The organism is Janthinobacterium sp. J1-1 (assembly GCF_030944405.1).
In the GTDB taxonomy this organism is placed as follows: domain Bacteria; phylum Pseudomonadota; class Gammaproteobacteria; order Burkholderiales; family Burkholderiaceae_D; genus Janthinobacterium.
Genome location: NZ_CP132340.1, coordinates 57672 through 115342, shown reverse-complemented (window position 1 = coordinate 115342; position 57671 = coordinate 57672). Strand labels below are relative to the sequence as shown.

49 protein-coding genes and 1 pseudogene (2 of these 50 cut by a window edge) are annotated in these 57671 nt (G+C 56.1%); 27 read left to right on the top strand and 23 right to left on the bottom strand.

Translation table 11 applies throughout. The annotated features are described in order from the left end of the window. The 8 genes from Q8L25_RS31115 to Q8L25_RS31080 form a co-directional block, all read left to right on the top strand. Window positions 1-225, top strand: partial view of a hypothetical protein gene (locus tag Q8L25_RS31115; RefSeq protein ID WP_308925950.1) — the 3' portion only. It extends 321 nt beyond the left edge of the window; only the last 225 of its 546 coding nucleotides appear in the window; the start codon falls outside the window, past its left edge; the stop codon is at window positions 223-225. A gap of 118 nt (window positions 226-343) precedes the next feature. Beyond that, window positions 344-715: a TrfB-related DNA-binding protein gene (locus Q8L25_RS31110; RefSeq protein ID WP_308925949.1), complete on the top strand. Its 372-nt coding sequence runs from the start codon at window positions 344-346 to the stop codon at window positions 713-715. 596 nt (window positions 716-1311) lie between these two features. Next, a complete protein-coding gene (locus Q8L25_RS31105; RefSeq protein ID WP_308925948.1) occupies window positions 1312-2508 on the top strand; it encodes an AAA family ATPase in 1197 nt (398 codons plus the stop codon). Then, a complete protein-coding gene (locus Q8L25_RS31100) occupies window positions 2505-3656 on the top strand; it encodes a ParB N-terminal domain-containing protein (RefSeq protein ID WP_308925947.1) in 1152 nt (383 codons plus the stop codon). The genes Q8L25_RS31105 and Q8L25_RS31100 overlap by 4 nt, the downstream gene beginning before the upstream one ends. A 327-nt stretch (window positions 3657-3983) precedes the next feature. After that, window positions 3984-5198 (top strand): replication initiation protein, encoded by a 1215-nt coding sequence (locus Q8L25_RS31095; protein ID WP_308925946.1) that lies wholly within the window; start codon window positions 3984-3986, stop codon window positions 5196-5198. A 301-nt stretch (window positions 5199-5499) separates the two neighbouring features. Beyond that, window positions 5500-6249, top strand: a complete 750-nt coding sequence (gene imuA, locus Q8L25_RS31090) for a translesion DNA synthesis-associated protein ImuA (protein ID WP_308925945.1) — start codon at window positions 5500-5502, stop codon at window positions 6247-6249. Next, the gene (locus Q8L25_RS31085) at window positions 6176-7648 is read left to right on the top strand and encodes a DNA polymerase Y family protein (RefSeq protein ID WP_308925944.1); all 1473 of its coding nucleotides are present in this window, start codon (window positions 6176-6178) and stop codon (window positions 7646-7648) included. The genes imuA and Q8L25_RS31085 overlap by 74 nt, the downstream gene beginning before the upstream one ends. A gap of 3 nt (window positions 7649-7651) precedes the next feature. Further along, window positions 7652-10798: an error-prone DNA polymerase gene (locus Q8L25_RS31080; RefSeq protein WP_308925943.1), complete on the top strand. Its 3147-nt coding sequence runs from the start codon at window positions 7652-7654 to the stop codon at window positions 10796-10798. 477 nt (window positions 10799-11275) lie between these two features. Here Q8L25_RS31080 and Q8L25_RS31075 read toward each other — a convergent pair whose 3' ends face one another. After that, a complete protein-coding gene (locus Q8L25_RS31075; RefSeq protein WP_308925942.1) occupies window positions 11276-12832 on the bottom strand; it encodes a hypothetical protein in 1557 nt (518 codons plus the stop codon). A 486-nt stretch (window positions 12833-13318) separates the two neighbouring features. Between Q8L25_RS31075 and Q8L25_RS31070 the strand changes: the two genes are divergently transcribed. Further along, on the top strand, window positions 13319-14713 hold the full coding sequence (locus Q8L25_RS31070) for an ATP-binding protein (RefSeq protein WP_308925941.1): 1395 nt from the start codon (window positions 13319-13321) through the stop codon (window positions 14711-14713). Here the strand turns inward: Q8L25_RS31070 and Q8L25_RS31065 are convergent. Then, window positions 14689-17661 (bottom strand): Tn3 family transposase, encoded by a 2973-nt coding sequence (locus tag Q8L25_RS31065; RefSeq protein ID WP_308925940.1) that lies wholly within the window; start codon window positions 17659-17661, stop codon window positions 14689-14691. The genes Q8L25_RS31070 and Q8L25_RS31065 overlap by 25 nt on opposite strands. 755 nt (window positions 17662-18416) lie before the next feature. Here Q8L25_RS31065 and Q8L25_RS31060 point away from each other — a divergent pair. From Q8L25_RS31060 to Q8L25_RS31040, 5 genes are read left to right on the top strand one after another with little or no spacing between them, the layout of a single operon-like run. Next, on the top strand, window positions 18417-19766 hold the full coding sequence (locus Q8L25_RS31060; protein ID WP_308925939.1) for a TolC family protein: 1350 nt from the start codon (window positions 18417-18419) through the stop codon (window positions 19764-19766). Next, complete coding sequence (locus Q8L25_RS31055) at window positions 19763-21334, top strand: efflux RND transporter periplasmic adaptor subunit (RefSeq protein ID WP_308925938.1); 1572 nt, start codon at window positions 19763-19765, stop codon at window positions 21332-21334. The genes Q8L25_RS31060 and Q8L25_RS31055 overlap by 4 nt, the downstream gene beginning before the upstream one ends. Beyond that, window positions 21331-24486 carry an efflux RND transporter permease subunit gene (locus tag Q8L25_RS31050; protein ID WP_308925937.1) on the top strand — a complete coding sequence of 1052 codons (3156 nt, stop codon included), beginning with the start codon at window positions 21331-21333 and terminating at the stop codon, window positions 24484-24486. The genes Q8L25_RS31055 and Q8L25_RS31050 overlap by 4 nt, the downstream gene beginning before the upstream one ends. A 5-nt stretch (window positions 24487-24491) precedes the next feature. Continuing rightward, window positions 24492-24851, top strand: a complete 360-nt coding sequence (locus Q8L25_RS31045) for a hypothetical protein (protein WP_131687601.1) — start codon at window positions 24492-24494, stop codon at window positions 24849-24851. A gap of 58 nt (window positions 24852-24909) precedes the next feature. Then, on the top strand, window positions 24910-25170 hold the full coding sequence (locus Q8L25_RS31040; protein ID WP_070289049.1) for a hypothetical protein: 261 nt from the start codon (window positions 24910-24912) through the stop codon (window positions 25168-25170). 161 nt (window positions 25171-25331) lie between these two features. On the opposite strand, the gene Q8L25_RS31035 is transcribed toward Q8L25_RS31040, so the two are convergent. The 10 genes and pseudogenes from Q8L25_RS31035 to Q8L25_RS30990 all read right to left on the bottom strand — a co-directional run. After that, the gene (locus Q8L25_RS31035) at window positions 25332-25676 is read right to left on the bottom strand and encodes a flagellar basal body protein (RefSeq protein ID WP_308925936.1); all 345 of its coding nucleotides are present in this window, start codon (window positions 25674-25676) and stop codon (window positions 25332-25334) included. Window positions 25677-25748: 72 nt separating this feature from the next. Continuing rightward, complete coding sequence (locus tag Q8L25_RS31030) at window positions 25749-27293, bottom strand: IS66 family transposase (RefSeq protein WP_308925935.1); 1545 nt, start codon at window positions 27291-27293, stop codon at window positions 25749-25751. 29 nt (window positions 27294-27322) lie between these two features. Beyond that, window positions 27323-27670, bottom strand: a complete 348-nt coding sequence (tnpB, locus tag Q8L25_RS31025; protein WP_308925934.1) for an IS66 family insertion sequence element accessory protein TnpB — start codon at window positions 27668-27670, stop codon at window positions 27323-27325. Next, complete coding sequence (locus Q8L25_RS31020; protein ID WP_308925933.1) at window positions 27667-28032, bottom strand: transposase; 366 nt, start codon at window positions 28030-28032, stop codon at window positions 27667-27669. The genes tnpB and Q8L25_RS31020 overlap by 4 nt, the downstream gene beginning before the upstream one ends. Before the next feature lie 202 nt (window positions 28033-28234). Further along, window positions 28235-29787, bottom strand: a protein-coding gene (locus Q8L25_RS31015; RefSeq protein ID WP_308920467.1) for an IS3 family transposase whose coding sequence is annotated in 2 segments (ribosomal slippage) — window positions 28235-29322 and window positions 29322-29787 — 1554 coding nt in all. Because the reading frame shifts where the segments join, the coding sequence is not laid out codon by codon here. Window positions 29788-29816: 29 nt separating this feature from the next. Beyond that, window positions 29817-29990, bottom strand: a complete 174-nt coding sequence (locus Q8L25_RS31010; RefSeq protein ID WP_308925932.1) for a hypothetical protein — start codon at window positions 29988-29990, stop codon at window positions 29817-29819. A 141-nt stretch (window positions 29991-30131) separates the two neighbouring features. Beyond that, a protein-coding gene (locus Q8L25_RS31005) for an IS3 family transposase (protein ID WP_308920467.1) occupies window positions 30132-31684 on the bottom strand; the annotation gives its coding sequence in 2 pieces (ribosomal slippage) (window positions 30132-31219 and window positions 31219-31684; 1554 coding nt in all). 55 nt (window positions 31685-31739) lie between these two features. Continuing rightward, window positions 31740-33140 carry a hypothetical protein gene (locus Q8L25_RS31000; protein WP_308925931.1) on the bottom strand — a complete coding sequence of 467 codons (1401 nt, stop codon included), beginning with the start codon at window positions 33138-33140 and terminating at the stop codon, window positions 31740-31742. A 42-nt stretch (window positions 33141-33182) separates the two neighbouring features. Continuing rightward, a complete protein-coding gene (locus Q8L25_RS30995; RefSeq protein WP_100429702.1) occupies window positions 33183-35564 on the bottom strand; it encodes a heavy metal translocating P-type ATPase in 2382 nt (793 codons plus the stop codon). Window positions 35565-35663: 99 nt separating this feature from the next. Continuing rightward, a pseudogene (locus Q8L25_RS30990) lies at window positions 35664-35990 on the bottom strand (plastocyanin/azurin family copper-binding protein); the annotation flags it as partial. A gap of 56 nt (window positions 35991-36046) precedes the next feature. Between Q8L25_RS30990 and Q8L25_RS30985 the strand changes: the two are divergent. Beyond that, a protein-coding gene (locus Q8L25_RS30985) for an IS3 family transposase (RefSeq protein ID WP_308921162.1) occupies window positions 36047-37215 on the top strand; the annotation gives its coding sequence in 2 pieces (ribosomal slippage) (window positions 36047-36311 and window positions 36311-37215; 1170 coding nt in all). Here the strand turns inward: Q8L25_RS30985 and Q8L25_RS30980 are convergent. The 7 genes from Q8L25_RS30980 to Q8L25_RS30950 are packed head-to-tail and all read right to left on the bottom strand — an operon-like array spanning window position 37190 to window position 42247. Beyond that, window positions 37190-37441, bottom strand: coding sequence for a hypothetical protein (locus Q8L25_RS30980; RefSeq protein ID WP_308925929.1), 252 nt, complete (start codon window positions 37439-37441; stop codon window positions 37190-37192). The genes Q8L25_RS30985 and Q8L25_RS30980 overlap by 26 nt on opposite strands. Window positions 37442-37473: 32 nt before the next feature. Beyond that, window positions 37474-38373, bottom strand: a complete 900-nt coding sequence (locus Q8L25_RS30975) for a copper resistance D family protein (RefSeq protein WP_070289047.1) — start codon at window positions 38371-38373, stop codon at window positions 37474-37476. Next, window positions 38374-38742: a copper homeostasis periplasmic binding protein CopC gene (gene copC / locus Q8L25_RS30970; RefSeq protein WP_070289046.1), complete on the bottom strand. Its 369-nt coding sequence runs from the start codon at window positions 38740-38742 to the stop codon at window positions 38374-38376. A 21-nt stretch (window positions 38743-38763) separates the two neighbouring features. Further along, window positions 38764-39093 (bottom strand): copper-binding protein, encoded by a 330-nt coding sequence (locus tag Q8L25_RS30965; protein ID WP_100429701.1) that lies wholly within the window; start codon window positions 39091-39093, stop codon window positions 38764-38766. 25 nt (window positions 39094-39118) lie between these two features. Then, window positions 39119-40510: a multicopper oxidase family protein gene (locus Q8L25_RS30960; protein ID WP_070289043.1), complete on the bottom strand. Its 1392-nt coding sequence runs from the start codon at window positions 40508-40510 to the stop codon at window positions 39119-39121. Beyond that, window positions 40507-41892 carry a TolC family protein gene (locus Q8L25_RS30955; RefSeq protein ID WP_070289042.1) on the bottom strand — a complete coding sequence of 462 codons (1386 nt, stop codon included), beginning with the start codon at window positions 41890-41892 and terminating at the stop codon, window positions 40507-40509. The genes Q8L25_RS30960 and Q8L25_RS30955 overlap by 4 nt, the downstream gene beginning before the upstream one ends. Before the next feature lies 1 nt (window position 41893). Beyond that, the gene (locus tag Q8L25_RS30950) at window positions 41894-42247 is read right to left on the bottom strand and encodes a hypothetical protein (RefSeq protein ID WP_070289041.1); all 354 of its coding nucleotides are present in this window, start codon (window positions 42245-42247) and stop codon (window positions 41894-41896) included. A 443-nt stretch (window positions 42248-42690) separates the two neighbouring features. Here Q8L25_RS30950 and Q8L25_RS30945 point away from each other — a divergent pair, with 443 nt between their 5' ends. Beyond that, the gene (locus tag Q8L25_RS30945; protein WP_083287604.1) at window positions 42691-43119 is read left to right on the top strand and encodes a DUF4440 domain-containing protein; all 429 of its coding nucleotides are present in this window, start codon (window positions 42691-42693) and stop codon (window positions 43117-43119) included. 39 nt (window positions 43120-43158) lie between these two features. Here Q8L25_RS30945 and Q8L25_RS30940 read toward each other — a convergent pair whose 3' ends face one another. Further along, window positions 43159-43503 carry a CzcE family metal-binding protein gene (locus Q8L25_RS30940; protein WP_083287603.1) on the bottom strand — a complete coding sequence of 115 codons (345 nt, stop codon included), beginning with the start codon at window positions 43501-43503 and terminating at the stop codon, window positions 43159-43161. Between the two features lie 541 nt (window positions 43504-44044). Here Q8L25_RS30940 and Q8L25_RS30935 point away from each other — a divergent pair. The 8 genes from Q8L25_RS30935 (at window position 44045) to Q8L25_RS30900 (ending at window position 49293) form a co-directional block, all read left to right on the top strand. Beyond that, entirely contained in the window at window positions 44045-44371 is a 327-nt protein-coding gene (locus Q8L25_RS30935; protein WP_070289040.1) for a helix-turn-helix transcriptional regulator, read from the top strand. 57 nt (window positions 44372-44428) lie between these two features. After that, window positions 44429-44929 carry an arsenate reductase ArsC gene (locus Q8L25_RS30930; protein ID WP_070289039.1) on the top strand — a complete coding sequence of 167 codons (501 nt, stop codon included), beginning with the start codon at window positions 44429-44431 and terminating at the stop codon, window positions 44927-44929. Window positions 44930-44998: 69 nt separating this feature from the next. Then, the gene (locus tag Q8L25_RS30925) at window positions 44999-45508 is read left to right on the top strand and encodes an arsenate reductase ArsC (protein ID WP_100429699.1); all 510 of its coding nucleotides are present in this window, start codon (window positions 44999-45001) and stop codon (window positions 45506-45508) included. Then, window positions 45502-46785 carry an arsenic transporter gene (locus tag Q8L25_RS30920; RefSeq protein WP_100429698.1) on the top strand — a complete coding sequence of 428 codons (1284 nt, stop codon included), beginning with the start codon at window positions 45502-45504 and terminating at the stop codon, window positions 46783-46785. Before Q8L25_RS30925 ends, Q8L25_RS30920 begins: the two co-directional genes overlap by 7 nt. Window positions 46786-46799: 14 nt before the next feature. Further along, window positions 46800-47231 carry an arsenate reductase (glutaredoxin) gene (gene arsC, locus Q8L25_RS30915; protein ID WP_070289036.1) on the top strand — a complete coding sequence of 144 codons (432 nt, stop codon included), beginning with the start codon at window positions 46800-46802 and terminating at the stop codon, window positions 47229-47231. Continuing rightward, entirely contained in the window at window positions 47224-47967 is a 744-nt protein-coding gene (gene arsH / locus Q8L25_RS30910) for an arsenical resistance protein ArsH (protein ID WP_070289034.1), read from the top strand. The genes arsC and arsH overlap by 8 nt, the downstream gene beginning before the upstream one ends. Window positions 47968-48050: 83 nt before the next feature. Continuing rightward, window positions 48051-48704, top strand: coding sequence for an NADPH-dependent FMN reductase (locus tag Q8L25_RS30905; protein WP_070289061.1), 654 nt, complete (start codon window positions 48051-48053; stop codon window positions 48702-48704). Window positions 48705-48807: 103 nt separating this feature from the next. Beyond that, window positions 48808-49293 (top strand): arsinothricin resistance N-acetyltransferase ArsN1 family B, encoded by a 486-nt coding sequence (locus Q8L25_RS30900; RefSeq protein ID WP_070289033.1) that lies wholly within the window; start codon window positions 48808-48810, stop codon window positions 49291-49293. 42 nt (window positions 49294-49335) lie between these two features. Here the strand turns inward: Q8L25_RS30900 and Q8L25_RS30895 are convergent, their stop codons facing one another. The 3 genes from Q8L25_RS30895 to Q8L25_RS30885 all read right to left on the bottom strand — a co-directional run bounded on the left by Q8L25_RS30895 (window position 49336) and on the right by Q8L25_RS30885 (window position 53022). Continuing rightward, window positions 49336-50763, bottom strand: coding sequence for a heavy metal sensor histidine kinase (locus Q8L25_RS30895; protein ID WP_100429697.1), 1428 nt, complete (start codon window positions 50761-50763; stop codon window positions 49336-49338). Next, a complete protein-coding gene (locus Q8L25_RS30890) occupies window positions 50760-51431 on the bottom strand; it encodes a heavy metal response regulator transcription factor (RefSeq protein ID WP_071080232.1) in 672 nt (223 codons plus the stop codon). The genes Q8L25_RS30895 and Q8L25_RS30890 overlap by 4 nt, the downstream gene beginning before the upstream one ends. 338 nt (window positions 51432-51769) lie before the next feature. Further along, window positions 51770-53022 (bottom strand): IS3 family transposase gene (locus Q8L25_RS30885; RefSeq protein WP_100429696.1). Its coding sequence is split into 2 segments (ribosomal slippage): window positions 51770-52743 and window positions 52743-53022, totalling 1254 coding nucleotides; the frame shifts between segments, so codons are not numbered across the junction. A gap of 557 nt (window positions 53023-53579) precedes the next feature. Between Q8L25_RS30885 and Q8L25_RS30880 the strand changes: the two genes are divergently transcribed. The 3 genes in view from Q8L25_RS30880 to Q8L25_RS30870 are tightly spaced (at most 14 nt apart) and all read left to right on the top strand, a layout consistent with a single transcriptional unit that may run on beyond the window. Further along, a complete protein-coding gene (locus tag Q8L25_RS30880; protein WP_100429652.1) occupies window positions 53580-54905 on the top strand; it encodes a TolC family protein in 1326 nt (441 codons plus the stop codon). Beyond that, window positions 54902-56422: an efflux RND transporter periplasmic adaptor subunit gene (locus Q8L25_RS30875; RefSeq protein ID WP_100429651.1), complete on the top strand. Its 1521-nt coding sequence runs from the start codon at window positions 54902-54904 to the stop codon at window positions 56420-56422. Before Q8L25_RS30880 ends, Q8L25_RS30875 begins: the two co-directional genes overlap by 4 nt. A gap of 14 nt (window positions 56423-56436) precedes the next feature. Then, a protein-coding gene (locus Q8L25_RS30870) for a CusA/CzcA family heavy metal efflux RND transporter (RefSeq protein ID WP_100429650.1) crosses the window boundary here: on the top strand, window positions 56437-57671 show its 5' portion. It continues 1951 nt past the right edge of the window; 1235 of the gene's 3186 nt are visible here — the first part of the coding sequence; it begins with the start codon at window positions 56437-56439; the stop codon falls past the right edge of the window.

Genomic DNA, 57671 nt, shown 5'->3' with positions numbered 1-57671 from the left:
GAAGACTGTTTCAAGCGTTTGCAATTACTGATGAGGGAGGCAGGCCACACTTCTGACGCGCAGGAGTGGGCGATGTGGGCTGGTTTCCTTGAGATGGTGCTGCCGCTGCTTGAACGCCTGGGGGATGCACGCTCCCGGGCCTACTTGCAACATCTTTTGGGTGATTTGAGGGGCAGCACTGCCGCAAAACTGCGGCAGAAAATGCACCCGGATGCTGACTCGTAAGATCGCACAAAGTAAGGTGTGAGGATGCCTGACATGCCGACTGGCCTGACGTCCGTAACGCATTCTAAGGAAACTGCGGCCGGTATCGGCCGACCATTCATGCATTTTGGAGAGCACAATGAAATTATCACGTCTTGCTGCAGACGACTTTGCCCGGATTGCAACCAGGACGAAGAAGATGGGAGTCGATGCATTGAGCATGGCAAGCGGCGTGTTGGTGAATCAGCGCTCCCTGCCTGAGTTGGCTAAAGAATATGATGTCTCCAAGCAGCGTGTGCATCTCGCTGTTGAGACTATCCGCAAGGAGTATGCGGCAGGAAAAGAGGAATGTGGCTGGATGAACGTCGAGCTGGAACTGCCGCATGCCTTGGCGCACGCGCTCGCGCAGTTCGCTGTCGCACTGCACGACCAACCCGACGAGAGCGCGAGACAAGCCGCCATCGTGAAAGTTTGCCGAGCGCTTACCTTAGCGGAGAAACTGCTCAACTGAGGGGGCCAGGTAATTGTCGTAGCCCCCTCTCTATGTTTCGCGGGTTACCGAGTTTTGATTGTATTGCCTCACCGTTCGCCGACGCCGACGGCGGGCGCACACCGAGATCGACTCGCTGATTGAAAGCGCCAGGCGCTTGCCACTAACGCTGATTACCTGGTAAGTCGGATGGACGAATTGTTGCCCTGCCTCTGTTTCATGCAGCTTCCCTGGTCCTGGTCGAGGGTGCGTTACCCGCGAAACCCTTGCACAGGATAATTTGAGATGCCCGGCTCTGCGCAGCGATATGCATGAGAGGAGGAAACGTGAGGCGGGTGCTTGTACTTGGAGTGATGGGATCTGCGGGGTCGACATTGAGTAGACAACGACGATGGGGCACTTTTCTGTTTTTCATGCCAAAAATGAAATTATTTTGGCTGAGCTGTAGTAAAAATTTGAGCAAAATCGTCGTCAATACAATATTTTTCTTGTAAACCTAGAAAAGTTATATACGTTCTGAACTGTAAACGTTAATATCCGGTCGCCTCATCGCCTTTTGATTTTTTTGGCAAAAAGCGACGACGGCAACACAAACCACCAATCACTGAGGTAAGCGCATGTCCGCCAAACGAATTCTGCCTGCACGCAACGTCGTCGATATCGACGGCTTGATCCGCATCGCCGATCGCGCGGAGGCAACGCTGCTGCAACTGCGTGACGATCTGCTGGCGCCGTGGCCGCGCAAAACGTCCCCCATGATCTCGGGCACGCGCCTGGCACAAATGTGCCATATCGAACGTACGAAACTCAATCATCTGTGCAGCAAGGGCATCATACCACCCGGCCAGCTGAAGGGTAATGGCCGCAGCCGCATGTTCACTCTGGCCGAGGCGCGCGCCATCGTACAGCAGATCGGCCCACACAAACGGCGGCCGGCCGGCACTTTGGGCCTTGTCGTCTGTTGCGGCAACTTCAAGGGCGGTGTGGGCAAGACCACCACCACCGTTGCAGTGGCGCAGGGTCTGACCTTGATGGGGCACAGTGTCTGCCTGGTCGATCTGGATCCGCAGGCATCGACCACCACGCTGATGGGATTTGTGCCCGATGCGGAGGTGAACGAGGAGATGACGGTCATGCCGGTTGTTTATGGCGACAAGGAAGATCTTCTTTACGCTGCACTGCCCAGTTACTGGGACGGCATTGATCTGATCCCATCGTCGCCGGATCTGTTTGGCGCCGACTATTACTTGCCGAACAAGCAGGCCAGCGATCCGACATTCCAGTTCTGGGACGTCCTGAACAAGGCCATGCAGCCGCTGCGCGAAAAATATGACGTGATCATTATCGACACGCCGCCCACCTTGTCGTATCTGGCACTGGCCAGCTTCATGGCTGCTGACGGCATGATTATTCCCCTGCCCCCGGAAACCCTGGACTACGCGTCGTCGACGCAGTTTTTCCGGCAGTTTTCCGAGTTGTTCAATTCGATGCGGGAAGGCAAGCAGATCGACAAGGAATTCGAGTTCATCAAGATCGTGTTGTCGAAAGTAAAGTCATCAGTGTCCATGACCGATATCGTCAAGACGTGGATCAAGCAGACCTATCCTGAGTTGCTGGGAACGGCCGAAATTCCGGAAACCGATCTGGTGAAAAACGCTTATGCGGAGTTCAAGACCATTTATGACCTTGAGAGCTATGACGGCAGCCAGCGCACTTACAACCGTGCGATCGAGGCGTTCAATGCGGTCGTCGCGGAACTCGACGTGTCCCTGCAGACATGCTGGGCGCACCGCGAAATGAAGGAAGCAGCATGAGTAAGAAAGACGACAAACGTCCACCGCGCGTCAACAAGTTGGCGGCACGGCTGCTTGGCCAGACGGCCAACCTGGAACGCAATGTCAGCGAGAATCCTCCGACACCGATCGCCAGTCAGCGCAATGTGACCATGCCCGGCCAGCTGGGCGCCTTCCGCATCGAGGCCCAGAAATACCAAGCCAAGATTGATGAACTGCAGCGGCAGCTCGACGCTGCGGTGGCCAAGCAGGCAGATGGCGGCTCGGATGAGGAGTCGGCAGAACTGCGCGCGCGCCTGGTGCAGTTGCAGGAAGCGAGCCAGGCCGAAGTCGAGGCGCTCAAAGCGGCACTGGACGAGGCAGCACGCAATACCGGCAAGCCTTTCGATGCGCCGGCAAACCGGATCCGCAAGGTCGCCGGCCGCCAGCGCTTGTTGACTGAAGCCGAGAAAGAAGCGTTATACGCCAATCTCGACAATAACAAGCTGGTCACCCCGGTGACGCTGCGCCCTGCCCCGGATGGCGGGTATGAAGTGGTATCCGGACATAACCGATTTGATTTTTACGTCGATCGTGGCCGTGCAACCATCCCTGCCGTACTCGATCTATCGGACGACGAGTACGCGGATCGTGATGCCTTTTACGCCAATTTGCTGCACAACAGCCTGACAGATTATGCGAAGTATGTGGGTTTCAAGAAATTGCTGGCCGAGGATCAAACGCTGACCGTTGCCGATGTCGCGAAACATGCCGGCGTGCCTCGCACGACCGTTGCCAATCTGATGGTGTTTGATGAATTGCCAGCAGCTGCAGTACCGCTGCTCGATGCCCATCCGGATAAGCTCGGTCGCAACGCTGCCGCCGAACTCGCCGCACTCCATGCCAAAGGCCATACCGAGGGAGTCATGCAGGCGATTGACGCGATTATCAGCGGCGCCGCCACGCAATCTCAGGGGGTAGCGATGGCAACCAGATCCTCTCGGCGTGCGGTTGCCCCGCGCGTAGCGCCGGCGCCGGTGACCGTGCGCTCGGGACGCGCCACTTACTGCAAGGTTCAACAAGCCAAAAAAGTGCTGCGTCTTGAATTTGCCACCGATGTGGATGCGCAACTGGCAATGAGCGAGATTACCAAGGCGCTGCAAGTCCTGGCCGATGGCAGCAAGAAGTAACCGATAGATCAACGAAATATGAGGATTGCGATGAAGAGCTGATCTGAAACGCTAACAATTTGATGCCCTGAAAAGCAAAAGGCCCGGCGGGAACCGGGCCTCTGCTAATGCGCTGGCAGTGCCAAAACATAAATTACGTACTCTTCAGCCGTGATTTTAGTTCGGTGCTCAAGTCAGCGCAAGGGATTTTTTACGCCTGTCACTTGGCAACTGGAGCTCCCATGACAAATCATGGCCGAGGTGAGCATCTGCTCGCCCTAAAATTCGGGTGCTGTACCGGGCTTGCGCTACACGCTGGCACCGTTTTGCCACCCTTGGGGAACAAGGGTGAATAGCGTTGCCGAGCCCGATGTTCGATATTTCGAGCACGGTACCGCCCTGCACCGGGTGCTGCAAGAGGCGCCCTACATTCCGCGCTGCAGTGACAACAAAACGGCGACCCGTACTCGCCCCCGCGAGTACGCGGTGCGTTATCCGTACATGCAAATCAATCGGCCAGGCCTTGTCAGCTGGCTGATATTCGACCTCGACCATTCAAATTCGATGATCTGGGAGGACGCGGGCCTGCCGGCGCCAAATCTGATTGTGCGAAACCGCGCCTCCGGCAATAGCCACCTTTATTATGCGATTCCTCCGGTGTGCACGACCGAGGCCGCACGCGACAAACCCATCGCCTTCATGAAGGCCGTCTACGCCGCATTTTCGGTGGTGCTGCGTGCGGACCCCAATTTCCATTCAGGACCAGTGGCCAAGACACCTGGACATCCATGGTGGTCGACCGAGGAGTTACACAACTCCGTCTATGAATTGGGCGCCCTGGCCGATTATGTCGATCTGGCCGTGGCAGCGCCCTGGGCCAAGAACGTCAACGTTGACGACATTGCACACTCGCGTCACTGCCTGCTGTTCGAACATTTGCGCCACTACGCCTATTCCATCGTCAACCGCGAGAGGGAAAGCGGAAGCTACGACACGTTCGTGCGCTGGCTTGATCACAAGGCGCACGATTTGAACAGCTTCCGGGACAAAGGCTTTGAACAGGATCTGCCGGCATCCTCGCTGAGGGCGACAATTCGTTCGATCGCACGCTGGACATGGAACAAGTACACGGGAAGCGGCCGCTGCAAGCGCGGCATCATGCAGCTTGACCCAGATCTGCCACTCCCGGCACGCCAAAGCCTGGCTGCAGAACGCACCCACAGCGAACGACAGAAGAGTACTGCGGACAGGATCCTTGCCGCCTGCAGGTTGTTGCTGCAACGCGGAGAGAGTCTTACCCAGATCGCGATCGGACGCATCGCCGGCGTGACCCGGCAGACGGTGGCCACCTATAAAGCACTCGTCGAGCACACCCGCCAAGCGCTGAAAACCCCAGATGCACAGAACGCCGCAGCAGCCCCGGCGAATGTTAAGTTTGCTACCCATCAGGTACCTGCCGTAGGGGTTGCTTTTTTGCAACTAGTTTCTCTTGTGTGTATTGAAGGCAGTTCCAGTGAGTCTTCTGTCATCGCCGTAAGCCCGCAGCGGGTTGAGGACGGATAATTTCCTGTGGTGGTGCCATTCTGGGCTCTGGGTTTGTGCTGTTTTCAGCAAGCAGTTGGTGACGCATACCTCTGTTGGGTTTCAGGATGTTGAATTGATGGGTTTTCAGCTTAACCGGGCGTGGCGACAGGGGTTTCGTCGGCGCGCAAGCAAGCGGGGACGCCCGCGCGCGAAGGCAGCCCCCTGGCGCTTTTTTATTCAGCGATGTTTTTTTACCTGAAGCCGGCTCTTGCGGAATCAAACAATCACGCATACACTGTACGTATATACAGTATTATGTTGATAACGATTGTGCTTTCTCATGGCTTTGCTCTGTTCTCAAGTCTGTTCTGAATCCTCCGCCGAGGTCACTGATCCCTTGGTGATTTCTCACGTTTGGCGTGCAAGTGAGTTGGCAGTGTCACATGACGTCAGTTGTTCATCGGGATATTCGTTGCTGGATGGAGAGTTACCTGGTGCTGGTTGGCCGCGTTCGTCGCTGATTGAGTTGCTTGTTCAGCAATCGGGCATCGGAGAGTTGCAGTTGCTTAAGCCCTTACTCGTCAAGCTATCGGATAAGCAACGAATTGTATTGGTTCAGCCGCCTTATATTCCGCATTCGCTTGCGTTCAAGATATGGGGTATCGATGTTGGCCGATTGATATGGGTTCGGGCCCCCAGTACCGCGGACGCTCTTTGGACGACGGAACAAATACTAAAAAATGGTAGTTGTGGTGCGGTAGTGTTTTGGCAAAATCATATCCGCTCCGATTCCCTGCGCCGCTTGAATTTGGCGGCCCAGGGCGCGGAAACCTGGTTCTGGCTGATTCGTCCAATGACGTGTGCAAGTGAAGCCTCGCCCGCGTCCCTTCGGCTGGGAGTTCGACCAGCGATGGGTGGTGTCCAGGTTGAGGTGTTAAAGCGACGTGGTCCTGTCTCCGATAAAACCCTATTTATTCCGCTTGCTGATATGCCTACTGGCCGTCACCCCGTGCATCATGAAAACGCCTCTGCTGTTAACTTTATACCTGCCCTTATTACCGCTCGAAACGCTGCGCCCGTCTTGGTCTGAGACAGGCGCTTACGTGGTAGTCGATGGTGGAAAAGTGCTTGTCGCTTCGGCAGAGGCGACCAATGCTGGCGTGCGAGTTGGCATGCGCTCTGGTGGTGTGGCAACCATTGCACCTGGTGCGATCATGTTGGATCGCGATACAGAAAAGGAATCGCGTGCGCTCGATTCCATTGCGATGGCGATGCTGCAGTTCACGCCCGAGGTTGCGTTTACCGATGATTTCAGCCTGTTGCTTGATGTCGGTGCCAGTCTTGTGTTGTTTGGCGGTCCGCTTTCGTTGTGTCGGTGGGTACGTGATAGCATCCGCCGCCTCGGCTTTACCGGGCAGCTGGGTGCTGCCCCCACGGCGGAAGGTGCCTGGCTGCTTGCCCACGTAAAGCCTGGCCGTGATGCTCCGCGTAGAAGGTGCGTGCAAGCGGCAACTCTGGCTTTTCGCCTCGACGGGTTACCTTGTTCACTTGTTCCAGCTGCCGCGCCATTCCTTACCTGGTTCGATGGTATCGGCGCCGCCACGCTCAGCGATGTGCGGAAATTGCCGAGGACTGGGCTGCTACGGCGCACGAGCAAGCAGCTCTTGCATGCCCTCGACCGTGCGTATGGCGATATCGAAGAAATGCATCGTTGGATATCGGTGCCGGCGAAATTTTGCGCCCATATCGAAACCTTCGATCGCATCGAACATGCGGAAGCCTTGATGCATGGCGCCACGACATTGATTTTGCAGCTGACAGGTTGGCTCACTGTTCGCCAATTGGCTGTGATTACGTTCAGACTGCAGCTGGAGCACGAACGTGGCCGCTCTGCTGTGCCGCCGACGCCTGTCGAAATCACGTTGGCCGAGCCGGCGTGGAAAGAGCCGCACTTGTTAAGGCTGTTGAAGGAACGCCTGGCCAAGATCGAATTGAGCGCGCCGGTCATCGGTTTACGGCTGGAAGTGGTGCAGCTGGAAGCGATGCAGCCGCTGACCGATCAATTATTTCCGGAGCCAGGTGGTTCGTTGGCCGATTTCACACGCCTGCTGGAATTGTTGTCCGCCAGAGTAGGTTCGGACAACGTTTTGGTGCCGGTGCTGTCCCCGGATCATCGCCCCGAGCAGTGCAACAGCTGGGGGCCGGCCACGGCGAAAGTGACCTCTTCGACCGAAGATGAACTGGTGTTGGATCGTCCGTGTTTTGTGCTGCCCAAGCCCATACAGCTGCTGACGCGCGACGAAAGGCCTTTTTATTTGAGCCCGCTCAGACTCATACGCGGACCCGAGCGGCTCGAGGCTGGCTGGTGGGATGCGCATTCGGTCGCGCGCGACTACTATGTTGCGCAAGGTACAGATGCGACGTGCTACTGGATTTATCTTGAGCGCACTGCGGATCGTCGCTGGTTTTTGCATGGACTGTACGCCTGACGGATGCGCGCCATGGCAACCGCCCTCCCCTCCTATGCCGAATTGCAGTGCGTGAGCCATTTTACGTTTTTGCATGGATCGTCCGCTCCCGAGCAACTGGTGCAGCGTGCCGCTGGTCTTGGCTATCACGCTCTGGCGATTGCCGACGAATGCACGGTCGCTGGCGTGGTGAAGGCACATCTTGCCGCCAAAGAGGCTGGCCTTAAATTGCTGATCGGCAGCCAGATGGTGGTGACGCCGGAGGATGGCACACCGCCCTTCTCCCTGCTGATCCTGGCCATGAACCGCAATGGTTATGGCAACTTGTGCGAACTGATCACGGTCGCGCGCCGGCGCGCGAAAAAGGGCGAGTATCTTGTGCGGCCTCGCGATATCGCGGCGCCGCCGCGCGATTTGGCTGCGTTGCGAGGTATGCCGGATTGTCAGTTGATCCTGCTGCCACGTTATGGCGCGGGGCTCGACGTCATCGAGCGGCAGGGGGCTTGGTTGCTGCAATGTGCGGCTGGTCGTGCGCGGATCGCACTAACCCTGCACTTCCGGTCACGTGACCAGGCACACAAGGATATCGTCGCTGCTGTCGCTGCGCAGTTCGACTTGCCCGTGGTGGCTACCGGTGATGTGGTAATGCATGTGCGCTCGGCCAAGCCCCTGCAGGATACCATGACCGCAATCCGCCATGGCGTGCCGGTCGCACACTGTGGCTACCGGCTGGCGTCGAACGCCGAACAGCACCTGCGTTCAAGGGTTAGGCTGGGCAATTTATATTCGCGTGCCGCGCTCGAAGAGACGGTCCGCGTCGCAAATCTGTGTACATTTTCGCTCGACGAGTTGCGTTACGAGTACCCGGTGGAGATTGTGCCTGAGGGGATGACGCCGAGTGGCTACTTACGGCAGCAGGCACACCTTGGCGCCCACTGGCGGTATCCAGCCGGCGTGCCGGCCAACGTCCAGTCTCTCATCGAGCGGGAGCTTGAACTGATTGCTGAGATGTCCTACGAAAGCTACTTTCTCACGGTCTACGATATCGTGCGCTTCGCGCGAGCCAACAAGATCCTGTGCCAGGGACGCGGTTCGGCGGCCAACAGCGCCGTGTGCTATTGCCTGGGCGTGACCGAGGTCGATCCATCGCGTGGCACTTTGCTGTTTGAACGATTTATTTCCAAGGAACGCAATGAGCCTCCCGATATTGACGTGGACTTCGAGCACCAGCGGCGCGAGGAGGTGATCCAGTATATCTATCAAAAGTACGGCCGCACTCGCGCGGCGCTCACGGCCGTTGTCATCAGCTATCGCCCGAAGAGCGTATTGCGCGATGTCGGCACGGCGCTCGGCGTAGATCTTTCCATTGTGGACAAGGTAGCCAAGGCCAACCACGGATGGGGAGGGCGGGCCGAACTGGCGGAACGCATGCATAGTTGCGGACTGGATCCCGAGTCCGACGTCGCCAGGAAGTGGGCTTTCCTGGCTGAGCACATGATGCGCTTTCCTCGTCACATGTCACAGCACCCTGGCGGTTTCGTCATCTCGCACAGCAAGCTGTCGCGTCTGGTACCTGTGGAAAATGCCAGCATGGAAGACCGCACCATCGTGCAGTGGGATAAGGATGATCTGGATGCGGTGGGTTTGTTAAAGATCGATATCCTGGCGCTGGGCATGTTGAGTGCCATGCGTCGCACACTGGAGCTGGTATCGGCCAGGCGCGGCGAGCCGTTCGAACTGGCCGATATTCCGAAAGAGGATGCGGCGACCTACGAGATGATCTGCCAGGCTGACACGGTCGGCGTGTTTCAGATCGAGAGCCGTGCGCAGATGTCGATGCTGCCGCGTCTGAAGCCTAAGACGTTTTACGACCTGGTGATCGAGGTGGCCATTATTCGTCCAGGTCCGATTCAAGGGGGGATGATCCATCCCTACCTTCGCCGGCGCGAGGGGACTGACCCCGTGTCTTACCCCAGTGCGGAAATGGAGGCGGTATTGTCACGCACACTGGGCATTCCGATCTTTCAGGAACAAGTCATGCAGATCGCGATGGTCGCTGCCGGTTTCACGGCTGGCGAGGCAGATCAGTTACGCCGTGCCATGGCCGCATGGAAGCGGAAAGGGGGGCTGGAGCAGTTTGAAGACAAGCTCAAAACAGGCATGGCGGCGCGTGGCTACAGCGACGATTTCGCTAACGGCATCATTGGCCAGATCCGGGGATTCGCCGAGTATGGTTTTCCGGAGTCGCATGCTGCCAGTTTTGCCTTGCTCGCCTATGCGTCGAGCTGGATGAAACGCCATGAGCCGGCCGCGTTTCTAGCCGCTCTGCTGAACAGCCAGCCAATGGGTTTTTATAGTCCGTCGCAACTGGTACAGGACGCGGTGCGTCATGGCGTCGAGGTGCGTGGTGTGGACATCAATATCAGCGGCTGGGAGGCCACGCTGGAAGCTGCAAGTGGCACCCAACCAGCGGTACGCCTGGGACTCAACCTGATCCGGGGTATGGAGCGTGAAGCCGCCTGGCGGATCGAGGAGGCGAGGGCGGTGCGGCCGTTCAAGGATCTGCATGACTTGGGCGTACGCGCGGCGCTCGATGCGGCGCAACTGAAATTGCTGGCCAGTGCAAACGCGCTGTTGGAGATCAGCGGCAATCGGCGCCAAGCGATATGGAATGCGGCGGGGAGCGTGCCTGACCGCGGATTATTGCGGGAGGCCCAGATCGTAGAGGAAGAGTTGATGATTGCACCGGCCACAGAAGGGCAGGAACTGGTGGCCGATTACCGCCATATGGGGTTGACGCTCGGCCGTCATCCTCTCTCCTTGTTACGCGAGCGGCTGCACGCGATGCGATTCATGCCGGCGGAGATTCTGAATTTGTATGACGATGCGCGTCTCGCGCGTGGCTGCGGGTTGGTAACTGTGCGGCAGCGTCCGGCGACTGCAAAGGGCGTTGTGTTCTTGACGATTGAAGACGAGACGGGAAACGTCAACGTCATCGTCTGGCCGAGCCTTTTGGAGCAGCAGCGTAGGGAAGTGATGAGCGCACGTCTTCTGGGTGTGTATGGCCAATGGCAGTGTACGAACAATGTCAGGCACCTGGTGGCGAAGCGGCTGGTGGATCTTACCCATCTACTTGGGGATCTGGATACACGCAGTCGCAACTTTCATTGAGCCGGTTTTTTCCAACGGTTACTCGTATGTTTGATAAACATCAAACATTAGATGTCGACGAATTGTGCTTATGTGAGTGGATATAAAATCATAAGTCTTTGATTTTATTGGGTGTTCTAGTTGAACAATCAAGTTTCCTGTTGTGTCTGGTATCCGCTCTTGGCGCCGTATGCTCCAACCAACTGTACCCATGCAGGCGGATAAAAAATCATAAGTCTTTGATTCTATTAGGTGTTCAAGTAGAACACCGTCGATTTTCTTCAAAATGTCACTGGTGCTTGCGTTGACGCTCTGCCGCAGCTTCAGCATCGACGGTGTTCGAAGCTCCTGCCAGCGCGGCGGCGGCCATCGTCGCGTCGTAGTTCTCGGCCTGGCGCACCTGATCTATCAGGTCTAAGTGGTGTTAGCTCCTCAGGCTGCGGTCGCCGCGCCTCACATTTGGTGTTGGGATTGATTGGGAGCTTTGGGACTGTGCCTTCAGGGAACCGATGTAATGTTTCGCGGGTCAATGAGGAGCTTGATACCGCAGGCGGTGGCCTGGTTTATTCCGTATTCTTGAATGTCGTCAACCTTCGGTCGAACATCGAGAGCTTCGAAGCGGCTCGACCGATAAGCCCACTCCGGATCATCGGACTGTTCGAAGAAGACTTTTGCGCTGAAGGTGATACTGGTGTCGGCGAACGACGCGCTGTTGAAATACAGGCCTTCGGGCGGTGAAGGTGATATCTCAATCTCGTGGCGTTGAAATTCGAAGCGCGCTTGGGATTTCGGATTGAGTAGGATGTCAACGGCCATACGTGCTTCGTTTGCCTCCCAGAAAAGATCGAACTTGAATTTAGCGGAGGAGCGAAGGCCGGCGTTGGTGAGAAGCTGCAACCACCCAGCCAAAAACGAAGAGATGAAAGGCAGTTCCTCCAGGTACGGTCCGGCAATAGGTTGATCGATTGGGAAGGTAATCGGCGGTAGCCGGTCATTCCCAGCGATCGTTAAAGTAGCGTGTCCCGTGGCCATGAGTGAATACGCGCGAAGCAACTCCGCCCACTCGCTCAGGGAATGCTCCATGTCATCGATCGAACCGGTGCTTTCGAATTTGAGCGCTGGCGGAGTCAGTCGAATAATGAAGTACGTTGTGCGGATGAGCAGCTCTACGCCGTGGGGCTCGGCCATCGGTGGGCCTACGAACATTTCACCGGTGAACCTCGCCGCTTGGCCGAAGCCGGGGCCGCGGACCGAGATATCACAAGAACCCAGTGTAGGAGGCGTCAGAAGCAGTTCCTCAAGGTCATCGAATAACGTACCTTGATAGGGGAGGCGTATGCCGAACCGGCTGTCGAATAAGCGGAGGTGGGTCGGCTTCAAGGGTGAGAGGCCAAGCAATAAACTGCTGAAGTGCTCTGACCCCTGAATGTGGATCAGTGCCTCGAATTCGAACTGGCCGTCTTCATAGCCCAGTTCGCTGAGCTGTCGTTGCTTCTCGATCAAGTAGGCGCTAGGATTTTGGCCACAGGCTTTACTCAACGCTACCCACAAGCCGATAGGTGTCGGCTCGAAGCGTACCCCGACTTTCACATAATCGTAGCTAATTTCGACGTGGTTGATGTCGTGAGCCTCGCGGGCCTCCGCCAATCTTAATCGCCTGAGAACGCGTGCGAGCTCCTTTCCGATGAGGTGGACGAGGTAAGCGGATTGGAGCTCGCCGTCGTCTCGCAGCCGGAACACAACTATGAGTGCTGGCCGAGAATCCTTGGCGAGGCGGTCAATGGCTGACAGGCTGAGGCGGATACGATTTCCGGCGCGGCCGAGCGTCGACTTCAGCTGAGCGCGGGCAGCGTTGGTAGGACGTTGATCGAGCGGCAGCGCTTGGCCGGCCGGCACCATCGGAAACTCCACGATGAAATCCCAACCCATTACGTCGACGACGCTTTTATTGCAATAGAGACCTGCGCGCTCGCAGAGCATTTCGAACTGTCGCTCGCCAATCCGCTCAATGCGATCAGGATCTAATTCGCTTTGCATATCGCCATTGGTCCTCATTAATCGAATATCGTTGTTGTGCATTGGTTGGAGAAATTACCACGTCAACGCCTAGTCGGCAACGGGAGGTGTTACTTACTCAACGATTGGCGCTTTATCTCGTGAGTGAGTATGGGGGTGTAAGCCGGAACCGCCGAAAATGCCGCCGCAAAACACATCAGTGAAGGTTTCCGATCACCGAGTCGAGTCGACATGGATTTCCGTACAAGTTTTGCTTGGAGTGATGCTGGTTCGGATCAAAGCGGCCGCCGGTGTCGGGGAAACATCTATTTGGGAACGGACCGCGCCAGCAATGCCTTTCCGCACTTGACGGGAAAAACGAGAGTTCCGGCTTACACTTCCATATCGGGGGTAAGCCCGAACCCCTGATTTTTCCGTTTCCGCTGATCTTCCCATGTATGCCTCTCGGTCCAGCATCATTTTTATTCATTGCACCGCGCCAATAATCCGGTAATCTACGGAATATCAAATAAATAAGGGGGCGCCATGAAACTTGCAGCTGTGATTCTTGAGAACTTCCGTGGCTACTGCCAGCCAACAAGGATCGAGATCGACGAGGGCCTGACCGCGTTTATCGGGAAGAACGACGCCGGCAAATCGACTATCCTGGAAGCCCTCGAGATATTCTTCAACGACGGGAAGCCCGAACAGGGCGACGCCTGCGTGCATGGCAGTGCGGCGGACATCCGAATCGGCTGCGCGTTTACGGAGCTTCCCGCTGCCCTGGTCCTCGATTCGGCCGCCAGCACCTCACTCGCTGCCGAACATCTGCTGAACGAGGCTGGCGAGTTCGAGATCATCAAGGTATGGGACTCCTCGGCGAAGACGCCGAAAGAGGCCGTCTTCGCGGCGGCGCTACATCCGACCCACGCGGACGCGGCCGACATCCTTTCGCTCAAGAATTCTGACCTCAAAGCTCGCGTCAAGAAGCTGGGCATTAGCGATACCACCGTAAACCTCTCGGTCAACGGGAGTATGCGGCAGGCAATACGCGATATCTGCAGCCCGCTGGCCCTCGAGCGCAAGCTCGTCCCACTCGACAAGGAAGAGGCCAAGAAGGTATGGGAGCAAATCAAGCCGCAGTTGCCGATGTACGCCCTCTTCCGTTCCGACCGGGCGAGCCAGGACGGGGACGAAGAAGTCCAAAACCCCCTTGGCTTCGCCATTGCGCAGGCCCTGAAGGAGATGGAGGCCGACCTCAAGAAGATCGAGAACGCTGTACGCGCAAGGGCCGAGGACGTGGCAAACCGGACGCTCGCGAAGCTCAACGAGATGGACAGCCGACTTGCGAGCGAGCTCAAGCCGTTCTTCAAGGCCGACCCGAAGTTGAATAATGCCTTCAAATTCGGCCTCGTCGGCGACAACGGCATCCCGATAAACAAGCGCGGAAGCGGCGTGCGCCGCCTCATCCTGCTCAACTTCTTCCGGGCCGAAGCGGAGCGGCGGCGGACTGAGAAAGGGGCGCTGAGTGTCATATACGCCATCGAGGAGCCAGAGACCTCACAGCATCCCGATAACCAGCGACTACTCGTCCGGGCGCTCAAAGAACTCGCCATCGACGAGAATACGCAGGTCTTGGTAACGTCACACACGCCCGGCCTCGCCGGCCTCCTTCCCAGCGACAGCCTCCGGTGCGTACGCAGGCAAGAGGACGGGACGGCATCCGTTTCCGAGTGCGACGATAGTGAGCTGGCCGCCATCGCCAACGAGCTGGGCGTACTTCCGGACCAGCGCGTGAAGGCCTTGGTCTTCGTCGAGGGATCGAACGACGTCGAGTTCCTGGAGCGCGTCAGCGCCATGCTGAGGGCCGGCCGGCATTGCAGTTTTTTTCGCAAAAAACGACCTAACCAATTGATTTATTTGGTAAATTCGACTTTATAATTCATCGGGGCCACCTCGCGTTCAAGGTCCAGCATATATTCGCCGAATCGGTTGATGTGCCCTTTCCGATATGGCGCTAAGCCGCGAAGCACCTCCTCCGTTAGCACATATCCCTTTGCCTGTATTGTCTTGAGGAGCCGCGTCATCTCATGGACATTGTGCAGGATGACCATGTTCGCAACGAGCTGGTTGTACTTGATAACCTTGCGCTGTTCGTGCCGAACGTTTTCGGCAATGATGCCTTCGCCCCCAAAAAACAACCATTTGATGAAGCCGTTGAATTCCTCGCTCTTGTTGGTTGCTGCATGGATGGTACGACGCAATTCTGCGTCGTTGATGTACTTGAGCAGGAACATTGTCCGATGTACCCTGCCGAGCTCGCGGAACGCGTAGTAGAGCTTGTTCTTGCGGCTAGCGGTCCCTAGGCGGCGCAGGATCGTCGATGGCGCAATCTTGCCCGCTTTGATGGAAATAACGACGCGCAGCATGTCCTTCATATGGCGCGCGATCAGTTCCCAGTCGATCGATCCACGGAACAGGCTGCCAATATTGTCATACTGGTCGGCCTTGTCCGCCTTGAAGAACACCAGATCTTTGATATTGCGGATGCGCGGCATCAGGTCGATACCCAGCAGCGAAGCCAGGCCAAAGACAGGCGTGCTTTGGGCCTGGGTATCGCCGTGCAGCGTATCTGGCTGGATGTCCGACTGGTTGTTGATTAGCCCATCGAGGATGTAAACCGCCTCATAGACGCCGCATGGAATAAAGTGACTGAACAACGCGATGTACTTGTCGGACACATGGTAGTAGCCAATGCCGCCGTATCCACCGTAGCGGATATGGTATTCGGAAAGCAGGTTAGCCTCGTAAATGTTCCATTTGGTACCGTCGGCCGACGCGCTCTTTCCCGACCCCCAATAACGTGGCAATGCGAAGCGGTTGTATGCATTGATCACCTTGACGATCGCCTTGTCCAGACGCTGCTCGGTGACATGCTTGAGATTGAGCCAGGCCACCTGCTTGCGGCTCAGTCCCTTGATCGAGCGTGCGGTTTGCGTGGCGCCCAGGTTACAACCATAGCAAAACAACGTAGTGATGAAGCGCTTGCGCGGATCGTCTACTTTGGCCTCGAAGCCGGACAACGGACCGAAGAGTTTATGCAAGTCCAACCATTTTTCAGTCTCGGTCAATACATCAAGGATGCTCACCGGATCCATTTCATTGGTGACCATCTGCTCGATGGCGTCAAGTTCGGGTGGCGGCTTCGGGCGCTCCATGCGACGGATCACAATGCCGCTCTCGTCTATATCGGCAAGGCTATTTTGCGGGAATCGGCTGTCAACGTCGCGCGCTAGACTGCCGAGTTTGTCGCGCAACTGCGCGACAAACGCCGGAGCTTCCACCGACAGCCCTACCAGTTCACCATAGGCTTTCACTTCACGCTCGTATTGCTCCCAGTCCACCAGGTGGTTGCGATAATCATCGTAGTCGCCGCTATGCTCGACGTACAGATCGCCCGACTTGAGTTCATCCATGACTTGCGTCATCACGGCAAGTTCGAAATACTTGCGATGCACGTTCGCTGGGGCATCGGCTGCGACTCGGCCAAAAAACAGCTTGCGCCACTTATCGGACATCCAGTCCAGTGCCAATTCAGGTAGCGCACCTTCTGCCGCTGGCAGTTGTTCCTTGTGGCTGGAGCGATGCTTTTGGATGATGGCGATCGCCGCCAGCAGGCTCTGATCCTGGGAGCTCGATTTCAGACTGAGCGCTTCGAGGCACTTGAAGAGCAGGCTGCGCTTGCCAACATACCCGACCAGCATGAACGGATAATAGTTATTGCCAGCATACGCCATGTGCTCGTCGCATTCAGTAATCCATGCCGCCAGATCCCCGTCGAGGGATTGCTCGACCCGGGCGACGCGCTCCTCTTCGCTGGCCTCTTCGCTCAGGACGGTCAGCACTTCGCGGAACTGTCCGATCAAACGCTCAATCTGTTCGGCGTGCTGCAGGTGATATTGCCGCAACCGTTCCTCGGCGCCGTTATGCAAACTGCGGATGGTCTTGATGAAGATTTCGGCGATATCGTCCATTGCCTTCTGTAACTGGCTTTGAATCAGCAGCACGATGAGGGTGTGGCGCTTGAGAGGCTTGATCCGCCGCATTTCCGCCACATCCAGGGCACGCGCCTCCAAAACGAGTTGTTCACGCTTGGTTGCGGCGATGGCCTCAGTATTGGGCAGGTCCTGCGCCAGCGCGATCATGGTGTCAATGTGGGCCAAGAAATCCGTCACCGCACGCACATTGGGCTGCTTCGGCTCGCGTTTGAGGCTATCCCATATGCGCAGGTTCTCACCGGCAGAGAGCATGTGTTCAAAACGCTCGACCACGCATGTTGGCAATTCGCTAGCCACGGCCTTATAGATGCCGTCGTTGACGCTGGTGCGGGACTGGCGAGCCAGCCTGAACAAGTAGGTGAATCCAGGCAGTTCCAGGCGACGCTGGACCAACTCCTCAATCAGGACATTGATAATGTCGGGTAGCTCCTGCTTGGTATGGGCAGCCTGCAGGGCCTGATCTTCCAGCCAGTATTCATCGGACGAGTCCATCACCCGGATCCCCACGTACCCGCGCAGACGGCGCTGGTGTGTTGTCTTGCTACCGGATTGATCGTATTGCGCCAGCGCTCGTTTTGCCGGAACGCGCAGACCGCTATGTTCGCAGATATGCCGCACCACGATAGACGGGATGCTCGACAAAGGGACGAAATAACCGAGCCTTTGCAACAGCATAAGTTGGATCAGCAAAAAAGTACGATGCGATGCTTGGCGATACAGCGTGAAGATATGGTCAATTTGTGCGCGCGAAGGCGTGTAGATCGCCCCGAGCTCCTGCTCAGTGAACTCTTGTTTCAGGCGTGGATAAGCCGTTTCATGGATATTCGTCATTGAAATCAATCGACACCGGTCCAGCGAAGGAATTGCTGGAAATGGTGCATCGATTGCAAGTTTTTTGTCAAGCAATTAAACGTAAAGCATTCCAATCCGGCGACATATGTCTTTGATTGACCTTCCCATTATGGTAATGCGTATAGTGATGATATCTGTCATTCGATCCGTACTTGCTCACGGTCAAGTGACAGCATAGCAATAGCTTGACAGTTGGTTTGATACAACCTAGGCTACGAATATCATCCGTTTAGATAGTTTATGAAGACCTCCCGCACAGTGCGATTGTTCACGGCTCTTGTCGCGATACTTAGCATGCTGTTCATGCAGCATGCGGTCGCTTCATACCTATGCCCCGGCGTACCGATGGGAGTCGGTAGTTCCGTTACATCCGCAGGTGTTGGGGTGTCTGCGATGCCCGCGATGACAGACTGCGCCGGCATGGACACTGACCAGTCGACGTTGTGTCAAATTTATGCTGTGGGGGATGCGTCCAGGCAGTCGCTGGACAAGACGCCTGTCGCCGACCACCCATCTTTCGTACCTGTTGTCCTGCTTCTGACGTTAGCTATTTATGACACTCCCGTAGTGTATACAGCCAAACCTCCTTTGCTCATTACCTTGGCGAGGCCAACGGCACCGCCTATCGCTATCCGCCATTGCTGTTTCCGTATTTAACACTCCAGACTGCCTAGATCGCCATCGCCTTGTCGGGTTCGACAAGGCGATGCCTCCCATCGCATTCTGGAGCTGCCATGTCAATCCCGTACACCGTGCATACAAATGCACGCGTCGTCCGCCTTCACCCATTCATGAAGACGGCGTTAACTCTCGCCCTTACTGTTCCGCTGCTTGCCTTCGTTCATGATGCGCGCGCGGCCCCCCAGCCAGTCACCTTCACCGAGGCGCTGCAGCAGGCTGTCGCCCGCTCGCGCCAACTTCATGCGCAGGACCAGGCAACTGTCGCCGCACACGAAATGGCGGTAGCAGTGGCGCAGCGCCCCGATCCCACTCTCAAGGTCGGCATCGATAATGTGCCCTTAAGTGGCACCGATCGCTTTAGTTTGAGCGGGGATTTCATGACGATGCGGCGCATCGGCATTTCGCAGGAACTGACACGCGCCGATAAATTGCGCTGGCGTTCCGCACGTCTTGAGCGCGAAGCCGACAAGGCGCAGGCGCAAAAAGATGTCGCACTCGCCGCGATTCAGCGCGACACGGCGATCTCCTGGCTCAACGTCTACTACATTCGGAAAATGTCAGTTGTTCTGACAGAACAAGTGGTCTTTTCCCGCCAGGAAATTGACGCCGCTACGGCCGCCTATCGGGGCGGGCGTGGCAGCCAGGCCGACGTGCTGGCTGCGCGATCTGCCTTGTTAACCATCGAAGATCGAACCAGCCAGGTCGAGCGCGACCTCAACACGGCAAAAAACATGCTGGTGCGTTGGACCGGCAGCAGCGGCGAACTTGCCGAGGCCAGCATGCCCGACCTGGGCACCATCCCTCTGGATCCGGCCTTGCTCGATACCGAACTGGCGCACCGCCCGCAGATCATGGTGTTGAATCGGCAGGAAGAAGCCGCCCAGGCCGACGTCAATCTGGCACAAGCGAACCGGCGCCCGGACTGGAGTATCGAGTTTGCATTCCAGCAGCGCGGCGCGGCCTATTCGAACATGGTCTCCGTTGGCCTGTCCCTGCCATTGCAGTGGGATCGCAAGAACCGGCAGGACCGCGAGCTAAGCTCCAAACTTGCCTTGGTCGAACAAGCGAGGAGCGAACGCGACGAACTTCTGCGAGAAGATGCCGCCAACATCCGTGCCTTGCTCATCGAATGGAGGAGCGGCCAAGAACGTAGCGAGCGCTACGCGCTCCAGCTGTTGCCCCTTGCCGACGAGCGAAGCCAGGCAGTCCTGGCCTCCTATCGTGGCGGAAAAGCCTCTTTGGCTGAGGTGCTCGCGGCCAGGCGTAACAGTGCGGACATGCACGTTCAGTTGCTGCAGTTGCAGATGAATACAGCCCAGTTCTGGGCACAGCTTCGCTTTCTCTTTCCCGACATCGCAATCACGCAGATTTCCGCAGTACATCGCCAGCAGGAATTCAAATGAACAATAAAAAATTACGCGTCCTGGTACTTGCGGGTGCCCTTGCAGCGGTCGCTTATGCCGGTTACCAGTTTGGCGTACGACAAGCACATGAAGCAGTATCTCCAGGTGACGTCAAGGCAGTATCCGGCAACGCAGCAGGCGCCGCGAGTGCTGCCAACAAGAAACCACTATATTGGCATGACCCCATGGTGCCGGGCCAGAAGTTTGACAAACCCGGCAAGTCACCGTTCATGGATATGCCGCTAGTGCCCGTCTATGCTGCGGGAGATGGTGAGGATAGTAATGTCACGATCAGCCCGCGGGTCCAGCAAAATCTGGGAGTGCGTACAGCACTTGTCACATCAGGAAAGATGTCCGGCGGCTTGGTTGCCGTCGGTAACGTCGCCTATGACGAGCGCGACGTGGCACTGGTGCAGGCGCGCAGCGGTGGATTTGTAGAGCGCTTGTATGCGCGTGCCCTGCTCGATCCGGTGAAAAAGGGGCAACCCTTGGCTGACTTGTATGTCCCTGACTGGATCGCGGCACAAGAAGACTATCTGGCGAGCCGTCGTATGCAAGGCAATGAAACAGCATCCCTGGTCGACGCTGCCCGCCAGCGCATGCGGCTAGTTGGTATGAGTGACGGGCAAATCCGGCTAGTCGAATCGAGTGGAAAGCTCCATCCACGCTTGACAGTCTCAGCACCCATCAACGGTGTGATCGCAGAACTTGGCGCCCGGGAAGGAATGACCGTCTCCGCCGGTGCGCCGCTGTTTCGCATCAATGGGCTCGCGACAGTGTGGGTCAACGCGGAAGTGCCCGAGAGCGTGGCGGCCAAGGTTCGCCCCGGGGACGCCGTCGAAGCGCGGGTACAAGCGCTAGCCGGAAGTATTTTCAAGGGCACGGTGAATGCCATTTTGCCGGAAGTTAATGCCGCGACGCGAACCCTGAAAGCCCGTGTGGAGCTGTCTAACCCCGGCGCTCAGTTGCTGCCCGGCATGTTTGCTACGCTGACCTTCGCGTCAAACAGTGGCGCCGATGTTTTGCAGGTGCCATCGGAAGCAGTCATCCAGACGGGTACACGCAGCGTTGTCATGCTTGCCCAGGAGGGCGGCAAGTTTATGCCCGTCGATGTGGAGGTCGGCAGCGAAGGCAATGGTCTCACCGAAATCCGCAAGGGCCTGTCCGCTGGCCAGAAGGTGGTCGTCTCGGCGCAGTTCCTGGTCGATTCGGAGGCCAGCCTGAAGGGAACCACGACACGCATGAGCGATACGCCATCCCCGAACGCAGACAAGGCCCCCCCGCGCCACCATGGGGTAGGCAAGGTCGAACAGATCGGCAAGGATGAAATCACCATCTCGCATGGCCCTATCACGTCGCTGCAGTGGGGGGCAATGACGATGGGCTTCAAAGTGCCTTCCACGGGCATGCCGCGCAATATCGGTATAGGTGACCGAGTCGCCTTCGACATCAAACAAGGCGAAGATGGCAGCTTTGAGATCGTGGCCATTGCGCCGACCTCCGGTGCGCCGAAACCCGAGAACAAACCCATGGGTGGCATGAAGGCACCTGCGGGAGTGGCAAAATGATCGCAAAACTGATCCGCTGGTCTATCAGCAACCGTTTTCTGGTCTTGTTGGCGACTGTATTCATTACGGCCTGGGGCATATGGTCGCTGGCGCGCACGCCGCTCGATGCCATTCCCGACCTGTCGGACGTGCAGGTTATTATCCGCACCAGCTATCCGGGGCAGGCGCCACAAATCGTAGAGAATCAGGTCACGTATCCACTGACCACCACCATGCTGTCGGTGCCGGGTGCCAAGACAGTGCGCGGATACTCGTTTTTCGGTGACTCCTTCGTCTACATTCTGTTTGAAGACGGTACCGATCCGTACTGGGCGCGTTCACGGGTGTTGGAATATCTGAACCAGGTGCAGTCACGCCTGCCACCGCAGGCAAAAACTGCGCTCGGACCCGATGCGACCGGCGTCGGCTGGGTCTATGAATATGCGCTGGTCGACCGTAGCGGCAAGACCGATTTGTCGCAATTACGCGCCTTGCAGGACTGGTTTCTCAAGTATGAGTTGAAAGCGGTGTCCAACGTCTCGGAAGTGGCCAGCATTGGCGGCATGGTGCGTCAGTACCAGATCGTGCTCGATCCGGACAAGATGCGCGCCTTTAACATCCCGCATGGCAAAATTATCGATGCCGTGCAGAAAGCCAATCAGGAAACTGGCGGCTCCGTGCTGGAATTGGGCGAGGCCGAATACATGGTACGGGCCTCCGGTTATCTGAAGTCGCTGGACGACTTCCGCAAGATTCCCTTGATGACGACTGACGCCGGCGTATCGGTGCGGCTGGGCGATGTTGCGCGCATCCAGATCGGGCCTGAAATGCGGCGCGGGATTGCCGAATTGAATGGTGAGGGCGAAGTTGCTGGCGGCGTGATCATCATGCGTTCCGGGAAAAATGCGCTGGAAACCATCGATGCCGTCAAGGTCAAGCTGGAAAAGCTAAAAGCAAGCCTGCCTCCTGGCGTCGAAATCATTCCTACCTACGACCGGTCGAATCTGATCAAGCGTGCTGTGACCAACCTGAAAGAAAAGCTGATCGAGGAATTCATTGTCGTCGCTGTGGTCTGTGCGCTGTTCCTGTTTCACTTGCGCTCGGCGTTGGTGGCCATCATCACGCTGCCGATCGGCATCCTGATCGCCTTTATCGTCATGTATTATCAGGGAGTCAACGCCAATATCATGTCGCTGGGCGGTATCGCCATTGCCGTCGGCGCCATGGTCGATGCCGCCGTGGTGATGATCGAGAATGCCCATAAGCATATTGAAGTCTGGAATCATGCCCATCCGGGTAAACAGCTGAAGGGCAATGAGCACTGGCGTGTCATTGGCGACGCTGCGGTTGAGGTTGGGCCAGCACTGTTCTTTTCGCTTTTGATCATCGTTCTCTCGTTCATTCCTGTGTTCACTCTGGAAGCGCAGGAGGGGCGCATGTTTTCGCCGCTGGCCTTTACCAAGACGTATGCGATGGCGGCGGCGGCTGGATTGGCGGTGACGTTGATTCCCATTTTAATGGGCTATCTGATCCGAGGCCGGATTCCCGATGAGCAAAAGAATCCCCTCAATCGCTTCCTGATCGCGCTATACCGCCCCCTGCTCGATGTCGTACTGCGTTTTCCAAAGCTGACTTTGCTGGCGGCAGCGCTGGTAGCGGCCATCACGATCTGGCCCATGAGTCGACTCGGCGGCGAATTTATGCCGCCACTGGATGAAGGCGATGTGCTGTACATGCCGTCGGCGTTGCCCGGTCTGTCGGCCGGCAAGGTCGCGCAGTTGTTGCAGCAGACCGACAGGCTGATCAGAACGGTACCTGAGGTACAAAGCGTCTTCGGCAAGGCCGGCCGAGCCGAGAGCGCCACTGATCCGGCGCCGCTGGAAATGTTCGAAACCATGATCCAGTTCAAGCCGCGCGATCAGTGGCGCCCTGGCATGACGCCGGAAAAATTGATACAGGAACTGGATCGCACCGTCAAGGTGCCTGGGCTGTCCAACATCTGGGTGCCGCCGATCCGCAACCGAATTGACATGTTGGCCACCGGCATCAAAAGCCCGGTCGGCGTCAAGGTGGCAGGCGTTAGCTTGCAGGAAATTGACCGCATCACAGGTGAAATAGAACGCGCAGTCAAGAAGGTGCCAGGCGTCTCCTCGGCGCTGGCCGAGCGCCTGAATGGCGGACGGTACATCGACGTCAACATCAATCGCGACGCGGCCGCCCGCTACGGCTTGAATATTGCAGACCTGCAAAGCGTGGTGTCAGCAGCGATCGGCGGCGACAATATCGGTGAAACTGTCGAAGGATTGCAGCGTTTCCCGATTAATGTGCGCTATCCACGCGAGGTGCGCGACTCAGTCGAGAAACTGCGCCAGCTACCGGTGCTGACAGAGCGGGGTGCGCAAATCCGGCTGGGTGATGTCGCCGCGATCCGCATTGACGACGGACCGCCGATGCTCAAGAGTGAGAATGCCCGGCTGTCAGGCTGGGTGTATGTCGATATTCGCGATCGCGACTTGAGTTCGACTGTGTATGACATGAAGCAAGTCGTCGCCCGGGAAGTCAAATTGCCAGCGGGTTACTCCATTGCTTGGTCGGGGCAGTTCGAATATTTAGAACGTGCCACAGAAAAACTCAAAATCGTCGTGCCAGCGACCTTGCTCATTATCTTCGTGCTGCTCTACCTGACCTTCAAGCGCTTTGACGAAGCGGCCTTAATCATGGCAACGCTACCGTTTGCGCTGGCCGGCGGCATTTGGCTACTCTGGTTGCTCGACTATCACCTGTCAGTCGCCGGCGGCGTCGGCTTCATCGCGTTGGCTGGTGTCTCGGCCGAATTCGGCGTCATCATGCTGCTTTATTTGAAGCATGCCTGGGAGGAACGTCTGGTGAATGGTAACGCCAATGAAACCGATCTGCTCGATGCAATTCGTGAAGGTGCGGTCTTGCGCGTGCGCCCCAAGGCAATGACGGTGGCGGTCATTATCGCCGGCCTGGTGCCGATTATGCTGGGCACCGGCACCGGGTCGGAGGTCATGCAGCGCATCGCCGCGCCGATGGTTGGCGGCATGATTACCGCGCCGTTGTTGTCCATGTTTGTGGTCCCTGCGGTTTATCTGCTGCTTCGTCGGCGTCAGATCCGTGCCGCCGGCTCGGCAGCAGCAGAGGAGAATTAGCCGTCATGAGACCGTTCGGCACCTACCGCTCGGCTAAGCACCTCGTGTATTTCGTGAGGTGTGCGGTGGTGTTGTTCGGTTTTATCTGGTGCAGCCATATACCGGCGTTTCCACTGCAAAACGACATGCCTGCATCTGCGGCGATTGCGCAGCCGATGGCCATGCCAAGCTGCCAGACATGCGCCTTCTGCTATATGGGACCACCTTTTGCCGACCATAACGCAGGCGGCGACTATCCGGATCTCGGTGCTACCACTGCTACGATGCGTTTTGTTTCGCAAACGGATAGAAGTGATTTTTTTTCTGATATGTCAGACGTTCCCGCAGTTGCGCTGCGGCTTTTGTATTGTCGATGGTTGAATTAGCCACTTGACCATGGGGATGACGATGCATACATCAAATTAGTTTATCGAGGAGTCTATCATGAAAAAATTACTACTTACGCTGCTCTGTATCAGCACTCTTAGCACTGCATTTCCCGCCTTCGCTGGCCCGGACTGGCAACTGATTGAGCAAGGGCGCAAGGCCAAGCAGGCGCAAATGATGCGAGCGGCCAATAAAGCCCCGCAAGCTGGAATGGAACATCAGATGGAGCCAAAAAAGGATCATCAAATGGATCCGAAAATGTATGAAAAAATGGATCAAATGATGAAGGACTGTCAGGAAATGATGAAGAAAAAGTAACGCGGTTTTGAGTGCTGGATGCGATCGCTGCTGGTGGCATATGCGGCCAGCAGCGATCGTATCCATTCAGGTGCTTACCCGATCACGCCATGACTTAATCTTTCCGTTGCCTGCGGTAGTTGCATTAAGTCGCTACTGTCAGTATTTCCAAGAAGAGATTACTAATATGGTGTATTTTTCAAAAGGTCATCTAGTTCCTTGAAGCGTCCCTTGACACGATCAACGCTGTATTCATACATGAGGGAATTGTGAGCAAATTGGGCCCGTTCAACATCCATATCAACGGTGTTTCCATCAATGCTACCTTGGGCTGGAATACGAAATTGCAGGGAAACGTCATCTTTTGACTTTCCTGTTTTTAAGGCCTTCTCAATGTCAATATCTACCGCCACATATCCAGGCGTATCGGCATTCGCGATATTGGATGCGAGAAGTTCTTGACGGTACGCCCGCAGTCCGAGCGCACGTTCATTGATACTCACCTGCTGCCAAATCGTAAGCGTCAAGCCAGCATCGTCTTGAACCCGGCAATGAATTAGAAGATGATGGCATCACACCGCTGGGAAGCGGCGTGTTGTTTAAGCCGAAGGGAACTGCGTGGCGCAGTTCCAGGGCAGGAAGTCGTCGACCCGGTTGACCGGATGATCGGCGATGTTGGCCAGCACATGGCGTAGCCAGGCCTCGGGGTCAACACCGTTGAGTTTGGCCGTGCCGATGAGCGAGTAGATGGCCGCTGCACGTTCACCACCGCTGTCGGCACCGGCGAACAGGTAGTTGCGCCGGCCGATGGCAACGCCACGCAGCGCGCGTTCAGCGGCCGAGTTGTCGATCTCGATGATGCCGTTGTCGCAGTAGCGCAGCAACGCCGGCCACAGATTGAGCGCGTACTGGATTGCCGCCGCCGTGTCCGACTTGCGCGACAGCTTTTCAAGCGTGGCGCGTAGCCAGTTGCCGAAGTCGTCGAGCAATGGTCGTGATCGTTGCTGGCGCACCTGCTGTCGTTCGTGCGGCGGCTTGCCGCGTATCTCGGCCTCGATCACATACAGCTCGGCGATCCGGCGCAGGGCCTCGGTCGTGATGGCCGATGGTCTGGCTGCATGCAGATCGTGGAACTTGCGGCGCGCATGTGCCCAGCACGCCGCTTCCTGTATCGTGCCGTCGACATAGAGTGCATTGAAACCGGCATACGCATCGGCCTGCAGCACGCCCTTGAAGTTGGCCAGGTGAGTTTGCGGATGAATGCCTTTGCGGTCCGGCGTGTAGGCAAACCAGACCGCTGCCGGCGTGGTGTCGCCGGAGGCGCTATCGTCACGCACGTAGGTCCACAGCCGTGCTGTTTTCGTCTTGCCATTGCCCGGCGCCAGCACCGGAATCGGCGTGTCGTCGGCGTGCAGCTTGGTGCCAGCGAGCACATGGCGCCGGATCGCGTCCACCAGCGGGCGCAACAAGGCGCTGGCGGCACCAACCCAGTTCGCCAGCAGCGCACGTTCCAGTTCAACGCCTTCGCGGGCATAGATCACCGACTGCCGGTACAGCGGGAGATGGTCGGCAAACTTGGCCACCAGCACATGTGCCAGCAAGCCCGGCCCGGCGATGCCGCGTGCAATCGGCCGGCTTGGAGCGGGTGCCTGCACGATGGTGTCGCAGCACTTGCAGGCCAGTTTTGGACGCGTATGGCGGATCACGCGGAAACTGCCTGGTATCCATTCGAGTTGTTCGGCAACGTCCTCGCCCAAGGGGTGCAGACCACCGCCGCAGGCGGGGCAAGCTTCGCCTGGCGGCGGGTACATTTTCTCGTCTCGCGGCAAGTGATCTGGCAAGGACCGGCGCACCGATTTCTTGCGCGGCGCCTGGTCGGCCGCTGGCATCTCGCGCGCCGCTTCGCCCTCGTCAGCCTGCAGGTCTTCCAGTTGCAACTCCAGTTGCTCGATCTGGTGGTCGAGCTTTTCCGACTTGCGGCCGAACTGCATGCGCCGCAATTTGGCAATCTGCAGCTTGAGATGCTCGATCTCGACGGCGCGCGTGTTGAGCTGCTCAGTCAAGCCGGCGACGACCTGCTGCTGCGCGAGCAGCAATGCTTTCAAGGCATCGATATCGTTGGGCAGGTCGGCGAGGTTGAGCATGGGCCGAGTTTACGCGAGGGCGCCGACGTTTACAAGGCCGATGATGGTTGCCAGGTGCGCTCGGGGCGCCGCCAGTCGAGGCCTTCGAGCAGCATCGACAGCTGTGCCTGCGATAGCAATACCGTGCCGCTGGTAGCCTGCGGCCAGACGAAGCGGCCGCGTTCAAGCCGCTTGGCCAGCAAACATAGCCCATCACCGCTCCACCACAGCACTTTGATCATGTCGCCACGCCGGCCACGGAACACGAACACGTGACCGCTGAACGGGTCTTCGTCCAGGGCCGTTTGCACCCTGGCCGCCAAGCCGTTGAAACCAGAGCGCATGTCGGTCACACCGGCTGCGATCCAGATGCGTGTGCCCGCCGGCAAGCCAATCACGGCCGCAGGCTTTGCAAGACGAGCTGGAGCAGCGCGGCGTCGATGCCGGCATGCAGACGCACGACGGCATCGCCAATGATGATCTCGATCATGCTGCTTGGCTCAACTGGGGGCAGTGATGGCGACCGTCTCATAGCCGGCTTGACCAGCACGGGCAGCAGCGCCGGCACGACCGGCTCGAACAAACCGGTACGCAGCTCGCGGCGCCACTTGAACAGCATATTGGCGTTGATGCCGTTCTGCTGCGCCAGCTTGGACACCGAGATACCAGGTGCACAAGCCTCGATGGCGAGACGCCGTTTGAAGTCAGCCGGATAGTTGGGGCGGCCCTTACGGTTGCCTGCCGTTTTATCTGTATCCAAAGTGATTCCCATCAAAAAAGTGACGGGAACTACTTTGGGGCATGTGGACTTTTAAAGATAGACGGCGGTGGGGAGACGCTTACGCCAAATCTTAGCAGCGGTCAAATTCAATGGAAGGTCAAACTGTGTGTGTTGAATAGTTGCCACTGGAGGCAAGGCCATTGCCACTATCGGTAGTTGTCAACAAAGATGTCGCGTCAAGTCATGCAGCTTTTCTTAATTCCTCTGGCGGTTTCCGCTCCGGATTCAGCCAGACCTCATCGTTCAATTCCCAATCCCGCGTAGTCCCGGTCCAGCGCTCTGGATGACGTTGCTTGGCGGCCTCGTAGACCTGCTTGCGGTGCTTGAGGATCGCTCCGTCCCGGCCATCATGGCGTTGCGCAGGCGTCACGAATTTCAGGCCGCTGTGCTTGTGCTGATGGTTGTACCACTGCACAAATGACAGCGTCCATTGCCGCGCCTTTTCGATACTTTCAAACGGCTTGCTCGGATAGTTCGGCCGGTATTTGCAGGTCCGGAACAGCGACTCGGCGTAGGCATTGTCGTTGCTCACACGGGGCCTGCTGAACGACGGCATGATCCCCAGCTTTTCCAACGTCGCCAACATTGTGGAGCCTTTCATCGAGCTGCCATTGTCCGAGTGCAGCACCACCTCACGCCCGGCCAGTCCCTCTGCCAGACTGGCTTTGCGCATCAGCAGCGAGGCCATTTCCGCCGACTCGGCGATGTTCACTTCATGCCCGACGATCTTGCGGCTGTAGACGTCAAGAACCATGTACCAGTAAAAATATAAACCCCGCACACCGGTCGGCAACCAGGTAATGTCCCACGCCCACAAGCGGTTCGGTTCGATTGCGCAGTGGCTCGTGACGACCCTTGTGCTGGGCTTCTTCGCCCGACCGCGGTGATGCTGCTGCTTCTCTTCTTTCAAGATCCGGTAGACGGTCGATTCTGATGCCAGATACTCGCCCCGGTCAGCCAAGGTCGGCACGATCTGGCTAGGCGGACTGCTGGCAAATTCAGGGCTGTTGGCAACCGTCAGAATCTGCTGGCGTTCCTCTTCGCTCAGCTTGTTGGCCGGCGCCCTGCGGCGGCTGCCTTTGCGCCCGTCGGCCTGGCTGCCATCACTGTCGAGCATCCAGCGCTGATAGGTTCGAAGGCTGATCTCCAGCGCACCACATGCCTGCGCACGCCGACACCCGCCGTCAACGGCTTCTTCAACCAATATCATCACCTGCTGGCGATCTGGGGTGCCGATCAATCGTCCTCGGGCTCCCCCCAGATCGCCTGTGCTTTTTTTCTGAGAATGATCAGCGCCGCTGCCTCTGCCAGTGCCTTCTCTTTGCGCTGCAAATCCTTCTTCAATTGCTTGATTTCTTTGCGGTCGCTTTTGCCTTGCTCGCGCAGTTCCCGGTTGCGCTCGGCCGGCGCTTCATTGGCCTGCTGGCAAGCCTCGCGCCAGTCGGCAACCTGTTCGACGAACAAGCCTTTGCCCCGACAGTATTGAGCCAGTTCGGCCTCGTTCATGCGTGCCGTTTCCAGCACCACCCCAAACTTATCTGCCGACGACCACACGACGGCATTCTTTCCATTTCCCGGCACCGGCACTCCCTGAGACTGTAGATTTCGTCGCCAAGTATAAAGTGTCTGTTCCGAGATGCCATTCTCCTTCGCCAGGGCCGACACCGGCCTGTTCTCCGGCGGCATCATCTGCCGAAGAATGGCTTCCTTGCGTTCTGCTGGATACTGATTCACTGTACGTCTTTGCTCCGCCCCCGGATGGATTAAAGTGATTCAAGTGACGCGACATCTATCCTGACATAGGGGGCTATTGGCGTCGATCCTAGTGCATTAGCTAATGTGGCAGAAAACATTTGCCCTGCCGTCTTGCCTTCCGCGCTGGTGCTACCCTTAACTGTGAGCCCGATAGATGCCTGGATCGATTCAATTTTATTCATGGATTCCTCCCTCATTGACATTCGATTTCTGACGTTTCAGAGAGCTGGTCGGATAGAGTAACTAACTAACCTGTTCGCTTTAAGGATCAAACACGTCTCAATCGTGATGGCGGTAGTTGTCAACAAAGATGTCGCGTCAAGTCATGCAGCTTTTCTTAATTCCTCTGGCGGTTTCCGCTCCGGATTCAGCCAGACCTCATCGTTCAATTCCCAATCCCGCGTAGTCCCGGTCCAGCGCTCTGGATGACGTTGCTTGGCGGCCTCGTAGACCTGCTTGCGGTGCTTGAGGATCGCTCCGTCCCGGCCATCATGGCGTTGCGCAGGCGTCACGAATTTCAGGCCGCTGTGCTTGTGCTGATGGTTGTACCACTGCACAAATGACAGCGTCCATTGCCGCGCCTTTTCGATACTTTCAAACGGCTTGCTCGGATAGTTCGGCCGGTATTTGCAGGTCCGGAACAGCGACTCGGCGTAGGCATTGTCGTTGCTCACACGGGGCCTGCTGAACGACGGCATGATCCCCAGCTTTTCCAACGTCGCCAACATTGTGGAGCCTTTCATCGAGCTGCCATTGTCCGAGTGCAGCACCACCTCACGCCCGGCCAGTCCCTCTGCCAGACTGGCTTTGCGCATCAGCAGCGAGGCCATTTCCGCCGACTCGGCGATGTTCACTTCATGCCCGACGATCTTGCGGCTGTAGACGTCAAGAACCATGTACCAGTAAAAATATAAACCCCGCACACCGGTCGGCAACCAGGTAATGTCCCACGCCCACAAGCGGTTCGGTTCGATTGCGCAGTGGCTCGTGACGACCCTTGTGCTGGGCTTCTTCGCCCGACCGCGGTGATGCTGCTGCTTCTCTTCTTTCAAGATCCGGTAGACGGTCGATTCTGATGCCAGATACTCGCCCCGGTCAGCCAAGGTCGGCACGATCTGGCTAGGCGGACTGCTGGCAAATTCAGGGCTGTTGGCAACCGTCAGAATCTGCTGGCGTTCCTCTTCGCTCAGCTTGTTGGCCGGCGCCCTGCGGCGGCTGCCTTTGCGCCCGTCGGCCTGGCTGCCATCACTGTCGAGCATCCAGCGCTGATAGGTTCGAAGGCTGATCTCCAGCGCACCACATGCCTGCGCACGCCGACACCCGCCGTCAACGGCTTCTTCAACCAATATCATCACCTGCTGGCGATCTGGGGTGCCGATCAATCGTCCTCGGGCTCCCCCCAGATCGCCTGTGCTTTTTTTCTGAGAATGATCAGCGCCGCTGCCTCTGCCAGTGCCTTCTCTTTGCGCTGCAAATCCTTCTTCAATTGCTTGATTTCTTTGCGGTCGCTTTTGCCTTGCTCGCGCAGTTCCCGGTTGCGCTCGGCCGGCGCTTCATTGGCCTGCTGGCAAGCCTCGCGCCAGTCGGCAACCTGTTCGACGAACAAGCCTTTGCCCCGACAGTATTGAGCCAGTTCGGCCTCGTTCATGCGTGCCGTTTCCAGCACCACCCCAAACTTATCTGCCGACGACCACACGACGGCATTCTTTCCATTTCCCGGCACCGGCACTCCCTGAGACTGTAGATTTCGTCGCCAAGTATAAAGTGTCTGTTCCGAGATGCCATTCTCCTTCGCCAGGGCCGACACCGGCCTGTTCTCCGGCGGCATCATCTGCCGAAGAATGGCTTCCTTGCGTTCTGCTGGATACTGATTCACTGTACGTCTTTGCTCCGCCCCCGGATGGATTAAAGTGATTCAAGTGACGCGACATCTATCCTGACATAGGGGGATGGGAACTAGCTCTAGTCGCGATAGAGCTGATTTCATTCGCAGTGCGCTCGTCGTCCAAACTATAAACAGGTGCAAAACCACCTCCAGGGGTGCGAAAGTTGGTGGTTTGCCCCTGATACATCCTGGCCGCGGTCCACTGCACCTTTCCGTCATAAACATAGACTCGAAGGTCGAATTTCAGCGAGCTAGGATTATCGGTGGAACCGATCGAGCGCTCACCGGGTATGACGAGGGCCTGAGCGACGTAGTCACCAGCCAGAATGTCCTGCCATACCCGTTTGGTGATCTTTTCACCACGGTACGTGGCTCGCCCCCCGTAACCTGCAACAGGTTTAAAAAACAACTTTCGGCGCTCCGTCCACAAGCGGTCCGCATCGGAGGCCGTCACAATCTGCGTTCGCGGTATGCTCTTGAGCAGAATATCTTGCACGGCGGGGGCTACGCCAAGCGCTACGAGCTCTTTCTTATCCGATAGCAGAACCAGATTTGCCTTATTTGCATAGAGGGTATGCGCTTGGGGGTGCGGCGTTAGCACGATTGCGCTTTCTAGATACGCCGAACGCAATGGGAGACACTGGGGCGACTCAAGCATGAAATCGGTCAGCCGGTTATAGACCAAGTCGATAGCAAGATCCCCATGACGTAAAACGCCATCACGATAGGTAAGGTCCGATGGTGAGGCAATAACGGCCTCTATGCCGTGGCGTTCGAACAAGCGTCGAAAAAGAACAAACTCGGGATAGAGATACTGCTGCTCTGGATGTTCGTCAACTATCGCGACTGTCCGAAGTGGCTGTGAACGTTGAGAGAGCGCCCATTCCGACTCAAACATGTTGAAGATGGTATCTTCAAGGGTCGCACCGCTATCAATGGCTCGTGTCAATTCACTATCGCTGAGACAGCACGATCTATGGGCTTTTGCCATCGCGGCGTTGAGCATCGCTCCACCGGCATTTGTGTTGATTTCGATGAGCGCCAAGGTATCGTCGTGGATGTGGAAGTCATAGCCAAAAAATACTCCTTTTGCATCATCAGGATTATGCTTGGCAATGTCAGGAGCATCAGTCAGAACGCGCGCACGATACGATGGCAGCGATATTACGGATTCAATCGCTGCAATAACGTCCGCAATACGTTTGCTTTGGCGATACGAGACAAAAATAGGCCGCGCAGAAAATAGATAGGGACACCGCTCCTCGATCAACTCGTGCAATCCGTCCATTCCCGGTTCGCTAGAAAGCGCTATTTTCAATGCGGAGCTATCCAAACTGGTGCAGAAACAGTCTCTATTGAGGCGTGCAGCCGGAAGAAAATTCAATTCTTCGTTGCTAAGCAAGCAGCCATTATTCGATGCAGCTTTCACTATCGCAGGTATATTCATGTTTGCTTCCACAAGAATGTCGCTCGGTGCCACAGTCAGCGGTTAAGGCCGACCGGTACCGCGCAACCGGAGTGCATTGGTAATGACAGACACGGAACTCAGGCTCATCGCTAACGCGGCGATCATCGGCGATAGCAGTTGGCCAGTAAATGGATACAGCACACCGGCAGCCAGGGGAATGCCCAAGGCATTGTAGACAAACGCGAAGCCCAGGTTCTGCCACATATTTCGAACAGTATCGACCGAGATTCGACGGGCAAGGGCAATCCCACGCAGATCTCCTTTTACTAAAGCGACGTGAGCGCTATTGATAGCCACGTCTGTTCCTGTACCCATGGCAATACCAACATTGGCCTTCGCCAGTGCGGGGGCATCATTGATTCCATCGCCGGCCATTGCGACCACCTTGCCTTGCTTTTGCAGTTTTTCTACCAAGGCCAACTTGTCCTGTGGTTTCACCTCGCCGTAGAACTCCGTGATGCCCAGCCTTTCGGCTACGGACTTCGCAGTGGTGACGCCATCGCCAGTGGCCATGATTACGGTCAGCCCTTCAGCGCGCAAGCCTTCTATGGCCTCATGCGTCGTTGCCTTGATGGGATCCGACACCGCAATCAGTCCAGCCAAAACGCCGTCAGAGGATAGATACATGACGCTAGCACCTTCTGTCCGCAGGCGTTCAGCGACCTCAGCAAGCGGCCTCCAATCGACTTTGTCAGCATCCATCAGCGCGGTGTTGCCCAGTGCGATGTGCACCCCGCCAAGCGTGCCGCGCACGCCAATACCGCTGGCAGACTCAAAACTGTCAGGTTTGGTTAGCACCAGTGCTCGCCTGTTCGCTTCGTAGACGATCGCGTGCGCTAACGGATGTTCGCTGCCCTGGTCTATGCTCGCCGCCATTTGCAGGACGTCTTCGTCCTTGAAACCGGGCGCTGCGACCACGCTGTTAAAGGAAGGCTTACCTTCAGTGAGGGTCCCCGTCTTGTCGACAATCAGTGTGTCGACCTTCTTGAGGTCTTCTATCGCTGCGGCATCCCGAAAGAGCACACCTTGGGTGGCCGCGCGGCCTGTGGCGGCCATAATGGACATCGGCGTGGCTAACCCCAATGCACATGGGCAAGCAATGATCAGTACTGCAACGGCGTTAACAAAACCAAAGACCCAGCTCGGTTCAGGGCCATACATTCCCCATAACACGAACGTCAGTAGCGCTATTGCCACGACAACGACCACGAAATAGCCTGCAACACTATCGGCGAGTCGTTGCATAGGCGCGCGGGAGCGCTGCGCCTGCGCGACCATTTGTACGATTTGAGACAACATCGTGTCGCTGCCGATTTTTTCGGCACGCATAATCAGGCTCCCGCTGGTATTGATCGTTGCGCCAATCAACGTGTCTCCTGCACGCTTTGTCACAGGTAAGGGCTCGCCAGTCAGCATTGACTCATCGAGCGAGCTCTCGCCATCGAGCACTACGCCATCAACTGGTACCTTCTCACCGGGTCGGACACGGAGTTTGTCGCCGACGTGGACGTGCGTGAGCGGGATGTCATCCTCGGAGCCATCGTCCTGAATGCGTCGAGCCGTCTTTGGAGCGAGGCCAAGTAAGGATTTGATTGCGGCGGAAGTTTGGGAGCGTGCGCGCAGCTCAAGTATCTGTCCAAGAAGCGTGAGCGAAACAATGACTGCCGCTGCTTCAAAATATACGCCTATGCGGCCATGTGCAGCAAAGGTAAGCGGGAAGAGGCCCGGTGCGATTGTGGCGACGACACTATAGCCATAAGCAGCCATTACGCCAAAGCCAATCAAAGTCCACATATTCGGGCTCATGCGTGCCAGCGATTGCGCCCAGCGTCTGAAAAATGGCCAGCCGGCCCACAGTACGACAGGTGTACTTAATGCGAATTCAATCCAGTTTTGGCCTGGCAGCCCCATAGAAAGGAACACATGCCCAAACATCGCCAGTAAGAACACCACTAAGGTAAGAGGCAGCGTCCACCAGAAACGATGGCGAAAATCGACTAGCTCCGGGTTTTCCGCCTCATCTAGCGTCGGCATTTCAGGTTCGAGCGACATGCCGCAAATAGGGCAAGTTCCCGGTGCTGGCTGGCGAATCTCGGGGTGCATCGGGCAGGTGTAGACTGCTCCCTCCTGGGGGGCATGCGCAGGGTTGGGTGCCGCATTCGCTTTATCGATAAAGGAATCTGGCGCTGCGTTGAACTTTGTCATGCACTTTCCGCTACAGAAGTGGTAGACCATACTTTTGTAGGTGATTTCTTTTTCGGGATTTGCGCCAACGTGCATACCGCATACCGGGTCAATGAATGGTTTTTCGTCTACTGCCAGCCGCGCATCGTCGGGTTCAGTTTTACTGTGGCTGTCGTGATGATGCTCGTGTGCATGATGCTCGGCGTCAGTTCTACTCATGAATCACTCCTTGGCCAGATTCGCCTGTTTCGTTGGCTGTGGTGGAACCAGCTATTGCGGCAACGGCGGGAATTGAACATTCCCGCCGAATGAAGTCATCTATTTGGCAGAAACCACTACCTGCCCCTTCATGCCCGCCTCAAAGTGGCCGGGTTGTAAGCACGCAAATTCCACTTTGCCGGCTTTGTCGAACTGCCAGACAATGGTTCCCGATTTCCCAGGCGTCAGGGTCACCTGATTGGGTTCCGCATGCTCCATCTCCGGAAACTTTGCCATTTGTTGGGCATGTTCTTTCAACTCGCTCTCAGAACCAATGACCATCTCATGCTTGATCTTGCCGGAATTGTTGACGACAAAGCGAATAGTCTCGCCCCGTTTCACGGCGATAGACGCTGGGTTAAAACGCATGGTGTCGTTCATATTGAGGTACCCTGACTTTTTCGGACACTCTAGTTTGGTAAACTTCACCAACTGGAGAACTTATGACACGCTCAACAACATACACACCGGAGCTTCGGGAAGAAGCGGTAAAACTGGTCCTGACACAAGGCCTGACGCTGGAAGACGCCGCGTTGCGTCTCACCATTCCCAAGGGCACGCTAGCGAACTGGGTCAGTGCGGCAAGGCGCGGCACGTCGCCCAAAGTAGCCCCTGGTAGCCGCTCCGTGCCGGAGCTTGAGGCTGAGGTAACCAAGCTGCGCAAAGAGCTTGCCGAGGCACGCATGGAGCGCGATATCGTAAAAAAAGCGGCAGCGTACTTTGCGCGGGAGTCGCTGCCAAGTACGCGGTCATGAAGACCTTGCGACTCGAATTTCCTGTCACCATCATGTGCCGCGTCTTTGGCGTCTCGCGCAGCGGTTTCTACGCTTGGTCGAACGGCAAACCGTCGCAGCGGGCGCAGGACGACGCACGCCTGAAGGTCGCCATCGAGGCCGTGCACGCGCAGAGCCGGCAGACTTATGGCCCGTTGCGCATGCAGCCGGAACTGACGGCGCAAGGCTTTCCGGCCGGCCGTGATCGTATCGTCCGTCTGCGTCGCGAGCTCGCCCTGCGCTGCAAGCAAAAGCGCAAGTTCAAGGCCACCACGAACTCGAATCATGACCTGCCGGTGGCCGACAACCTGCTCAATCAGACTTTCGCGCCGACCCGGCCGAACGAAGCCTGGGTGACCGACATCACCTATGTGGCGACCGGCGAGGGCTGGCTTTACCTGGCCGGTATCAAGGACGTGTTCACCTGCGAGCTGGTGGGCTACGCGATGGACGAGCGCATGACGCAAACGCTGACGGCAACAGCACTGTGGAAGGCCGTGCGCAACAAACGCCCCGCGCCGGGCTTGATTCACCACTCCGACCGTGGCAGTCAGTATTGCGCCCACGACTATCAGAAACTGGTGACGCAGTTCGGCATGAAGCCGTCCATGTCGCGCCGAGGAAACTGCTATGACAACGCGCCCATGGAAAGCTTCTGGGGCAGCCTGAAAAACGAGCTGGTGCACCATCAACGTTACGCGACCCGGGCCGACGCGAAAGCCGCAATACAGGAATATATCGAAAGCTTTTACAACCGCCAGCGACGCCATTCGCGCCTTGGCAATGTTCCGCCCGCGTTGTTCGCTGAAAAATTCAGCAAACAGCCGCGGGTGGCTTGAAACAAGAGTGTCCGCTATTGACAGTACACCTCATATCGACAGTGACGGTACGCGTCGCTTTTTTCGGGTCACCCGCCTTGCCCACAAGAGATGCGCTCTGCTCATTTGCGCCATGCTGGTGGCCACTATGTGCTGCTGGGTTGCTATCCGGTACCGCAGCAATGCTGAAAGTGCTCAAACTGGCCAGTAACATTACTGCAATTGCATTTAAGGTCATCTTTTTCATATAGTACTCCCTTGTAGAAAACCGTCGCGACATTACATCGCGGTAGGTGGTTGTTGAGTGGTAAGAATTGCAGCCGCAAACAGTGCACCGAGCAGTAGCAAGGTCTCTACTTGTAAAACGACTCTCACCAGAGTGACGCCGCGGGAGGAGCGGGAGGCGGCAGGCAATCCAAGAAATTTGTTGTAGCCGCCCAAGGCGACGGCAAGAAGGACCATTGCAACTTTGACCAGTAAGGTGATGCCATAGGTGGTATGAACAAGATGCTCTGAGCTCCCCACTCGGTGCCATGCGCTGTAAATTCCAGTAGCAACAATGGCAACTACTGCAAGCATTGCTGCCTGGGACATCAATTCTAGGTATTGATCGGTGGTACCCGTATCAAATTTCCTTATCCGCGACTTATGTAGAACAAACCAGCCGGAAACCATCACTGCACCAGTCCATAGGCCGATGGCAAAATAATGGATCGCTTCAACCGCTAGCGGAATGGTCCAGAAGCCTTCCTCGCCCGCATGCCCCATGGACGCCCGTGTTGCAGAAAAAATAGCCAAAAGCAGAACGACAGCAATATCGCTGCTGCGGCCGACTCCGCCTACAAATCGAACAATAAAGAGAACAAGCATCGTCACAACAATGGCGCAGCCTGCATGTCCGTAGTCAGTTGTCGACACCATCATCCAAAACATCGGGCACGCTTCGCGTAGCCCTACACCTCCCATGACCGCCGTCGCGCTCAATAGTGCCGATGCACTACCAACCATGCTGATTGCCGCTGCCATCAAGTCAAGTTTGCGCAGCGCTGGTTCGAAATGATCATGATCGACACCGCTAGAACGCATCCAGTAGCGTGCAAACCATGATCCAACGAGCCAGGCAAAGCCGAGGTTCAGCAGCAAAGCTGAACTGACTTGCAACAGCGAGACTGCATCCATTTATTTCACCGTGAACTTAAAGTCGCCTTTGCGACGGTGTCCATCGTGCCCTGCAACTGCCCAGCTCACGGTATAGGCGCCAGCATTCAATGTCGGTACTTCCAAGCGTAAGATGGCCGGATTTGCTGCATCAACCTTTGCCTTGTCTGCAGCAACGGCTTTGCCTTCGTCATCGCTCAGAGTGATTGAGCTAAAGGCTTCTTCCACCTTCTCGTTGAAGGTCAGCGCAATCTCCTTTGGTGCAACTGCCAGGGAGGCACCTGCCTCGGGATTGGAGCTCTTCAAGCTCGCATGTGCCAAGGCAAATGGGGTAGCCAGCGTTGCCGCCACAATGGATGTGGCAAGAATCATTTTCCGCAGTGTCTTCATGTTCAACTCTCTTTGTTAAATTTACTTTACTGCTTCGATGGAAGTGACCGTCAATGCACCGCCAACTTTTTCCACCACGAAACGTACTTTGTCGCCTTGTTTGACCTTGTCAAGCATCGACGGCTCTTTGACCTTGAACATCATAGTCATCCCAGGCATGCCCAAGTTCTTCAGCTCGCCATGTTTGATGGTCAGCTTGCCGGCGTCCTTATCCACTTTCTTGATTTCCCCTTCGCTCATCGCGTCTTGCGTCGCGGAGGCGCTCTGCTGCTGTGCGAGCGCCACGGAGGTCGTTGCCACGGATGACAGGCCAATCAAGGTTGCCAATACAACTTTGTGCAGGTTTTTCATGATGTTTCCTTTCAGTTAAAAAAAATTAGTGACCGCTATGTCCGGTCGGTTTACGAACAGTAACTTCAATATTGGGTTTGTTCATCGTCGGCATCGACTGCCCCCCAGCGTTAGTTGCACGTTCTGGCTCAGGAAGGTTACCCGTCCACTCGTATGCCACGGTTCCGGCCGGATGCTTGTACCAGCCAGGATCGGAGTAGTCGCCGCGCTTCTGGTCCTTGCGCACCTTCAAGACGGTAAACATTCCCCCCATCTCAACCCCACCGAACGGTCCTTCACCCGTCATCATCGGTAAAGTATTATCTGGTAGCGGCATTTCCATGCCTCCCATGGAGCCGCCCTTGTCGCCCATCACCATATATTCAGGGACGATTTTGTTAATTTTTTCAGCAACCCCGCGATGGTTGACGCCAATCATTGTCGGTACCGAATGGCCCATTGCATTCATGGTATGGTGGGATTTATGGCAGTGAAGTGCCCAGTCACCCAGATCAGTAGCGACGAACTCGATGGCGCGCATTTGCCCAACTGCGACATCGGTGGTGACTTCAGGCCAGCGCGACGCCGGTGGTGTCCAGCCGCCATCCGTACCAGTGACGAAAAACTCATGGCCATGTATATGAATAGGGTGATTCGTCATCGTCAGGTTACCGACACGGATGCGTACCTTGTCACCTTGGCGCACAGGCAATGAATCAATGCCGGGGAAGACGCGGCTATTGAATGTCCACAGGTTGAAGTCCAGCATGGTGTTGATCTTCGGCGTATAGCTTCCCGGCTCCACGTCATACGCGTTGAGCAGGAAAACGAAATCACGGTCCACAGCATGGAGCGATGGATCCTTTGGATGGGTCACCCAGAAGCCCATCATCCCCATCGCCATCTGGGCCATCTCGTCGGCGTGGGGATGATACATAAATGTACCTGGCCGTTTGGCCTCGAATTCGTAGACGAAAGTCTTTCCCGGAGCGATACCCGGTTGATTGAGGCCCGTTACGCCATCCATACCGTTCGGCAAGCGCTGGCCATGCCAATGAACACTGGTGTGCTCAGGTAGCTTGTTGGTCACGAAAATACGCACCCGGTCACCTTCGACCACTTCAATTGTCGGGCCTGGGGATTGCCCGTTATAGCCCCAAAGGTTGGCTTTCATCCCTGGTGCAAGTTCACGCACCACGGGTTCGGCAACGAGATGGAATTCTTTTACGCCGTTATTCATCCGCCATGGCAATGACCAGCCATTCAGGGTCACGACCGGATTGTAGGGCCGGCCAGTGGGTGGCACCGGAGGGATGTGCGTCTTGGCATTGTCCATCAACATGGCCTCAGGCAATGACGCGGCACCGGCCTTGCTAACGGCAGCGGCGCTTACCGCTACAGCACCTGCACCTCTGAAAAAATCTCTACGTGAAATCATGGCATGGCCCTTGTATCGTTCGTACTTCCGCTGTTGATGGCGGATTGAAGTTTGGTTTCTGCAATCCAAAAGTCGCGCTGGGTTTCGATGGCGGCATTTACGCTCACCAGTTGCTCGCGCGAATCTGCCAGTAATTCGAATACGCTGGCAAGCATCCCGTTGTAGCGAAGCAGAACCTCGTCGGATATTTTTTTCCGCAGCGGCACAACATCGTCACGATAATGACGGGCGATGTCATAGCTAGTGCGGTATGCGGAGTACGCCTCCCGAACTTCCGAGCGCGCCCGCACGGCAGTGTCGGTGGTGCGATGAACGGACTGCATGTAGAGCGCCTCGGCCCGCGCGACCTTGGCGCCACCCCAATCGAAAATTGGTAATTCAAGGGAAATCTGGTAGCCGCTCTCGCGTGGCAAACCTGTCGTACTCTTATTGGTGTAGCCGGCATCAAAAACGTTGATGAAGCCAGTTGCCTTTGTCAAGCCAAGTGCCGCGGCCGTTGCCTCGGTATCGCGGCGGGCCGACAGCATATCGAGACGTTGCGACATTGCCTGTGCTTCCGCATTGTTCGTTTCCTGCGGCTTTTCCGGCAGTGGAGGCAATCTGTCAGGCAGGACGAAATTTTGCTGCTCTCCCCACAGGCCCAGGAGGCGAATGAGCTGTTCGCGCGTGGCTGTTGCTTCATGCCTGGTCCTCGCTAATTGTGTCAACGCATCTTGGTAAAACGCACGCTCACGGGCCTGATCAAGTGTGCTCCAGTTTCCAACCTTGGTCATGCTGTCGGCGAGTTGCGATGATGCCTCGGCGGCGCCACGCACTTGCTCCGCGAAAGCGGCCGATTGGGCCGCCGCAACGGCCATAAAATATGCCCGACGGGTTTCTGCCGCCAACTGCACAGCCTGAGCAGCTGTTAGCAACTTGGCTTGCTCAAAGCGTCCTTGCTCAACGCGGCGACGCGTGGGCAACGTCAGCAGGCCCGCAATATCAAACATCACACTGCGATCGATTTCCGCATCGCCACCACCACTGACGCGGCCGAAACTAAAACTTGGATTGCGCATCCGTCCAGCTTGTACAAACTCAGCCTCCGAGACGCCCAATTCAGCGAAGGAGATCTTCAGCGCTGCATTATTGAGCAGCGCAATCTGAACCGCAGATTCAGGCGTCAGTGGCGCGGACAGCAGTGATTGCACCTGTGAAGTGGACTGTTGGCTATCTTTCAGCGTCTCTTTCGTGAAGGGCTTGACCTGTCCAATCCTCTCTTGCGTTAGCCGAGAGACATCATTTAATCCACCATCCGGTGAAAAGCTGGCGCAACCTGCAAGAAATATGACACCGAATACAGTAGCTACCCGATTGGGTGTTGGCAACGATAGTCGCTTCATGTCATTTGCCTTTCATGTTCATTTGATGGCCTTTGTGCGGATCGTTCGCCGAAGACGGCTTGGGTTCTTCCTGGCTTTTTGCACCGGGTACCATTTCCATCGACATGTCCCCCAGATCGCCATGCTGAGAGTCCCCTGTCACTTCTTTATTTGCCTGAATCCAGGCCTTATCTGGAGATATCGGGGGCTCCCCAATCGGCTTAGCATCCGCAAAAGCAGAAACATATTTCAACGGCGGCACAATGGCCTTAGCATCCGTCACTGTCGCCGTGGTGCTCGCGGGTTGAGTGGATTGTGCATAGACAACCGGCGAGAAGCTAACCGTTGCCAGAAGCAATAAGTGGAAGCGTTGCATGATTCTCTTTCAAAATGACTGGTTACTGGGTGGATACAGCACGAGGTGAGGCGAACGCCAGTGCATGATTTCAGGAGGTGGCGGGGAAAGTGGTGTGGAGGGAGCTCAAGGGACGCGAGGAATGAGTGGCGGCTATTGTTGCCTCCAAAGGTAGAGTAAGGCGTACGCTGTCCTGCACCTATTTTGGCCCGGTTGCTTACAATGCGCGTCAGCATGAAATTCATCTGCAGTATCTTCCCTATGACGGACAACTAAGTTCCTTGCAAATTACCTGAACCACCTGAGATGAAATCGCCTTTTTACGCTACACCTTCCAACTGGCGGAAGGTCAAGCGAATTTCAGTTTTCCAGAGTATTTTCACTTCCACCTTGTCACAATCACCGCCCGCTGATTTAATTGCATCACTGCAATTCATCATATAAACAAAAACACTGGAGACCTCGTGCGCCAACTTACTTCCCTGATCGCTATTTCCGTATTCAGTCTTCCCCTATACGCCGCCACACCAACTGAAACTGTTGCTGCATTTCACGAAGCGCTCGCCAGCGGAATATCCGAGCAGGCGAGCACTTTGCTTAGCCCTGAAATTAAAATTTACGAATCTGGGCATGTTGAGCGTTCACGTGATGAATACGCTGGCCATCACCTGCCAGCCGATACCGCCTTTGCTAAGGCCACTAAAAGCAAAGTCCTAAAACAAAACGAACGTATTGATGGAAACCTGGCCGTCGTGATGCAGGAAACAGAGACCACAGGACAATTCCAGGGCAAAAATGTGCACTTATTCGGCACGGAAACAGCTTTGCTCGAAAAACAGGGCGATCAATGGGTCATCTTTCATCTGCACTGGTCGTCCCGCAAATCTCAATAACTTCATGAGCCAGCAGTACACTGGCGGGCGTACATGTAATTAGTTGGCGTAGGTCGGGTTAGGTGCCACGTACACACGTACGCCGTGGGTATTCACGCCAGACGGCGCAATTGCCGAAAAGTCAAAGCTCGAATTGGCTCGTAGCGTATCGAACTGCCAAGTGAACGTCTTACCATCCACATCAAACTTGACGACGTCGCCCTGGGCGACATTCACATACTTCGTAGTCGATGAAATCGTGATAGTGCGCGTGGCGGCCGGCGCCGGAGCAGCACTGCCAAACGCTGGATTCGAGTGCATTTCGCCTTGGTGTGCCATCGCGGCAAGCGGGCTGAGAGCGATGACAGCAAAAACGGCGACGATGTTGGCTTTGATGGATTTCATTGGAATGTCCTTATTTTTCAGGTGCGGGTGAATGAAGTTGCGGATCCGATGAAGCTATTCTACGTAGGGGACCCGCACACCCGAATGACTGAAACATTACATTTTCATTACAGAAACCTTGATAATTTGATTAAGGTAGCAGGTTCGAAGTGGAACCGCGACTTTCTTGCGGCAACATGCTAGGCGCAGCAATGGTTTATCAAGAGTAGGTCGAGTGTGAAGATAGGCATGCCGTCGTTGCGGCCGCCAAGCATTCGCTTTAAGCGCTAGCAGTACCGCCATTTGATTGAGCAGCTTATTACCTCTCGATAAGTCGTTTGTCGCCAGATACATGCGATACCAGAGTTTCCAACGTGCTGAGAGACGCACACCTCTGCCACTGAGTACGAAGATTCAGCTAATTGGTATGTCGATACGTCTGGAGAAGACCAGGACGTCAAGAGTTCCGTACCAAGGTGAATCGATAGCCGCGCATAAAAATAGGTTTACATTAATTTCATAATTCGATTATTATAGAAATATGAAATTAAAAGGAGTGCACATGGAAACTAAAAATGTCATCGCTGCGTTGGCGGCACTGGCACAGGAGTCACGCCTGGCCATCTTTCGCTTGCTTGTCCAGACCGGACCGCAAGGGATGGCGGCAACGAAGATTGCCGAACAGCTGGGCATCCCGCCATCTTCCCTGTCATTTCACTTGAAGGAACTGGTGCACGCGGACCTGATCGTGCCGCGCCAAGATGGACGCTTTGTCATCTACGCCGCGCATATCGACAGCATGAATGCCCTGATCGGCTTTTTGACCGAAAACTGCTGCGGCGGCGCGCCTTGCACTACTGCGCAAGGCGCAGCCTGTGATGCCGCATGAATCCAAACGTACAAATTGAATCGCCCCCCAACCAACGCAGTGATTAAAGGATTCGTCATGACCGACAAAGTGTACAACGTGTTGTTTCTCTGTACCGGCAACTCAGCCCGTAGCGTGATGGCCGAGGCGCTGGTCTCCACCATGGGCAAGGGCCGCTTCCGTGGCTTTTCGGCTGGCAGCCACCCGGGCGGCAGCGTCAACCCATTCGCCATCGAGCAAATTGAAGCGACCGGCTATCCGCTCGATAAACTGCGCAGCAAGAGCTGGGATGAATTCGGTACTCCAGACGCACCACACATGGACTTCATCATTACTGTGTGCGACAACGCCGCCGGCGAAGTCTGCCCATACTGGCCAGGTCATCCGCTTTCGGCGCACTGGGGATTCGAAGATCCGGCTGCAGCTACTGGCACCGACGCAGAAAAGCGCGAGGTATTCCATAAGGTGTTCCGGCAGATCATGACCCGGATGAACGTTTTCGTCAGTTTGCCGCTGCACATGCTCGAAAAAAACGCGATCCAGCACGAGATCAAGGCAATTGGACAAAGCGCCGTCTAGTAGGCGAGCGCCCCGGCATGCCTGTTGATAACGGGCATGCCTTACTTTTCACTATTTTGCGATAATTTCATGAACGTTCTTTTTTTGTGTACCGGCAACTCTTGCCGATCCATCCTGGCAGAAGCGACTTTCAATCATCTGGCGCCGGCAGGCTGGCATGCGCTGAGCGCAGGCAGTCATCCGGCCGGGGCGCTGCACCCAGGAGCACTGGCGTTGCTGGCCAACGAGCAGATATCGACCCTGGGGTATTACAGCAAGTCCTGGGACGCTCTGCCTTCCGTGCCCGATATCGTCATCACCGTGTGTGCCAGCGCCGCTGGCGAGACGTGCCCGGCCTACCTGGGCCCAGTGCTTCGTAGCCACTGGGGTGTAGACGATCCCGGCCATGTCACGGGGACGGACGCAGAAAAGGACGCTGCTTTCCGGGTGACGTATGGCATTCTGCGCGCACGCATCGAGGCTTTCTTCGCCTTGCCGCTAGAGCAGCTGCAGCATGACCCTGTACGCCTGAAAGCTGAACTCGACAACATTTCTAGTGTCTTTGCCCCGGCTGCCCCCAAGGAGGCGCTCGTATGTTGACTGCTTTCCTGATTTTCTTGGCGACTCTGGTACTGGTTATCTGGCAGCCGCGTGGCTTGGGTATTGGCTGGAGCGCGGCCATCGGCGCTGGCGTCGCGCTGCTGGCTGGTGTCATCCAGTTGTCGGACATGCCCGTCGTCTGGCACATCGTCTGGAATGCAACCGGCACGTTTATCGCCGTCATCATCATCAGCCTGCTGCTCGACAAGGCCGGTTTCTTCGAGTGGGCCGCGCTGCACGTGGCACGCTGGGGAGGTGGTAGCGGCCGCAAGTTGTTTGTCTTGCTGGTCCTGCTGGGCGCCGCTGTCGCTGCGTTGTTTGCCAACGATGGTGCGGCGCTGATACTGACGCCTATCGTGATCGCCATGTTGCTCGAACTGAAGTTTTCAGCCAAAGCTACGTTGGCCTTCGTGATGGCGGCCGGCTTTATCGCCGACACGGCCAGCCTGCCGCTGGTGGTGTCGAACCTGGTCAATATCGTTTCGGCCGACTATTTCAAGATCGGCTTTGCCGAGTATGCGGCCGTGATGGTGCCGGTCAACGCGGTGGCAGTGATAGCGACCCTGCTTGCACTGATGTGGTTTTTCCGCAAGGACATCCCGCAAGACTATGACGTCTCCCAGCTCAAACGCCCCGGCGCCGCGATCCGCGACATGGCGACCTTCAAGGCCGGCTGGCTGGTCCTGGCGCTGCTGCTGATCGGCTTTTTCTGGCTTGAGAGCCTGGGCGTGCCGATCAGTGCCGTGGCCGCCGTTGGCGCCGCTCTGTTGCTGGCTGTCGCCGCTAAAGGCCATGTGATACCCACGCGCGAAGTCATTCGCAATGCACCATGGCAGATCGTTGTTTTTTCTCTGGGCATGTATCTGGTCGTATATGGCCTGCGCAACGCGGGCCTGACCGGCTACCTGACTGGCGTACTCAATTACTTTGCCCAATATGGCGTATGGGGCGCGGCCATGGGCACAGGCGTGCTGACGGCCGTCCTGTCCTCGATCATGAACAATATGCCGACGGTGCTAATCGGGGCCTTGTCGATCGATCCTACCTCAGCGCAGGGCGCCGTGCGCGAGGCGATGATTTATGCCAATGTCATTGGCAGTGACCTGGGGCCGAAAATTACCCCTATCGGCAGCCTGGCGACCCTGTTGTGGCTGCATGTCCTCGACAGTAAGAAGATTCACATCTCCTGGGGTTATTACTTCCGCGTCGGCATCGTCCTCACCTTGCCTGTGTTGCTGGTGACCCTGGCGGCGCTGGCACTGCGCCTCAGTTATTAAGGAAAGGATTTATTATGGATATCACTATTTATCACAACCCGGCCTGTGGCACTTCGCGCAACACCCTGGCGTTAATCCGCAATACTGGCACTGAGCCGCAGGTCATCGAATACCTGCAGCAACCGCCAATGCGCGAGACCCTGGTCGATTTGATTGCCCGTGCTGGCTTGAGCGTGCGCGAGGCCATTCGCCAGAAAGGTACGCCGTACCTGGAACTGGGTCTCGACCAGGCCCAAATCAGCGACGAGGCACTGTTGGACGCCATGCTGGCCCATCCCATCCTTATCAATCGTCCGTTCGTGGTCACGCCGCTTGGCGTGCGCCTATGCCGCCCATCGGAGTTGGTGCTTGACGTTCTGCCCTTGCCGCAACTGGGCACGTTTGCCAAAGAAGACGGCGAGGCGGTCATCGATGCGCAAGGAAAGCGGGTGGTGCCCCATGTATAAGCCAGTCAAGGACTTGCCCAATATCAGTGCTGCGCACCTCGATACGCCGACGGTTGATAAACTTATGCCAGCGACGGTGGCAACGCATCCGCCGCGCATGCTCTTGCTGTACGGCTCGCTACGTGAACGCTCGTTCAGCCGCTTGCTGACTCTGGAGGCGGAGCGGCTGCTGCAGAATTTTGGCGCCGAGACGCGGGTTTTCGACCCGCATGGCTTGCCCATGGTCGACAGCGTCAGCCCTGACCATCCCAAGGTGCAGGAGCTGCGCGAGCTGTCGCTCTGGTCGGAAGGCCAGGTTTGGTGCAGTCCGGAACGCCATGGCGCTGTGACAGGTGTGTTCAAGTCACAAATTGACTGGCTGCCGCTGGAAATGGGCAGCGTGCGTCCGACGCAGGGGCGGACCCTTGCGGTGATGCAAGTGTCGGGCGGCTCGCAATCGTTCAACGCCGTCAACGGCTTGCGCGTGCTGGGCCGCTGGATGCGCATGGTGACCATTCCGAACCAGTCGTCCGTTGCCAAGGCATACCAGGAGTTCGACGAAAACGACCGCATGAAGCCGTCGCCATATTACGACCGCCTGGTCGACGTCATGGAGGAATTGTATAAATTCACCCTGGTGGTGCGCGATCGCTCGGATTACCTGACCAGCCGCTATAGCGAGCGCAAGGAATCCATGCCGGCCGAAGTACGCGCCCTCGCCGAAGCGGCCATGAATCACGAGACGCCAAGCAAATAGGCTGTTTTCATGTTGGCCCGTTCGCCGGGTTTTCACTGCACGATGACCTAGCCGAGGTTTTGGCTGGAAAGGGTAAGATGAAGATGAAAATTCTGGTGTTTCTCGGTTCTATTCGCACCAGCACACCGCCCCTGCCTGCGCGCGTGGGCGAACGGGTCGCCAAGGCCATCGTGGCGCAGTGCCGCCATGATGGCCACAATGTGGTGCTCATCGATCCGCTCGATTACGAGCTAGGTGACGTGTTCAAGCCACACTTTTCCTATGCGCAGGGGCGCGCGCCCTTGCCGTTGGAGCAACTGGCCAGTGAGATTGCCAGCGCCGATGGGTATGTGATGGTCAGTTCTGAATACAATCATTCAATGAGTCCGGCACTGATGCATTTACTGAACCACTTTGGCAGTTCTTTGTTTGCCTTCAAGCCCAGCGCCATCGTCACTTATTCGGCGGGCCAGTGGGGTGGTGTGCGGGCGGCGGTGGGTATGCGCGCTTTTCTGTCCGAGCTGGGCTGTTTGCCGGTGTCGGCCATGATCCATATTCCGACAGCACATACTGTTTTTGCTGCCGATGGCAGCTTTGCACCTGAAGTCGACAGTACGCGTTGGGTTTCCTATATCGAACGCACCTTTTCCCAGTTGATCTGGTGGGCAGAGGCCGCAGGACGGGAGCGGGCCCGCTCGGGAGGCACAGGGCCTTCACCAGCTTTTCTGCGCGATCCTACTCAACGCAATGCGCCGTGAAGCCACATAGGATGGATTATTGCTAGAATGATACTTTAGGGTGCCGTGCGTAGTTTGCGGCCGTGCTCCTTCCTGCCATTTCACGTCTATTTGGATCCCGCTGATGATTCGACTTGCCACTACCGCCGATGCTGCTGCGATCGCCACGATATACAACCATTACGTCAGCAGCTCCACCATCACGTTTGAAGAGCAGATGGTCGCCATCGATGAGATGGCCCAGCGCATCGCTTCTGTGGGTGCGCAGTTGCCGTGGTACGTCTTTGAACGCGATGGTCAAATACTAGGTTACGCCTACGCAACGCCCTGGCGTGCCCGGAGCGCCTATCGTTTTTCGGTCGAGTCAACGGTGTACGTGGCGCACGATGGAGTCGGTCAGGGCATCGGTCGACAGCTTTACAGTACCCTGATCGAGGAGCTCCGGCACCGCCAACTGCAAGTGGTCATTGGTGGCATTGCGCAGCCCAATGAATCTAGCGTTGCTTTGCACGAGCGCCTAGGATTTGAGAAGGTGGCCATGTTCAAGCGGGTTGGCTGTAAATTTGATCAGTGGATTGATGTCGGATACTGGGAGCTGCAGCTTGCTTAGTTAACCGCTGAGCACAAGATTTCTGTCCTCAAAAATCCATTTTCAGCGCTTAACTGTTTCGTTCGATGCTGTCGTGCCAGGAAAAAATAGCGTGAATTGGGTAACTCCATCAAGCTCACTCGTGACACTGGCTCGGCCATGGTGAAGCGCCATGATGGATTTGACGATTGAAAGACCCAATCCAGCGGAGGCTGACGTACTGGCCCTCGATTTATCGGAACGGTAGAACCGGTCAAACAACCGCGACAGGTGTTCCTGCGCGATGCCTGGGCCAGGATTGGAAACAGAAACTACGGCCCCGTCGTCGTCCTCTATCGCCTTGAGCAAGATAATTTCGCCCTTCGGCGTGTACCGAAGAGCGTTCGATACAAGGTTACTCACCGCGCGGCGAAGCAGGTGCCCATCAGCAAGCACTTTACCTGAGGCGATGACGATGAATGATATCCCTGCGTCGGATGCCGGCCCTTCAAAATACTCGGCGATTCGCGTCAGCTCAACATCCATATCAAGCTGCTCAGTTGCTAGCGAAACTTGGTCATGGTCAGCCCGCGCCAAAAATAATATGCTTTCCACCATTCTAGCTAGACGGCCAAACTCCTCGTAGTTAGATGAAAGCAGGTTTTGATATTCATCGGATGATCTGGGCTGAGACAGGGCAACTTCTGTTTGAACCATCAGATTGTTGAGAGGCGTACGCAAATCGTGTGCCAAGTCATCTGCAAACTGGGAAAGGTTATTAAAGCTATTTTGCAGGCGGTCAAGCACCTCATTGAACGAATCAGCCAGTATCTGGATTTCCTTCGGTGCTGATTTTGCATGCAAGCGCACTTCCAAATTGTGCGCACTGACTTGCTGAGCTTGCTGCGCGATGAGCTTTACTTTGTGCAACGCGCGACGTACTAGTAGAAACCCCAGTAGGGCTGTTAGCACCGCACCAAAGAAGCCCGATGCAAGCACTTTTAACTTGTATGCAGATAGAACAGCTGCGCGGCTCTCTTCGCTTCTGGCGAGCGTGATTTTCACCACGGAACCTGTCGAACCAACGGTACCCAGCGCAGCAATAACTCTTAGGTTGGGTTCGCTATGCCCTAGTGCAGCACGTACGTGAGATGGCTCTGGCATCGTCTCTACCGGCACAGCCCCGCTGGCATGCATGAATGAACGGTCACGGGTATTGCGGGTTAATTCTTCACCGTCTTGTGCCTGCATAACGAGCAAAAAGCCGCCATGCAAATCGACAGCATCTAAAAAACGGTGCGGATCCACACGAATCGACTCTACACTCGGTGTCTCCTCAAGCATATGTCTGATGAACACAATACGGTCGACAAGGTCTGCATCATCCCGTGCTTGGAGCTGCACCGCGAGAGCTTGATAGAGATAGATGCCTAAGGCCGAAAATACAATTACCGAGATGCAGGCGAAGAGCGCCCCCAGCTGCGTGGTGAGAGACCAGTTCTTGGCCTTCATTGTCTATCTTCTAATACATAGCCCATACTCCGAATCGTATGGATCAGTTTGACTTCGAAGGGGTCGTCAATTTTTGCCCGTAGACGGCGTACCGCGACATCCACCACGTTCGTGTCGCTATCAAAATTCATGTCCCAGACTTGCGATGCAATTAACGGCCGGGACAAAACCTGTCCGACCCGCTTGGATAGCAGATGCAAAAGTGCAAATTCTTTCGCAGTCAAATCAATCCGAACCCCAGCCCGTATGACTCTTCGCTTGGGAATGTCTAGTTCCAGATCGGCAATCTGAAAAATATCAGCTTCTCTGATCGGCCCTCGGCGCAACAACGTTCGAATACGAACAAGCAACTCAACGAAAGCGAATGGCTTAACTAAGTAATCATCCGCACCAAGCTCCAGACCTTTGATGCGGTCATCGAGCCCATCCCGTGCGGTAAGAAATAGCACCGGCGTATCAACCGTTTTGCGCAACTCAGCGATGATTTGCCAACCGTCTAAGCCCGGAAGCATGACGTCAAGCACGATCAGGTCGTAATGGGCAGTAGTGGCAGCGTGAAGTCCGTCGGGCCCAGTTCTCGCCAAGTCAACAACAAAACCAGACTCACTCAGACCTTTCTGAATATATTCGCCCGCCTTTTGCTCGTCCTCAACCACTAATAATCGCATGTCACTTTTCCACTAGTTCAACTGCTGTGTCCACGTTATGCGGATGGTGAAGATCGCCATCGGTCTCTGTCTTCAGTCTACCTTGGAAAGATGACAATCGTCTAACGCCAGGATTACAATCTTGTCAGAATTAAAGGTCCACCTGCAGCTGTTTAATTACTTGCTATAAAGAGGATACAGGTTTTGTTCGATGCGGCGCTGGTTAAAGGGATCTTCCCGATCGATGTAGCGCATGGCGGACTGGGCATTTTTCCAGCCCACATGCTCCATCAGCGTTCTCAGATCCCACCCATTCGCAGTAAAGTGGATCCATCAGTCAAGACACTTTCCCGACTAATTTAAGCTGTGCCCGTTTCCACTGCTCCAGCTGCTCGGCGCTGACCCGTATTGCTCTCTTCCTGTGACTTCTTCTTGTCGTCACCAAACCGGTCGACGATCAGCGCACCGCCGCCAACCCCGTCGCGGTAGACTTGGTCGGGCGTCTGGTAGCTCAGCGATTGGTGCGGCCGCTCAGCGTTATAGAACGCGAAATACTGCGCCAGGCCCACCGTCAATTCCGCCATATTGGCGTATCCTTTCAGATACACATCCTCGTACTTCACGTTGCGCCACAGCCGCTCGACGAAGATGTTGTCCAGCGCCCGACCGCGCCCGTCCATGCTGATGGCGACGCCTTCGCGCTTGAGCACGTCGGTGAAGGCCGTGCTGGTGAACTGCGAACCCTGATCGCTGTTGAACAACTCCGGCTTGCCATGCTGGCGCAAGGCGTCCTCCAGGCAGTCCACGCAGAACGACGCGTCCATGCTGTTGCTGAGGCGCCAGGACAGCAACTTGCGGCTGTACCAGTCGATGATCGCCACCAAATACGCGAAGCCCCGCGCCAACCGGATGTAGGTGATATCGGTCGACCATACGTGATTAGGACGCGTCACGGGCACACCGCGCAACAGGTACGGATAGACCTTGTGCTGCGGATGCGCTCGGCTCGTATTCGGCCCCGGCGCCATGCCCGCCAGCCCCATGCCGCGCATCAGACGCTGCACGCGCTTGCGGTTGACTACATGGCCCGTCGCGCGCAGGAACACGACCATGCGCCTGCTGCCATAAAAAGGCCGACTGGTGTATTCCTCGTCAATCAGCGCGCTCAGCTTCAGGTCGCTCTCGTCCTCGCATGCCTGCCGGGATGCCGCGTCGATCCGGCGGTACACCGTCGCGCGCGGCACGCTTGCCAGCTCGCATTGGCGCGTCAGCGGCAGCTTCTCGTGCCCGGCTTCGATCCAGCCCAAGCGCGCCTCCTGGCTCACGGCCCCAGCTTTTTTTTAAGCCAGTCCACTTCCATCTTCAGCCGACCGATCTCGCCGTATAGTTTGTCCTCGGGACTGCTTTCATCGATCGGCTTGGGGCCGCGCTTGGTGTCGAACAGCGCGCCGGCGTTCTCCAGGATTTCCTTTTTCCACTGGCCCACCAGCACCGGATGCACGCCGAACTCTTGCGCGATCTCCGTCACCGTCTTGACGCCGCGAACGGCCTCCAGACCGACCTTGGCCTTAAACTCGGCCGTGTGTACCCGACGTTTTTTACCTTCACTCATTTGCTGTCATCCTTTCACGGACCACAGCTTAAACCATCGTCTCAGATTCGGGATCCACTATACACATCCCAAGTAATATCCAGTTATAATCAGTCATGCTCAAACGCTTCCTCTATATTCTTGCTGTCGCTTTCGCTCTCCAGATGAGTTGGGGAATTGCGAGCGCATATTGCTTGCATGAGACCGGTAAAGCAAGTTTGCATTTTGGGCATCACCAGCACGAACACAAAACATCCAAAGATACTTGTTGTGGTTCTTCCTCTTCCAGTTCAAAGAAATCGGCTGTTCATCTTGACTGCCCATCGTGCTCGCATGGCTTGGTAGGCATGATCACTTGGGCTTCCAATTTCGAGGAGCCGTTGACGGCAATTCATTCCCCGCCGTTATTAGTTCGAGCACTACCCCCTCCCTATCCTGACTTACCTGAGCGCCCTCAGTGGCATGTTGCCGCCTAGTCCGGCGACATAGACTCATATACATCTTCGTATTTGTAGATCACCACTACAGGTGAGCGTGTCGTCGCCGGATTCTTCCCATTTTATTTTTTGGAGAATTCTATGCGACCATCATTTTTGCCGCTTGTGCTTGCGATCGTACTCGCATTTCCGCTGCAAGCGGCTGCACAGACGGAAGTACCGTCAGTTGCAACGGCAGCCCCAGCGGCTGCTCATAAAGGCGCTTCTGCATTGACATTGGCAGAAGCAATCAAACTCGCCTTTGAGGGCAACCCTGGGCTCCGGACAGCCATGCGTGATATTGATATCGCCGCTGGCGAATTGATCCAGGCGGGTACCCGACCTAACCCTGAGCTTTCCTTTGTTTCGGAGGGTCTTAAAAAAGAACAGAGGACACGAACTATACAATTCAGTCAACCGTTGGAGCTGGGTGGCAAACGTGCTGCCCGCATGGCGGCAGCGAGCCTCGGAGGAGATATTGCCTCTGCCGATCTGGCCGGGTACCGTACCTCGTTGCGCGCTGACGTCGTGACTGCTTTTTTCGACGTCGTAGCGGCTCAAGAGGGCTATCAACTTGCGCTTGCATCACAGCAACTTGCGCAGCGCGTCAGCGATGCAGCGGCGCGGCGTGTGATGGCAGGCAAGGTGTCTCCGGTAGAGCAAACCCGGGCTCGTGTGGCGGAAGCAAGCAGCAAGATTGAACTCAATCAGGCTGCCAATGATCTGACGCTGTCCAAACGGCGTCTCGCTGCAACTTGGGGAAGCCAGACACCCCAGTTTGATTCCGTTGTCGCACTTGAAATGCCAGCACAGGCTGTCCCTACCTCTAATGAATTGAATAATCGCCTTCCGACAGCCCCACAGACTCTCCGGGCACGTCTGGAAGTTGATCGCCAAGAGGCGTTGACTAAGGTAGAACGCAGCCGCAGGATTCCTGATGTAAATCTGATCGTTGGAACCCAGCGTGACGAACAACTTGGTCAAGTCGGGCCGCGTCGCACCATCTTGGGGCTATCGATTCCGTTGCCACTTTTCGATCGTAATCAAGGCAACGTCCTCGCAGCCTTGCGCCGAGCAGACAAAGCCAGAGATGAGCTGAAGGCAGTAGAGAACAGATTGTCAGCGGAAGTTGCTGAGGCAACTGCACGCCTCAGTGTTGCGCAGTCCGAATTGACAATTTTGCGGACCGACATTCTGCCAGGAGCGCTGAGTGCATATGAGGCAGCTTCAAAAGGGTTTGAACTCGGAAAATTTAGCTTCCTGGATGTCCTTGATGCACAGCGCACACTTTTCCAGGCAAAAACTCAATATGTACGCGCGCTCGCTGAATCACATCGCTCCGCCGCCGACATCGATCGCATTATCGGACGCGTTGAATCGAATGGCACTTTGATTGCACCTGCGATCTCATATCAGGAAACAAAATGAAAACACCGAACATTGAAAAGAAATCGCTGCGCGCGATGATGGCGATCGTAGCAATCGGCGCTGTGCTGTTGGCCGCCATTTTATTTACTGGTAAATCCGGCGGCGCCCCGGAAGGGACGGACACTGAAACTACCGCCAAGGCAGATGAAAAAGAGAAAGGCGTTGGAGGAGGCGCCGGCAAAGGCAGCCATGGCGGAAAATTGTTTGTCCAAGGGGCGACTACCGTTGAAGTCATCCTTGCAGAAGAGAAGGGAGAAGCTCGCCATCGCTTATGGCTCTACGAAAATGGCAAACCCGTCGCGCCGACTACCGCCACTGCGACCGAGCAAATCAAACGCGCTGACGGCCAGGTGATGAACTTTGAATTCGCAGTCGACAAAGATAGTTTGCTGGCCAAAGAGAGCATTGCCGAACCGCATATTTTTGATGCTCTCATTACTGTCCGTAAGGGCGGCGTCACGATCCCGATCAAGTTGCAAAGCGAGGAAGGCAAAATTGAGTTGACTGATGCTCAAATCAAGACTGCTGGGGTGATGGTAGCAAAATCCGGTACGGCGAGTATTAATAGTGCCTTTCAACTAGCTGGCGAAGTGCGCTTCAACGAAGACCGTACTGCACACATCGTGCCCCGTTTGCAAGGTGTAGTTGAAAGTGTGGCCGTCGACCTTGGTCAGCAGGTAAAGAAAGGACAAGTTCTAGCAATCATCGCCAGCACCGTTTTGTCTGAAATGCGCAGCGAATCGCTTGGTGCGCAAAAGCGCCTGGCGATGGCGAAATTGACCTACGACCGTGAGAAAAAATTGTGGGAAGACAAAATTTCCGCAGAGCAGGATTATTTGCAAGCCCAGCAGGGGCTGCGCGAAGCGGAAATAGCTGCTCAGAACGCTTCTCAAAAAATCGCCGCCATTGGTGCCTCTGGTGCTAGTTCCGGTGCATTGAACCGCTTTGAACTGCGTGCGCCATTCGATGGTGCAATCATCGAAAAGCACATTACTTTAGGCGAATCTGTGGCCGCCGATGTGAACGTATTCACGATTGCGGATCTGTCAACGGTATGGGCAGAAATCATCGTTCCCGCCAAGGATCTCGGCACTGTGCGCGTTGGTACGAAAGCACTCGTCAAGGCAACCACGATGGATTCCGAGGCATCTGGTGTCGTTTCCTATGTCGGTTCGCTGCTTGGAGAACAGACACGCACGGCTAAAGCCCGAGTCACCCTGGCCAACCCGAAACTGGCCTGGCGCCCGGGCCTGTTCGTCAATGTCGACATGACCTCCGATGAGCGCGAAGTACCTGTTGCGGTGGCCAGCGATGCAATCCAGACGGTCGAAGGTAGTCCAGCCGTGTATATCCGCATCGATGGCGGCTTTTTCGCTCAGCCAGTGGAGACCGGCCGCAGCGATGGGAAATACACCGAGATCGTAAAGGGTCTTGCTGCTGGTACTACGTATGCGGCAAAAGGTAGCTTCGTCCTCAAGGCGGAGCAGGGCAAAGACAGCGCCGAACATGCACATTAAGCCGGAGAAATCAAATGTTTGAACGCATAATCCGCTTTTCCATCGAGCATCGATGGTTGGTGATACTCGGTGTTATTGCCATGATGGGTATTGGTATCTTCAGCTACCAAAAGCTGCCAATTGATGCCGTACCCGATATTACCAATGTCCAGGTTCAGATTAATACCTCAGCACCAGGATATTCGCCGCTGGAAGTTGAACAACGTGTTACTTTTCCGATCGAAACAGTGATGGCCGGCTTGCCAAGTCTGGAGCAGACGCGCTCATTGTCGCGTTATGGCTTGTCGCAGATTACCGTCATCTTTAAAGATGGAACGGATATTTACTTCGCCAGGCAACTGGTCAACCAACGATTGCAGGAAGCGAAAGAACGCCTGCCTGAAGGCGTTTCTCCGGTACTCGGTCCAATTTCAACGGGTTTGGGCGAAATTTATCTCTGGACAGTTGAGAGTGAGCCGAACGCAAAGAAGGCCGATGGCCAGCCTTACACGCCGACGGATCTGCGTGAAATCCAGGACTGGATCATCAAGCCGCAATTGCGCAACGTGACTGGGGTTACGGAAATCAACTCCATAGGTGGCTTTGCAAAGGAATATCACGTTACACCGAACCCGACAAAGCTGTCATCGTATGGCCTGACGTTTCAGGACATCGTCACTGCGCTGGACGCGAACAACAACAATGTCGGTGCCGGTTATATTGAAAAACGTGGTGAACAGTTTCTGATCCGCGCTCCTGGCCAGGTAAAGTCGCTGGAGGATATGAGAAATATTATTCTCAATACCGTTCAAGGGGTACCGATTCGCATTCGTGATGTGGCCGAAGTCGAACTCGGGCGTGAACTGCGTACCGGTGCGGCGACCGATAACGGCCGCGAGGTTGTGTTGGGTACTGTCTTCATGCTGATTGGACAAAACAGTCGGATCGTCTCGCAAGCGGTAGACAAAAAAATGGCGGAGATTAACCGCACTTTGCCCGCTGGTGTCAAAGCCGTCACTGTTTATGACAGGACCGTGCTGGTTGACAAGGCAATCAATACCGTTAAGAAAAATCTGATGGAAGGCGCGGTACTGGTCATCGTCGTACTGTTCCTATTCCTTGGTAACATACGAGCTGCTCTGATCACCGCGATGGTCATTCCGCTGGCCATGCTGTTTACGTTCACGGGGATGGTAACTTATAAGGTCAGCGCGAACCTGATGAGTCTCGGCGCCCTTGACTTCGGCATCATCGTCGACGGAGCCGTTGT

Bases quoted from the DNA above. Each gene is read 5' to 3' on its own strand.
- Q8L25_RS31045 (WP_131687601.1), top strand. From the start codon at position 24,492: ATGAGACCGTTCGGCACCTACCGCTCGGCTAAGCACCTCGTGTATTTC.
- Q8L25_RS30935 (WP_070289040.1), top strand. From the start codon at position 44,045: ATGGAAACTAAAAATGTCATCGCTGCGTTGGCGGCACTGGCACAGGAG.
- Q8L25_RS30905 (WP_070289061.1), top strand. From the start codon at position 48,051: ATGAAAATTCTGGTGTTTCTCGGTTCTATTCGCACCAGCACACCGCCC.
- Q8L25_RS31085 (WP_308925944.1), top strand. From the start codon at position 6,176: ATGAAAACGCCTCTGCTGTTAACTTTATACCTGCCCTTATTACCGCTC.
- Q8L25_RS30875 (WP_100429651.1), top strand. From the start codon at position 54,902: ATGAAAACACCGAACATTGAAAAGAAATCGCTGCGCGCGATGATGGCG.
- Q8L25_RS31030 (WP_308925935.1), bottom strand. From the start codon at position 27,293: ATGCTCAACCTCGCCGACCTGCCCAACGATATCGATGCCTTGAAAGCA.
- Q8L25_RS30900 (WP_070289033.1), top strand. From the start codon at position 48,808: ATGATTCGACTTGCCACTACCGCCGATGCTGCTGCGATCGCCACGATA.
- arsC (WP_070289036.1), top strand. From the start codon at position 46,800: ATGGATATCACTATTTATCACAACCCGGCCTGTGGCACTTCGCGCAAC.
- arsH (WP_070289034.1), top strand. From the start codon at position 47,224: ATGTATAAGCCAGTCAAGGACTTGCCCAATATCAGTGCTGCGCACCTC.
- Q8L25_RS30980 (WP_308925929.1), bottom strand. From the start codon at position 37,441: ATGAAAAAGATGACCTTAAATGCAATTGCAGTAATGTTACTGGCCAGT.
- copC (WP_070289046.1), bottom strand. From the start codon at position 38,742: ATGAAGACACTGCGGAAAATGATTCTTGCCACATCCATTGTGGCGGCA.
- Q8L25_RS30930 (WP_070289039.1), top strand. From the start codon at position 44,429: ATGACCGACAAAGTGTACAACGTGTTGTTTCTCTGTACCGGCAACTCA.
- Q8L25_RS31080 (WP_308925943.1), top strand. From the start codon at position 7,652: ATGCGCGCCATGGCAACCGCCCTCCCCTCCTATGCCGAATTGCAGTGC.
- Q8L25_RS31000 (WP_308925931.1), bottom strand. From the start codon at position 33,140: ATGAATATACCTGCGATAGTGAAAGCTGCATCGAATAATGGCTGCTTG.
- Q8L25_RS31050 (WP_308925937.1), top strand. From the start codon at position 21,331: ATGATCGCAAAACTGATCCGCTGGTCTATCAGCAACCGTTTTCTGGTC.
- Q8L25_RS30890 (WP_071080232.1), bottom strand. From the start codon at position 51,431: ATGCGATTATTAGTGGTTGAGGACGAGCAAAAGGCGGGCGAATATATT.
- Q8L25_RS31105 (WP_308925948.1), top strand. From the start codon at position 1,312: ATGTCCGCCAAACGAATTCTGCCTGCACGCAACGTCGTCGATATCGAC.
- Q8L25_RS31075 (WP_308925942.1), bottom strand. From the start codon at position 12,832: ATGAGGACCAATGGCGATATGCAAAGCGAATTAGATCCTGATCGCATT.
- Q8L25_RS30925 (WP_100429699.1), top strand. From the start codon at position 44,999: ATGAACGTTCTTTTTTTGTGTACCGGCAACTCTTGCCGATCCATCCTG.
- imuA (WP_308925945.1), top strand. From the start codon at position 5,500: ATGGCTTTGCTCTGTTCTCAAGTCTGTTCTGAATCCTCCGCCGAGGTC.
- Q8L25_RS30920 (WP_100429698.1), top strand. From the start codon at position 45,502: ATGTTGACTGCTTTCCTGATTTTCTTGGCGACTCTGGTACTGGTTATC.
- Q8L25_RS31060 (WP_308925939.1), top strand. From the start codon at position 18,417: ATGTCAATCCCGTACACCGTGCATACAAATGCACGCGTCGTCCGCCTT.
- Q8L25_RS30880 (WP_100429652.1), top strand. From the start codon at position 53,580: ATGCGACCATCATTTTTGCCGCTTGTGCTTGCGATCGTACTCGCATTT.
- Q8L25_RS31065 (WP_308925940.1), bottom strand. From the start codon at position 17,661: ATGACGAATATCCATGAAACGGCTTATCCACGCCTGAAACAAGAGTTC.
- Q8L25_RS31110 (WP_308925949.1), top strand. From the start codon at position 344: ATGAAATTATCACGTCTTGCTGCAGACGACTTTGCCCGGATTGCAACC.
- Q8L25_RS31010 (WP_308925932.1), bottom strand. From the start codon at position 29,990: ATGAATAAAATTGAATCGATCCAGGCATCTATCGGGCTCACAGTTAAG.
- Q8L25_RS31100 (WP_308925947.1), top strand. From the start codon at position 2,505: ATGAGTAAGAAAGACGACAAACGTCCACCGCGCGTCAACAAGTTGGCG.
- Q8L25_RS30960 (WP_070289043.1), bottom strand. From the start codon at position 40,510: ATGATTTCACGTAGAGATTTTTTCAGAGGTGCAGGTGCTGTAGCGGTA.
- Q8L25_RS31040 (WP_070289049.1), top strand. From the start codon at position 24,910: ATGAAAAAATTACTACTTACGCTGCTCTGTATCAGCACTCTTAGCACT.
- Q8L25_RS30995 (WP_100429702.1), bottom strand. From the start codon at position 35,564: ATGAGTAGAACTGACGCCGAGCATCATGCACACGAGCATCATCACGAC.
- Q8L25_RS31070 (WP_308925941.1), top strand. From the start codon at position 13,319: ATGAAACTTGCAGCTGTGATTCTTGAGAACTTCCGTGGCTACTGCCAG.
- Q8L25_RS30950 (WP_070289041.1), bottom strand. From the start codon at position 42,247: ATGCAACGCTTCCACTTATTGCTTCTGGCAACGGTTAGCTTCTCGCCG.
- Q8L25_RS30895 (WP_100429697.1), bottom strand. From the start codon at position 50,763: ATGAAGGCCAAGAACTGGTCTCTCACCACGCAGCTGGGGGCGCTCTTC.
- Q8L25_RS30940 (WP_083287603.1), bottom strand. From the start codon at position 43,503: ATGAAATCCATCAAAGCCAACATCGTCGCCGTTTTTGCTGTCATCGCT.
- Q8L25_RS31055 (WP_308925938.1), top strand. From the start codon at position 19,763: ATGAACAATAAAAAATTACGCGTCCTGGTACTTGCGGGTGCCCTTGCA.
- Q8L25_RS30955 (WP_070289042.1), bottom strand. From the start codon at position 41,892: ATGAAGCGACTATCGTTGCCAACACCCAATCGGGTAGCTACTGTATTC.
- Q8L25_RS30975 (WP_070289047.1), bottom strand. From the start codon at position 38,373: ATGGATGCAGTCTCGCTGTTGCAAGTCAGTTCAGCTTTGCTGCTGAAC.
- Q8L25_RS30965 (WP_100429701.1), bottom strand. From the start codon at position 39,093: ATGAAAAACCTGCACAAAGTTGTATTGGCAACCTTGATTGGCCTGTCA.